Source organism: Tepidisphaeraceae bacterium (assembly GCA_035998445.1).
Classification (GTDB): Bacteria; Planctomycetota; Phycisphaerae; order Tepidisphaerales; family Tepidisphaeraceae; genus DASYHQ01.
Window position 1 is genome coordinate 1 of sequence record DASYHQ010000023.1, and the last position, 57,671, is coordinate 57,671.

At 64.3% G+C, this 57,671-nt stretch carries 51 protein-coding genes (1 of these 51 running past the window's edge); 27 read left to right on the plus strand and 24 right to left on the minus strand.

The genetic code is table 11. The annotated features are described in order from the left end of the window. Positions 1-28 precede the first annotated feature (28 nt). On the plus strand, positions 29-589 hold the full coding sequence (locus tag VGN72_10140) for an IS5 family transposase (protein ID HEV7299713.1): 561 nt from the start codon (positions 29-31) through the stop codon (positions 587-589). A 734-nt stretch (positions 590-1,323) separates the two neighbouring features. Here the strand turns inward: VGN72_10140 and VGN72_10145 are convergent. After that, a complete protein-coding gene (locus VGN72_10145; protein HEV7299714.1) occupies positions 1,324-2,136 on the minus strand; it encodes a hypothetical protein in 813 nt (270 codons plus the stop codon). A 148-nt stretch (positions 2,137-2,284) separates the two neighbouring features. On the opposite strand from VGN72_10145, the gene VGN72_10150 reads away from it, so the two are divergent. The 3 genes from VGN72_10150 to VGN72_10160 all read left to right on the plus strand — a co-directional run bounded on the left by VGN72_10150 (position 2,285) and on the right by VGN72_10160 (position 7,358). Beyond that, positions 2,285-3,886, plus strand: coding sequence for a 2Fe-2S iron-sulfur cluster-binding protein (locus VGN72_10150; protein ID HEV7299715.1), 1,602 nt, complete (start codon positions 2,285-2,287; stop codon positions 3,884-3,886). 154 nt (positions 3,887-4,040) lie between these two features. Beyond that, positions 4,041-5,177: a glycoside hydrolase family 18 protein gene (locus VGN72_10155; GenBank protein ID HEV7299716.1), complete on the plus strand. Its 1,137-nt coding sequence runs from the start codon at positions 4,041-4,043 to the stop codon at positions 5,175-5,177. 24 nt (positions 5,178-5,201) lie between these two features. Next, positions 5,202-7,358 carry a hypothetical protein gene (locus VGN72_10160; GenBank protein ID HEV7299717.1) on the plus strand — a complete coding sequence of 719 codons (2,157 nt, stop codon included), beginning with the start codon at positions 5,202-5,204 and terminating at the stop codon, positions 7,356-7,358. A 166-nt stretch (positions 7,359-7,524) separates the two neighbouring features. Here the strand turns inward: VGN72_10160 and VGN72_10165 are convergent, their stop codons facing one another. After that, positions 7,525-9,351, minus strand: a complete 1,827-nt coding sequence (locus VGN72_10165) for a cytochrome P450 (GenBank protein ID HEV7299718.1) — start codon at positions 9,349-9,351, stop codon at positions 7,525-7,527. Between the two features lie 120 nt (positions 9,352-9,471). Here VGN72_10165 and VGN72_10170 point away from each other — a divergent pair, with 120 nt between their 5' ends. The 7 genes from VGN72_10170 (at position 9,472) to VGN72_10200 (ending at position 16,543) form a co-directional block, all read left to right on the plus strand. Further along, positions 9,472-10,569: a hypothetical protein gene (locus VGN72_10170; protein ID HEV7299719.1), complete on the plus strand. Its 1,098-nt coding sequence runs from the start codon at positions 9,472-9,474 to the stop codon at positions 10,567-10,569. Positions 10,570-10,650: 81 nt separating this feature from the next. Further along, positions 10,651-12,120, plus strand: coding sequence for a complex I subunit 1 family protein (locus VGN72_10175; GenBank protein ID HEV7299720.1), 1,470 nt, complete (start codon positions 10,651-10,653; stop codon positions 12,118-12,120). 13 nt (positions 12,121-12,133) lie between these two features. After that, entirely contained in the window at positions 12,134-12,877 is a 744-nt protein-coding gene (locus VGN72_10180) for a glucose 1-dehydrogenase (protein ID HEV7299721.1), read from the plus strand. A 54-nt stretch (positions 12,878-12,931) separates the two neighbouring features. After that, positions 12,932-13,495, plus strand: coding sequence for a Uma2 family endonuclease (locus tag VGN72_10185; GenBank protein HEV7299722.1), 564 nt, complete (start codon positions 12,932-12,934; stop codon positions 13,493-13,495). A gap of 12 nt (positions 13,496-13,507) precedes the next feature. Then, positions 13,508-14,044 (plus strand): NADH-quinone oxidoreductase subunit I, encoded by a 537-nt coding sequence (locus VGN72_10190; GenBank protein ID HEV7299723.1) that lies wholly within the window; start codon positions 13,508-13,510, stop codon positions 14,042-14,044. A gap of 295 nt (positions 14,045-14,339) precedes the next feature. Then, complete coding sequence (nuoF, locus tag VGN72_10195) at positions 14,340-15,692, plus strand: NADH-quinone oxidoreductase subunit NuoF (protein HEV7299724.1); 1,353 nt, start codon at positions 14,340-14,342, stop codon at positions 15,690-15,692. A 236-nt stretch (positions 15,693-15,928) separates the two neighbouring features. Continuing rightward, positions 15,929-16,543, plus strand: coding sequence for a hypothetical protein (locus VGN72_10200; GenBank protein HEV7299725.1), 615 nt, complete (start codon positions 15,929-15,931; stop codon positions 16,541-16,543). A 57-nt stretch (positions 16,544-16,600) separates the two neighbouring features. On the opposite strand, the gene VGN72_10205 is transcribed toward VGN72_10200, so the two are convergent. Both VGN72_10205 and VGN72_10210 read right to left on the minus strand, forming a co-directional pair. After that, on the minus strand, positions 16,601-16,918 hold the full coding sequence (locus VGN72_10205; protein HEV7299726.1) for a hypothetical protein: 318 nt from the start codon (positions 16,916-16,918) through the stop codon (positions 16,601-16,603). Between the two features lie 11 nt (positions 16,919-16,929). Beyond that, on the minus strand, positions 16,930-17,256 hold the full coding sequence (locus tag VGN72_10210) for a hypothetical protein (protein ID HEV7299727.1): 327 nt from the start codon (positions 17,254-17,256) through the stop codon (positions 16,930-16,932). Positions 17,257-17,339: 83 nt separating this feature from the next. Between VGN72_10210 and VGN72_10215 the strand changes: the two genes are divergently transcribed. Further along, positions 17,340-18,548, plus strand: a complete 1,209-nt coding sequence (locus VGN72_10215; protein ID HEV7299728.1) for a DNA polymerase IV — start codon at positions 17,340-17,342, stop codon at positions 18,546-18,548. 34 nt (positions 18,549-18,582) lie between these two features. On the opposite strand, the gene VGN72_10220 is transcribed toward VGN72_10215, so the two are convergent. Then, positions 18,583-19,152, minus strand: a complete 570-nt coding sequence (locus tag VGN72_10220; GenBank protein ID HEV7299729.1) for an aminodeoxychorismate/anthranilate synthase component II — start codon at positions 19,150-19,152, stop codon at positions 18,583-18,585. Between the two features lie 156 nt (positions 19,153-19,308). On the opposite strand from VGN72_10220, the gene VGN72_10225 reads away from it, so the two are divergent. Beyond that, positions 19,309-20,610, plus strand: coding sequence for a cytochrome P450 (locus VGN72_10225; GenBank protein ID HEV7299730.1), 1,302 nt, complete (start codon positions 19,309-19,311; stop codon positions 20,608-20,610). A 686-nt stretch (positions 20,611-21,296) separates the two neighbouring features. Here the strand turns inward: VGN72_10225 and VGN72_10230 are convergent. The 8 genes from VGN72_10230 to VGN72_10265 all read right to left on the minus strand — a co-directional run bounded on the left by VGN72_10230 (position 21,297) and on the right by VGN72_10265 (position 26,922). After that, positions 21,297-21,710, minus strand: a complete 414-nt coding sequence (locus VGN72_10230) for a hypothetical protein (protein ID HEV7299731.1) — start codon at positions 21,708-21,710, stop codon at positions 21,297-21,299. A 104-nt stretch (positions 21,711-21,814) separates the two neighbouring features. Next, a complete protein-coding gene (locus VGN72_10235; protein ID HEV7299732.1) occupies positions 21,815-22,159 on the minus strand; it encodes a nuclear transport factor 2 family protein in 345 nt (114 codons plus the stop codon). Beyond that, positions 22,156-22,362 carry a hypothetical protein gene (locus VGN72_10240; protein HEV7299733.1) on the minus strand — a complete coding sequence of 69 codons (207 nt, stop codon included), beginning with the start codon at positions 22,360-22,362 and terminating at the stop codon, positions 22,156-22,158. The genes VGN72_10235 and VGN72_10240 overlap by 4 nt, the downstream gene beginning before the upstream one ends. Next, positions 22,349-22,936, minus strand: a complete 588-nt coding sequence (locus tag VGN72_10245; protein ID HEV7299734.1) for a hypothetical protein — start codon at positions 22,934-22,936, stop codon at positions 22,349-22,351. The genes VGN72_10240 and VGN72_10245 overlap by 14 nt, the downstream gene beginning before the upstream one ends. A 15-nt stretch (positions 22,937-22,951) precedes the next feature. Beyond that, positions 22,952-24,127 carry an ADP-forming succinate--CoA ligase subunit beta gene (gene sucC, locus VGN72_10250; protein ID HEV7299735.1) on the minus strand — a complete coding sequence of 392 codons (1,176 nt, stop codon included), beginning with the start codon at positions 24,125-24,127 and terminating at the stop codon, positions 22,952-22,954. A 337-nt stretch (positions 24,128-24,464) separates the two neighbouring features. Then, a complete protein-coding gene (gene nth / locus VGN72_10255; GenBank protein HEV7299736.1) occupies positions 24,465-25,136 on the minus strand; it encodes an endonuclease III in 672 nt (223 codons plus the stop codon). 172 nt (positions 25,137-25,308) lie between these two features. Then, positions 25,309-25,938, minus strand: a complete 630-nt coding sequence (locus VGN72_10260) for a hypothetical protein (GenBank protein HEV7299737.1) — start codon at positions 25,936-25,938, stop codon at positions 25,309-25,311. Between the two features lie 153 nt (positions 25,939-26,091). After that, positions 26,092-26,922 carry a metallophosphoesterase gene (locus tag VGN72_10265; GenBank protein HEV7299738.1) on the minus strand — a complete coding sequence of 277 codons (831 nt, stop codon included), beginning with the start codon at positions 26,920-26,922 and terminating at the stop codon, positions 26,092-26,094. 199 nt (positions 26,923-27,121) lie between these two features. Here VGN72_10265 and VGN72_10270 point away from each other — a divergent pair, with 199 nt between their 5' ends. Beyond that, positions 27,122-27,535, plus strand: a complete 414-nt coding sequence (locus VGN72_10270; GenBank protein ID HEV7299739.1) for a hypothetical protein — start codon at positions 27,122-27,124, stop codon at positions 27,533-27,535. Between the two features lie 98 nt (positions 27,536-27,633). Beyond that, complete coding sequence (locus VGN72_10275) at positions 27,634-28,665, plus strand: helix-turn-helix domain-containing protein (protein HEV7299740.1); 1,032 nt, start codon at positions 27,634-27,636, stop codon at positions 28,663-28,665. Positions 28,666-28,871: 206 nt separating this feature from the next. On the opposite strand, the gene VGN72_10280 is transcribed toward VGN72_10275, so the two are convergent. Then, on the minus strand, positions 28,872-30,104 hold the full coding sequence (locus tag VGN72_10280) for a DUF3179 domain-containing (seleno)protein (protein ID HEV7299741.1): 1,233 nt from the start codon (positions 30,102-30,104) through the stop codon (positions 28,872-28,874). A gap of 189 nt (positions 30,105-30,293) precedes the next feature. Between VGN72_10280 and VGN72_10285 the strand changes: the two genes are divergently transcribed. Together VGN72_10285 and VGN72_10290 are read left to right on the plus strand one after the other, a co-directional pair. Beyond that, positions 30,294-30,995, plus strand: coding sequence for an ABC transporter ATP-binding protein (locus tag VGN72_10285; GenBank protein ID HEV7299742.1), 702 nt, complete (start codon positions 30,294-30,296; stop codon positions 30,993-30,995). A gap of 161 nt (positions 30,996-31,156) precedes the next feature. Next, the gene (locus tag VGN72_10290) at positions 31,157-32,647 is read left to right on the plus strand and encodes a family 16 glycosylhydrolase (GenBank protein HEV7299743.1); all 1,491 of its coding nucleotides are present in this window, start codon (positions 31,157-31,159) and stop codon (positions 32,645-32,647) included. 31 nt (positions 32,648-32,678) lie between these two features. Here the strand turns inward: VGN72_10290 and VGN72_10295 are convergent, their stop codons facing one another. Next, the gene (locus VGN72_10295; GenBank protein ID HEV7299744.1) at positions 32,679-33,101 is read right to left on the minus strand and encodes a hypothetical protein; all 423 of its coding nucleotides are present in this window, start codon (positions 33,099-33,101) and stop codon (positions 32,679-32,681) included. A 411-nt stretch (positions 33,102-33,512) separates the two neighbouring features. Here VGN72_10295 and VGN72_10300 point away from each other — a divergent pair, with 411 nt between their 5' ends. After that, complete coding sequence (locus VGN72_10300; GenBank protein ID HEV7299745.1) at positions 33,513-34,142, plus strand: hypothetical protein; 630 nt, start codon at positions 33,513-33,515, stop codon at positions 34,140-34,142. A 206-nt stretch (positions 34,143-34,348) separates the two neighbouring features. Further along, entirely contained in the window at positions 34,349-35,320 is a 972-nt protein-coding gene (gluQRS, locus tag VGN72_10305; GenBank protein ID HEV7299746.1) for a tRNA glutamyl-Q(34) synthetase GluQRS, read from the plus strand. 44 nt (positions 35,321-35,364) lie between these two features. On the opposite strand, the gene mscL is transcribed toward gluQRS, so the two are convergent. Both mscL and VGN72_10315 read right to left on the minus strand, forming a co-directional pair. Continuing rightward, positions 35,365-35,787, minus strand: a complete 423-nt coding sequence (gene mscL, locus VGN72_10310; protein ID HEV7299747.1) for a large-conductance mechanosensitive channel protein MscL — start codon at positions 35,785-35,787, stop codon at positions 35,365-35,367. A 126-nt stretch (positions 35,788-35,913) separates the two neighbouring features. Next, the gene (locus tag VGN72_10315) at positions 35,914-37,464 is read right to left on the minus strand and encodes a radical SAM protein (GenBank protein HEV7299748.1); all 1,551 of its coding nucleotides are present in this window, start codon (positions 37,462-37,464) and stop codon (positions 35,914-35,916) included. 664 nt (positions 37,465-38,128) lie between these two features. Between VGN72_10315 and VGN72_10320 the strand changes: the two genes are divergently transcribed. The 3 genes from VGN72_10320 (at position 38,129) to VGN72_10330 (ending at position 41,857) form a co-directional block, all read left to right on the plus strand. Continuing rightward, the gene (locus tag VGN72_10320) at positions 38,129-39,049 is read left to right on the plus strand and encodes an OmpA family protein (protein ID HEV7299749.1); all 921 of its coding nucleotides are present in this window, start codon (positions 38,129-38,131) and stop codon (positions 39,047-39,049) included. Positions 39,050-39,504: 455 nt separating this feature from the next. Continuing rightward, positions 39,505-40,344 (plus strand): PEP-CTERM sorting domain-containing protein, encoded by an 840-nt coding sequence (locus VGN72_10325; GenBank protein ID HEV7299750.1) that lies wholly within the window; start codon positions 39,505-39,507, stop codon positions 40,342-40,344. Positions 40,345-40,759: 415 nt separating this feature from the next. Then, the gene (locus VGN72_10330) at positions 40,760-41,857 is read left to right on the plus strand and encodes a hypothetical protein (GenBank protein HEV7299751.1); all 1,098 of its coding nucleotides are present in this window, start codon (positions 40,760-40,762) and stop codon (positions 41,855-41,857) included. A gap of 509 nt (positions 41,858-42,366) precedes the next feature. Here the strand turns inward: VGN72_10330 and VGN72_10335 are convergent. Next, positions 42,367-44,769, minus strand: a complete 2,403-nt coding sequence (locus VGN72_10335; protein HEV7299752.1) for a glycosyltransferase family 39 protein — start codon at positions 44,767-44,769, stop codon at positions 42,367-42,369. Between the two features lie 192 nt (positions 44,770-44,961). Continuing rightward, on the minus strand, positions 44,962-45,381 hold the full coding sequence (locus tag VGN72_10340; GenBank protein HEV7299753.1) for an NADH-quinone oxidoreductase subunit A: 420 nt from the start codon (positions 45,379-45,381) through the stop codon (positions 44,962-44,964). Positions 45,382-45,792: 411 nt separating this feature from the next. Between VGN72_10340 and VGN72_10345 the strand changes: the two genes are divergently transcribed. The 4 genes from VGN72_10345 (at position 45,793) to ftsY (ending at position 51,148) form a co-directional block, all read left to right on the plus strand. After that, positions 45,793-47,415 carry a CARDB domain-containing protein gene (locus VGN72_10345; GenBank protein HEV7299754.1) on the plus strand — a complete coding sequence of 541 codons (1,623 nt, stop codon included), beginning with the start codon at positions 45,793-45,795 and terminating at the stop codon, positions 47,413-47,415. 201 nt (positions 47,416-47,616) lie between these two features. Next, on the plus strand, positions 47,617-48,933 hold the full coding sequence (locus VGN72_10350) for a glycosyltransferase (protein ID HEV7299755.1): 1,317 nt from the start codon (positions 47,617-47,619) through the stop codon (positions 48,931-48,933). 651 nt (positions 48,934-49,584) lie between these two features. Beyond that, positions 49,585-50,016, plus strand: coding sequence for a transcription antitermination factor NusB (gene nusB / locus VGN72_10355; GenBank protein HEV7299756.1), 432 nt, complete (start codon positions 49,585-49,587; stop codon positions 50,014-50,016). 184 nt (positions 50,017-50,200) lie between these two features. Further along, positions 50,201-51,148: a signal recognition particle-docking protein FtsY gene (gene ftsY / locus VGN72_10360; GenBank protein HEV7299757.1), complete on the plus strand. Its 948-nt coding sequence runs from the start codon at positions 50,201-50,203 to the stop codon at positions 51,146-51,148. A gap of 294 nt (positions 51,149-51,442) precedes the next feature. Here the strand turns inward: ftsY and VGN72_10365 are convergent, their stop codons facing one another. Beyond that, on the minus strand, positions 51,443-52,714 hold the full coding sequence (locus tag VGN72_10365) for a phospholipase D-like domain-containing protein (GenBank protein ID HEV7299758.1): 1,272 nt from the start codon (positions 52,712-52,714) through the stop codon (positions 51,443-51,445). Between the two features lie 89 nt (positions 52,715-52,803). Between VGN72_10365 and VGN72_10370 the strand changes: the two genes are divergently transcribed. After that, the gene (locus tag VGN72_10370; protein HEV7299759.1) at positions 52,804-53,736 is read left to right on the plus strand and encodes an L-lactate dehydrogenase; all 933 of its coding nucleotides are present in this window, start codon (positions 52,804-52,806) and stop codon (positions 53,734-53,736) included. Here VGN72_10370 and VGN72_10375 read toward each other — a convergent pair. The 4 genes in view from VGN72_10375 to VGN72_10390 are tightly spaced (at most 57 nt apart) and all read right to left on the minus strand, a layout consistent with a single transcriptional unit that may run on beyond the window. Next, a complete protein-coding gene (locus tag VGN72_10375; protein HEV7299760.1) occupies positions 53,733-54,359 on the minus strand; it encodes a flavin reductase family protein in 627 nt (208 codons plus the stop codon). The two genes, VGN72_10370 and VGN72_10375, sit on opposite strands and share 4 nt — an antisense overlap. Positions 54,360-54,390: 31 nt before the next feature. After that, positions 54,391-55,128: an NUDIX hydrolase gene (locus tag VGN72_10380; protein ID HEV7299761.1), complete on the minus strand. Its 738-nt coding sequence runs from the start codon at positions 55,126-55,128 to the stop codon at positions 54,391-54,393. Between the two features lie 57 nt (positions 55,129-55,185). After that, on the minus strand, positions 55,186-57,303 hold the full coding sequence (locus VGN72_10385; protein HEV7299762.1) for an ATP-binding protein: 2,118 nt from the start codon (positions 57,301-57,303) through the stop codon (positions 55,186-55,188). Beyond that, positions 57,300-57,671, minus strand: the 3' portion of a protein-coding gene (locus tag VGN72_10390) for a CheR family methyltransferase (protein ID HEV7299763.1). It continues 543 nt past the right edge of the window; the window shows 372 of its 915 coding nt (coding positions 544-915); its start codon lies off the right edge, out of view; its stop codon occupies positions 57,300-57,302. The genes VGN72_10385 and VGN72_10390 overlap by 4 nt, the downstream gene beginning before the upstream one ends.

A 57,671-nucleotide genomic window follows, 5' to 3' on the forward strand; every position in this document is an offset into this window, starting at 1 on the left:
GCTTCGACCGCTGGTGTGCCGCCGGCGTGTGGGAGCGCATCGCCCGCGCGACCGGCGACCCCGACCTGGACGAGGTGCAGCTCGACGCCACGACGGTCAAGGCCCACCCGGTCGCCTCGACCGGGCGGCGGCGACGCGGCGAAAAAAAGAGGACGCCGACGCGCGGCGTTGCCTCGGCCGAGGCCGCGGCGGACTGAGCACCAAGCTGCACGCCGCCGTCGACGGTCGGGGCCGGTTGTTGCGGCTGGTGCTCACGCCCGGCCACCGCGGCGACTGCCCGCAGGCCGGCCCGCTCCTGTCGGGACTGCGGCGCGGCACGGTCGGGCACGTGATCGCCGACGGGGCGTACGACAGCGACGAGTTGCGTGAGCAGGTGCGACAACTGCGGGCCCGGTGCTGCATCAAGCCGAACCCGACACGCAAGCGGAAGCGACGCTACGACCGGACGCGGTACAAGCACCGAAACGTCATCGAGCGATTCTTCTGCCGCATCCGCCGCTGCCGGCGCGTGGCCACGCGGTACGAGAAGAAGGCCGCCAACTTCGCCGGCTTCGTCTACCTCGCAGCCTTCATCACCGCGGAGGAATGAATGTCCGTACCACCTAAAGCGTGTTATGCACTTTCCAGCTCAGAAACTGGCTTGGGTGCCACGGTTTGGTACTCCAAGCCGTGTCTGCGTGTACCGGCACGGCTTGGAGTACCAAACCGTGGCACCCAGCGTCGTCACGCCTGCGTTACTGGCCCCCAAAGTGCATAACACGCTCTAGGTCGCATCCGAAACTCAGGCAGGGTGCCACGGGCGGCTTGCCCGCCCGTGCTTGCGAGTGGTCACGTCGGACACGGGCAGGCAAGCTGCCCGTGGCACCCCGTTTTCAGACACAACCTGGCGGCGAAGTTCCGCCGCAGAGGCGCGGCTCTGCGGTGCTTAGTTGATAGCCGACGCGACCCCGCCCCCTTTTTCACTTGGCCGGATCGAGATCGGCCGGTTGCCCGGGCTTCGGGTGCGGGGGCAGAGTGGGTGGGGCCGGTGACTGAGGGGCGGGGGCCCGTGTCCGAGGCGTTCGGGCCCGTGTCAAAACGGTTCGGACACGGGGCAAAATCGTTCGGACACGGGGCGGATAGGTTCCGTCAGGGGCCGGGTGGACGGCGGCCGGGGGCGGGGTCGCGCGGGCGGGGGCGTTATCGGGGGCAACGGGCGGCAAATTCTCGGACGCGGACCGTGAGGGGGGATTTTCTTTTGTATAACGCGCCTGACGCGGGCAGGAGTGGGGCGGCATTCGAAGATATAAGGCAGAGCCGCTTGCGAGTCCTAATCCACATCGCCTACCACCCCTTCGCCGCCAGTCCGTAGCCCTCGCACGTTTTGCACTCGGTTTTGCCGGTTCCCTTGCAGGCTTCGCAATCGGGCGCATCGGTTCGCGCCAGATCTTCCGGGCAGGGCATCAAGCCCGTCCCCGAGCAATTCGGGTCCTTGATCGCGCCCGTCTTGTTGCACACCACGCAGGCGGTCGTCACGGGCGAGCCGCTGCTGAGGTCGAGGATTTCGCCGAAGTGCCGCTCGCTGATCGAGAACGTGCCTTTGCCCTTTACGGGAAACGAGCGCCAGCGGAGGCCGTCTTCCTTCTTCTTCACCCAGTTGCCCTCGGTGGGCTTGAGGCAGGGCGCGGGACACGGGATGACGCCGTCCTTGCAGCGCGGCGTCTTGCAGGCAACCGTCTGTGCGCCCTGGCAGGTGGCGCAGCCCACCGCCGACCCGGCGGGGTGCCCGGTGCCGTTGCACACCCGACAATTCACGCCGCCCTCACCCAGGCAGTCGCCGCAGAGCTCGGTCTTGCGGGCCTGCTTCAGTTGCGTGACCGCCCGTTGACGGTTCAGGCCGTTGCTGACGGTCTTCACGTCGTCCCAGAGCAGTTCGACCGTCTCCACGGGCGGATCGACCCGCTTGGCCGCGGGATCGAGCTTCATCCCTTTCGGCCCCGCGGCCAGCAGCCACCCCTTGACCGTCGACTCGTCCGCCTTCACCACCGTCACCGACGGCACCGGCTTGGGCGCGGGCGGCTTGGGTGATTGGGCGTACAACGGGGCCACCCACGCCAGCAGGATGAACGTCCACTTGCTTACATTACATAATGTCACGATTGACCTCCGTGCGAACGCGATGGATCAGTTGTAACGAGATCCCACCCTATTGGGAATCGTTTCGAGCGTCCTCGAAGCTCAACAACACACTTCTGTCCCGGCACCTAGTGAAATCCATCACAACCGCGTATACCATACCGCAGCCATGCCCAAGATCACCGTAGACGGCGTACAGATCGAAGCGAAGGACAAGCAGATGATCCTGCAGGCCTGCAATGATGCGGGGCATGCGCTGCCGCAGTATTGCTATCACCCGGGGTTGTCCATCCCCGCGTCCTGCCGTATTTGCCTGGTGGAGGTCGAGGGGATTCCCAAGCTCGTGCCGTCGTGCCAGACGCCGATTCGGGACGGCATGGTCGTGCATTCCAACAGCACCAAGGCCATCGCCAACCAGAAGCAGGTGATGGAATACCTGCTGATCAACCACCCGCTCGACTGCCCGGTCTGCGACCAGGCCGGTGAGTGCTACCTGCAGGATTACAGCTACGGGTACGGCCGCAGCCAGAGCCGCTTCGAAGAAGACAAGATCAAGCAGCCGAAGAAGGACGTCGGGCAGAACATCATGCTCTACAGCGACCGGTGCATCATGTGCACCCGCTGCGTCCGCTTCACGCGTGAGATCTCCGGTACCGGTGAGTTGTACGTGGACGGGCGCGGCCATCGCGAGGAAATCGACATTTTCCCCGGCCGCCCGGTCGACAACAAGCTCGCGGGCAACGTGGTCGACCTTTGCCCGGTCGGCGCGCTGTTGGATAAAGACTTCCTCTTCAAGCAGCGCGTCTGGCTGCTGAAGAACGCCCCGAGCATCTCGCCGGTCGACAGCGGTGGTGAGAACATCTACCTGAACTACAACGACGGCGTGATCTACCGCATCAAGCCGCGCTACAACCCTGACGTGAACGGCTGGTGGATTTCCGACGACACCCGCTACAGCTACAAGGCCGTCCACAGCGATGCCCGACTGATTCACGCAAAGAAGACGCAGTACGGCGCGCAGGTCGACACCAGCTATCCCAAGGCCGTCGAACAGGCCGCGACCGACCTGAAACACCTCGTGGCCACCAATGGCGAGGGCAGCCTTTACGCGGTGCTGTCTCCGATGATGGCCTGCGAAGAGGCGTTCCTGCTCGGCACGCTCATTCGCCAGTGGGATCCGCAAGCGACGCTCGTCCTCGGCCCCGTGCCGACCAGCGGCCAGAACGAGACGTTCAAGAACAGCCTGACCGGCAAGCAGACCTTCGAGATTCAAGCCGAAAAGGTGCCCAACAAGAACGGCATCAACCGCGTGCTGGCCATGCTGGGCGGGCCGACGGCGACGTTCGACGAGCTAACCGCCGGTGCGAAGGATCCGAAGTTTGCCAAGCTGAAGGGCGGCTGGATCGTCGGTGGGTACCTGAGCAACTGGATCACCTCGCCCATGCTGACGGCGTTGAAGGGCTACAAGGTCGTACAGGACATCCTGCCGTCGGCGCTAACCGAAAAGGCCGACGTCCTGCTGCCCAGCGCCGCCTGGGCGGAAAAGGACGGCAGCTGGGAAAACTACGCGGGCAAGCTGCAAACCTTCGCCGCCGGCATCGCACCGATGGAGGGCGCGCGACGCGAGGGCGACGTTTACTACAGCCTGCTCGGGCGCACCGGCTTCTACAACGCCGCCGACGTTCGTCAGGAAATGGGCGAGTTCTTCGCCGCCGCCCCCATGCCCAGCGGTAAGGCCGAAGAGCCGGCGTTCGAGTTCGCGGAACTGTAGGCGGAAGAACGAATAGCCCTGCGATACGGGCATCTCATCTGGCACGTCGCCGCGCAGCGGGATAGGCGAGGCGACGTTGGCGACTTGTAACCGGCGGATCGCCGCGAGCACCGTCGGGTGCTGCTGGGACGCAGTGATGAGTTACTCCAAACCTTTGTCCCTCGCTCTCCTCGCGCTGCTCCTGGTTTTCGCCGGCCCTCGCGTCAGCGCCGCCGAGCCGTGGGTAAGCGGCTACTACCCGGGGTGGGAACAGGACCGCGTGCCGCCGGCGAAGATTCCGTTCGACGCCGTCACGCATGTGTTTCACTTCGCTTGCGTCGTCCGGCCGGACGGGACGCTGAACACGTCGGACTTTATGTTGACGGACGCGCACGTGAAGGAGACGGTCGCGGCGGCGCGGGCGGCGGCCAAGAAGGTCGTGATCGTGCTGGGTGGCGCCGACAGTGAAGCAGGGTTCGTCGGCGCGACGTCGGACGACAACCGCCAGCGATTCATCGCCAACATCGTCGACTTCGCACGCACGCACGGTTACGACGGCGTTGACATCGACTGGGAACCGCTGAGCAACGCCAACAACGAACAGTTCCGCCGTTTCGTCGTGGAACTGCGTGCCAAGTTGCGTGCGCACGATCCGCAAGCGCTGCTGACGGCGGCCACTGGGACGAGTCTGACAAATCGCGAGGTGGGACGGTTGTTCGCTGGCTTGCAGGACGAGCTGGATCAGATCAACCTGATGACCTACGTGCTGGCCGGCGCGTGGGAAGGGTGGGTGACCTGGCACGGGGCCGCGTTGTCCAACGGTGGGGCGCGGTTCGGCGAAGCGGGACGGGAAATGCCGTCGGTCGAAACGAACATGCGCGAGTTCGTCACGGCGGGCGTGCGACCCGAGAAGCTCGGTATCGGACTCGCCTTCCACGGCAGCGTGTGGGCGGGCGGTGAAGGCACCGACACCGGTGGCGTGACGCGCCTTAAGCAAGGTTGGACGACGCCACCCAAGGTGGACGTCGACGTCGGCTACGCCGACATCATGCGACAGTACTACGCCCCTGATCGCCTTCGCTTCGACGAGGTCGCGCAGAGCCCATACCTGTCGATCGACCGCCCGGGCGCCGCCGACGATCGCTTCGTCTCCTTTACTGATGCCCGCGCGATCACCGCGCGCTTGGCCCACATGACCGAGCAGCGGTACGGCGGCTGCATTGTCTGGAACATCGCACAGGATGCGCTTCCAACCGGCGAGCACCCGCTGGCAGACGCGATCATCGCTTTCCGACAACGGCCGGCGCGGTAACATGACCCGCCGAGGCACAGCGAAATGAAGTTAGACGAATCGCGCGTGGTCACGTTAATGCACCGGTGGGCACGATGGGCCGAGCGGTGGTGGTACGCGGTGCCGGGCAACCCGGCGCTAGGGTGCTTCGGCACCGGGTACGACTGGTGGGGCGTGCAGACCAACGCGAAGTACGTCGCCGCGATGGCGGTGCTGTCGACGCGGGCGGAACTGAGCAACGCCGACCGCGACTGGGCGCGCCAGCGGGCGCTGGCGGCGCTGCGGTTCTGCATCGCGTCACATATGTCAGGGCCGCTGGCATGCACCGACGGTCGGCAGTGGGGGCAGACGTGGATCAGCGGGTTGGGCATCGAGCGCATGATGCACGGCGTGGCCGCGATCGACGAACACCTGACGGCCGCCGACCGCGCGGGCTTGCAGCGCATGCTGGAGTCGGAGTGCGACTGGTTGCTGACCGACTACCGGCGCGGCTCGAACGTCGGCATCAAGATCGACAAGTGGAACGACTCGGGCAAGAACGACCCGGAATCAAACCTGTGGAACGGCGCGATCCTGTGGCGCACCGCCGCGATGTATCCCGATCACCCGCACGCGGCGCGGTGGCGCGAGCACGGGCTGGCGTTCTTGGCCGCGGGCGTGAGCATCGCGGCCGATGCGAATGATGACACGGTCTACGACGGCTTGCCGCTGAAGCAGCGGCACGTAGGCGCGGGCTTCTTCGACAGCTATGCGCTGGACCATCACGGCTACTTCAACGTCGGCTACATGGCCATCTGCGTCAGCAACGCGGCCATCCTCCACTTCGACCTGAAGCGGCTCAACCTGCCGGCGCCGCAACTGCTGCACCTGCACCAGCGCGACTTGTGGCGCACGCTGCGGCCGTTGATCTTCACCGATGGTCGCCTCGTGAGAATGGGTGGCGACACGCGCGTGCGCTACGCGTACTGCCAGGAGTATCTGGTCCCATCACTGCTGTACGCCGCCGACCATCTCGGTGACGCGATCGCGGTGGAGCTGATGGATGGATATCTGTCGTTGTGCGAGACCGAGGCCGCTTACAACGGTGACGGCAGCTTCTACGGCCGACGGTTGGCAGCGCTGGCGAACCACAACCCGTACTATTATGTGCGGCTGGAAGGCGACCGCATCAACGCGCTCAGCATGGCGCTCGCCTACGCGCCGCTCGTGCGGCCGAAGAAGAAGGTCGAAGCCGACCCGTCGCCGACGGTGCTTTGGTCCGACCGCGAGTACGGCGCTGCGATGCATCGCTCACCGACGCGGCTGGCGTCGTTCGCCTGGCGCGCCAAGGGCCTCACGCAGGGCCTGTGCGTTCCACCCGATCGCAGCGACCTAGCCGAGTGGGAACAGAACCTCGCCGGCGAGATCACGTTCGTGCACGACCCGCATTCCGGCAACAAACTCCGCCGCCTCGTGCGGCACGACGTTCGCGAGATGCCTGGCGGGTTCATCACCAGCGGTACGATCGTGGAGGGCGCGCAGCTGTTCATCGCCGAAGGATGGACCGGCAAGGACCTCGGCCTGCACTACCTCGCGTTCGTCGCGCTGCCGGACGATCGCACGGTCGTCGGCATTCAGGTCTGCCGGGCCGCCGCGCTGCGCGCGCTGGTTCGCAACGTGAAGGGATTGCGATTGAACGTGCCGAACGATCTGTTCAACAACTTCACGCGCCAACTCGACATCGCTGGCGGCACCGTGCAGTTGAACGCCGCCGCGAATAACGAAGTGGTGTCGCTCGATTCGCGCTGGGCGACGATCGACGGCCGGTTGTCGGTGGTGGGCCTGTACGGCGCACCGACGCTCACGCTCGACCGTTCCACCGCCCAGCGCGGTGGTGCGACGCCGAACCTGACCGTCGAGCAACTCTGCTTCGGTCACCGCAGCGAGGTCGCGCCGTTTTTCGTCGAACCGAATGCCGTGCTGCTGGACTGCGCCTGGATGGTGAGCACGACCGACGCCGCCGCTACGCGCCAACTGGCCGACCGCAACGCGACGGCTCGGGTGGAAACGAACAATGACGCGCTGCGCGCCGTCGCCGTCCACGACACCGCTGGAAAGCGTCACGTGATCGTGCTGAACGCCAGCGAGTCATCGGTGACCGCCGACGTGATGGGAAAGACGATCACGCTTCCCGCGGGCGAGGCGACGCATTGGGCGGTGTAATTCCGGCCGTGGCATGGGCGCCAGAGCCCATGCATGTTGTGAACCAAGAGATTTGTTGCAGCCGCGCGGTCGAAGCGGTCTGCCACAAATGTCAACGACCGTTCAATCGAGATGCATGGGCTCTGGCGCCCATGCCACGGCCAATGCGATCGCCGCTGTAGTGACATCAACTCGCCAGCGCTGCCGCCGAAGGTGTCGCGCCGCTGCGGCTCCTTATGCCACCAATCTCGAAGCGCAGCGTGAAGCTGTCGAGCGTGCCGGGGAGCTTGCCAGGCGGCAGGCGGTGGGGGTCGCGCAGGCGGACCGTGTGGTTGTCGATCAGGCCGGCCAGCACGCCGCTGGTCAGCAGCAGCACGAGGTTCTGCGCGGGGCAGTGAGCGGTGCCGCCGCTGAACGGCACGAACGGCCACTCGCGCGGGGGGAAGCCGCACACGTTGGCGTCGTCTTCAATCCAGAGGTTCGGGTGGAACGTGTTGGCGAAGGGCAGGCGCTCGTCATCGCGGTGGAAGAAGGGCGCAAAGAGCAGCACGCCGGTGCGCGCGGGCATAATACCGTTGTCCCACTCGGTCTGGCGTGTCGTCTGCCGCAGGATCATCGGTGTGGTCGGCCAAAGCCGTAACGCCTCCAGCATCGCGGCGCGCAACAGCGGGCGCATCGGCCGATCGGTGACGGCGCCGCCGGTGGTTTCCTGGCGCACCTCGTCCAAATGCTGCGGATGCGTCGCCAGCAGCGCCAGCGCCCGGAACGACGCCATGGCGGCCGCATCGAACGCGAATAGCCACTGCGGAATTTGCCCCTCGGGCTTCTGCTCGTCCGATCGCACCTTCGTCGCCATGTAAGCGCAAAGGCTGTTGGGCTCGGCCTTGTCCAGGTAGGCGCGAATGCGGCCGTGCAGTTCGTCGCGCAGATCCGTGCGGCGCGGTTTGGCGAAGGCCCAGTTGGCGTCGGCGCGCAGCCAGGCGGCCAGGTCGGTAATGCGCCGGTCGTCGCGCGCGCCATTGCCGAAGATCACCCGCCGAACGATCGCGAAGATCGCGTCGATGTAGTCGTCCCACCGCAGCTCGCCGCCCGACTGCTTCACGTGGTTCAACAATCGGCCGATCTCGTCGTCCACGATTGGCAGGAACGCGCCGGCCATGTGGTGGATGGGGCTCTTGCTCTCCAGCACCTGGTCGTTCAACTCGCGGCGCAATCGCCGCGCCGGCCCGTGCGAGATGAGCACGCCGTGCGGCTCGAGGTGCGCCAGGGCCGCCTGCTTCTCGGTACTGGCGGTGGCGAAGGGCTCTGGCGATTCATCGAGCACCCGGCGGACGTGGTCGGGGTCCAGCAGCACCGCCTGATTGCGGAACGGCACCTTCAGCATGAGCGGGCCGTTACCGTACTTGCGCCGCAACTGCTGCATCATCTTCACCGCCGCCGTGTCGACACCGAGCTTTTCGCTCATCGCCACCACGCGCGGCCGGCGGATGATCGCGCCCTTAGCCACGTTGGGCATGAACATGCCCCACACCACCTTCGACGAGTCGAGCAGCGACGCGGTCGGCAGACGGTTCTCCTTCGCGATCTTCGGCTCGCTCGCCGCATCACCGGCACCGGTGGCGGTCATTGTGTCGGTCGGCGTGACGACGTGGACTTCATCCACGCGCGGTTTCGATTGGCTGTCCGTCAACGGCGCGACGGCCATATCCATCAGCCCCATCCCCAGCGCGCACGCGGTGACGGCGGCGTTCTCGCGCCGCCGTTGGACGAACGGCAACGCGCCCATCATTACGCCCCCCGCAGCGTCGAGCGCCAGGTGCGTCTTCATCGGCAGCATCTTGGCCACACCTAACTCGTGCCGCGTCACCAAGGCGTAACCCAACTTGCCCAACGCCAGTATTGTCGCGGCGCGCGTGAACGGCTTGCTTGCCCCCAACAATCGCGGGAACGCGATCGCGAAGGCGACGGTGGCGATATCGAGACAGGCGTGCGTACGCGTGGAGATCTTCATCATGACTGCATCCTTCGGAAGCGCGCGACCGGGAAACGAACGACGCGGGTGCCGCCTAGCGGAGCGCGGTTCCACCGTCGTGCCTGGCGTCATTCGCGAAGCGCGGCAAAGCCCGTTCCAGCGATGCCCGAACGAACACAGCTAGGGAAAAACGATGTAGCCGGTCCGCGGATGGTGATCATCCGAGCCGAGACGCGTTTCGGGGGTATTCAGTTTTGGCCTGATCGTGGATCATCATCCAATCCAGTGGTGACAATGGGAGGGCCACGCATGTCTGTACCTGAGGAAGATCCGCCGCCATTACCCTCGAATGAGCAATCTCCCCTGTCGTACCGGCAGGGACCGCAACCCGTCTCGCTGCGCGGGTTTCGGCTGTTGCTGTTTCTGACGCTCGTGAACACCATCTTGCTGGGCGGCTTTGTTATGGGGCCGGCGCTGTCGGCGTTCGGCAAGCAGCAGTGGGCGGACTACCAACGTCGACAGGCCGCCGAACGTGCCGAGGTCGCGAAGATCGCGAAGGAACAGGCGGCCGCAGCAGCGCGACAGGTGGCGATGGTGGCCGAGCAGAAATGCTTTACCCACGCGTGGCCGATGGGAACGCTTCTGTACGACGACGATCCCAAGCGTCCCGGCGGCCCCGAGGAACCAGCGGGTAAGCGCGGACAGGACGGAAAGCTCCCCAGCACCAACCCATCGGTCGCCACTCCGCAACTGCCATGGCCTTGGGTGACGCCGTTGCCGGAGGCATTTCAATCTGTGGCTTCGTCGCTACCGTCAAGGTTGGCCGGTCGGGCCCTCTCTGCACAGACCTTACTGTTCATGCACGAGCGACGCGCGTCCCAGTCGTCCGAGCCTCGCCTCGTCGTCGTCCTGATCGATGCGACGTTCCTGCTGAACCGATCGCAAGGGTTTCAGCATGGCCGTCGTGATGTATCTGCAATTGTGCTGCACCCTACGTCGCCCACCACGCCCATGACCGTCCGAATGTCCTCCGAATACAATCGTACGGAGGATTCCGGTGATCCGTACCCACCCCTGCGTCTCTTCGCCGGCGTCGCCGACTCGGCCGATGTCACGCGGTTTTACATACCATATGAAATGGCCGGGAAGTCGGGCATGATCGTCGGACGCCTACAAGGCGACGACACGGTCCATCTGCGGGCCGAGGGGCCGCTCGCGAGCGGATGGCACCTTGACCTGAATCGCCCCTATTCACCGTAGCGGCAGATCCGTCGAAAAACGCCAGTCCAACCGCGCCGGTGGTGGCGGAAGTAAAGGGGCGCGTTTAGGATGCTGCCCATCATGGTCGACGTGCTCACTGACTGGTTCAAGGCCAACTATCACTGGATCACCCTCGCGATCGTCCTGCACGTCATCGTGCTGGGCACGGTCGCGTACCTCATCCTGCTCGAGCGCAAGATCGCGTCGTGGGTGCAGGACCGTATCGGGCCCAACCGCACGGGGCTGGGGTTCGGCATCATCCCGATCCTGAAGAACTTCAAGTTCTGGGGCTTGGGCCAACCCATGGCCGACGGGTTGAAGCTGTTTTTGAAGGAAGACTATCGACCGAAGCACGTTGACAAGATCCTGTTCAGCCTTGCGCCGATGGTGATGATGACGGTGATCGTCATCAGTATTGCGACGCTGCCGTGGGGCGGCTGGGTGGGGGAGAAAGAGACGATCGACGTAACCGCCCAAGCGATCGCCAGCGCCGGCCAGAGCGCCGCCGCCAACGCCGAGTACGCTGCGGCGATTCAGGCCGCCATTCCACCGGGCAACGAGTTGATCGGTGTGCCGGTTTTCGCGCAAGACAACGGTCAGGTAACCGCCACGTTCTGGCACGGCTGGATGTTCCAGATCGCCAACCTGAACATCGGTGTCCTCTACATCCTGGCGACGCTGTCGCTGGCGGTGTACGGCGTGGTCATAGGTGGGTACGCCAGCAACAATAAGTTCTCGTTCCTGGGGGGCTTACGTGCGACGGCCAACATGATCAGCTACGAGATTCCGCTTGGCCTGGCCGTGCTGACGATCGTGGTGATGTACGGCACGCTGAATTTGGCAGAACTGGTCGAGGTGCAGGCCCACTCGTGGTACGGCGTGCTGCCGGCGTGGAACATCTTCTGCCAGCCACTAGCGTTCGTGATGTTCCTGATCTGCATCCTTGCCGAGGCCAACCGCGCCCCGTTCGACACCGCCGAGGCCGAGCAGGAACTGGTGGGTGGCTATCACACGGAATACTCGTCGATGCGGCTGGGTCTGCTGCTGCTGGCCGAGTATGCGGGCATGATCACCACCAGCGCGATCTGCGTGGCGCTGTTCTTCGGTGGTTGGGATTTCCCCGGTTTGCGCGGCCACCTGAACCCGGCGCACCCATCGCTGGTCGACAGCGTCTGGGTCGCCATCGCGCGGGCGGCGGTGTTCTACGGCAAGGCGCTGTTGATCATCAGCGTCTTCATGTGGGTCCGCTGGAGTTTGCCACGATTCCGCTTCGATCAGATCATGACGCTGGCGTGGCGCGGTTTGATCCCCATCGCGCTGCTGCAGCTGATGGCGACGGCGTTCCTCGTCTACTACTGGGGCGGTGAAGGTCGCCAGTACATGCGCATCAACGGCTGGCACGCCCTGATGATGTTCGGCATGAACGCGTTGATCGCCGTCGTGGTGATGGTCGGCAGCACGTTCCTGCCACCGGCACCGCAGACGAACCGCCGCGTGCACGTGCCGGGCAGCCGGTTCAACCAGACGGCGTTGCCGGCGTCGTTGAACTAATGCGAGGTCCGCCATGCAGCGACTTGCGAACAAGGTTGCGATCGTCACCGGCGCCAGCCGGGGCATCGGAGCGGCCATCGCGCGCAAGTTGGGCGTGGACGGGGCCAAGGTCGTCATCAACTACGCCGCCAGCGCCGAAGAGGCCGAACGGCTGGCGAGTGAGATCCGCTACGCGGGTGGGCAGGCGGTGACGGCGTGCGCCGACCTGTCCAACCCCGACCACATTCCCGACCTCTTCGAAACCGCACGCTTGGCCTACGGTCGGCTCGACATCCTCGTCAATAACGCCGGCACCGCCATCCTGAACCAGCCGCTGGACCAGACCGACATTAGCCAGTACACGAAGCAGTTCGATCTGAACGTCCGCGGGCTCATCTTGTGCACGCAGGTAGCGCTCGTGGCGATGGGCGACGATGGTGGCCGGATCATCAACATCACCAGCGGCATCACCCGCACCCCCACCGCCGGCAGCAGCCTCTACAGCGCCACCAAGGCCGCGGTGGAAATGCTGACCAAGTGCTGGGCCAAGGAATTGGGCGTTCGCGGCATTACCGTTAACGCCGTCGCCCCCGGCACGACGGATACGGACCTGCTGCGCTCCGCCATGACGCCAGAGATCGCGCAAATGCTGATCCAGGCCACACCGCTCGGCCGCCTGGGCCATCCGGACGATATCGCGGATGTGGTGGCATTCATCGCGTCAAACGAGGCCCGGTGGATCACCGGCGAGATCATCGGGGCGACGGGGGGTCTTTAGATCGGCTTCGACAGCAGCGGGGGATGGCTGCTATACTGTGCCGGGAGCGTTGTCATGACTCAACTTGCGACCGCACACACGTTCGCTGAACTGCTCGCCTTGCCCGATGACGGCAAGATTTATGAGCTGGTACGCGGCGAGTTCGTGGAGAAACCTATGGGGCGGCGATCGGTCGGGACGGCGTCGGAAATTCAGATCACCCTAGGCGGCTTTGTGAAAGCCAATCGCCTTGGCTCCATCGCCACCGAACTGCCGATCAACTGCTTTCCCTGGCTGGGCAATCATGGGCGACGGCCCGACGTGTGCTTCTTCGATTGGCAGCGCCTGCCGGAGGGTTTTGCGTCAGACGAACACGTCACCGTAGCGCCCAACTGGGTCGCAGAAGTGTTGTCCGAGCACGACAACGCGATCGATGTTGACGAAAAACTCGAAGAGTACCTTCAAGCCGGCGTCGAGTTAATCTGGATTGTTAATCCAGCGGTGCGTACCGTTCGCGTCCATCGGGCCGACGGCAGCGTGGCGTTTTATCACGAGGCCGACACGATCGACGGTGGCACCGTGTTCCCTAACTTTCGGGCTAAAGTTCACGACCTGTTCCCTCAGCCGATGTCCAAGTAGACTGTCTCCGCCATGAAAGACTCCGACGTCCTAGTTCTGGAAGAACCCAAGTTGTCGCTGGCCGATCAGTTTTACCTGCCGCAGGTGCTGAAGGGGCTGGGGACGACGATGAAGCACATGCTGAACGTCGTCGTGCTCGGCAACGATCGCGTGCTGCAGTACCCGGAAGAGCGCCGCGAGGACTTGCCGCTGGGCGAAGGGGGCATGCTGCGCGACACCTATCGCGGCGTGCACCGGTTGAACAAGGATGAAGAGGGCCGCGTGAAGTGCGTCGCCTGCTTCATGTGCTCCACCGCCTGCCCCGCCCGCTGCATTCACATTGAGGCGGCCGAGTCGCCGTGGCAGGATCGTGAAAAATACCCGGCGAAATTCGACATTGACGAGCTCCGCTGTATTTACTGCGGCATGTGCGAAGAGGCCTGCCCGGTTGACGCGATCGAGCTCACCAGCAAGTACGACATCGTCGGGCTGACCCGCCAGGAGATGATCTTCGATAAGTCCAAGCTCCTGCGCGTGTACGACGAGACGATTAAAGACGAGCCGATGTAGATTAAACGCCTGAAGGACGTCATTGCACCCAACGCCCAAGCGACGAGTCGCTTGGGCGTTTTGCTTGCCATGCATGTCGTTTGACAAACCACCGTCATCCTGAGGTACCCCGAAGGATCTCTTCGTCTTCGGCGCGGGGGGCGGAAGAGATCCTTCGGGGTGCCTCTAGATGACGAGTTGAACCGGTTGGTGCGCCAGGCGCATGATTCTATTTTGCATCCGGCGCTCGGGGCCATCGGATCAATCCGATCGCACTGCTTTCCTCAATCGCCCGGCCCTCTTATCATACGGTGCCATGGCTTTCCCTGAACCCGTCCTTACGAAGCGTATCCCGCAAGACCCCTCGTTGCGCAAGACCGTCTGGTACGACGACTACGTCGCCACCGGTGGCTACGAAGCGCTACGCAAGGCCATCACGATGGCGCCGGCGGATATCGTCAAGACCGTCACCGACAGCGGCCTGCGCGGGCGCGGTGGGGCGGGCTTTAGCGCCGGCATGAAGTGGTCGTTCATCCCCAAGGAAAAGAAGGGTCCGCACTACCTGGCCGTCAACGCCGACGAGAGCGAGCCGGGGACGTTCAAGGACCGCTACATCATGGATTACGACCCGCACTCGCTGCTGGAGGGCATCGCGATCTGCGCGATCGCCACGCAGTGCGACGTCGCCTACATCTTCATCCGCGGCGAGTACCACCGGCAGATCAAGGTGCTCGAACAGGCGCTGAAGGAAGCGTACGCCAAAGGCATCTTCGGGCAGCAGGGTGTGTACGGCAGCGCGACGAAGGTCGAGTGCTACGTCCACAAGGGTGCCGGCGCCTACATCTGCGGTGAAGAAACCGGCCTGCTCGAGGCGCTCGAAGGCAAGCGCGGCTGGCCGCGCAACAAGCCGCCGTTCCCCGCCATTGCGGGCGCGTTTGCCAAGCCGACGGTCATCAACAACGTCGAGACGCTCTGCACAGTGCCGCACGTCATCAACCGCGGGCCCGACTGGTTCAAGACGATGGGCACCAAGAGTTCGCCGGGGCCGAAGCTGTTCGGGATCAGCGGGCACGTGAACAATCCGGGCGTGTACGAACAGGAACTGGGCATCACCCTGCAGCAGGCGATCGACATGGCCGGCGGCATGAAGGGCGGCAAGTTCAAGGCCAGCATCTGCGGCGGCATTAGCATGGGCGTGCTGGGCACGAACCAGCTCGACATCAAGCTGGACTTCGACGACGTGCGCTTCCGCGGTGGCTGCCTTGGCCTGGGCACGGCCGGCATGATCATCATGAACGAGCACACCGACATGGTGCGCGCGCTGCGCAACTGCGTACGCTTCTACAGCTTCGAAAGCTGCGGCCAATGCACGCCGTGCCGCGAGGGCAGCGCGTGGATGCGCAAGATCCTGGATCGCATCGTCGATGGTGGCGGCAAGGCCCGCGACCTCGACATGCTAATGGAGCTGGAAAAGACCATGGGCATCATGCCTGGCACCACCATCTGCGGCCTGGCCGACGGCACCGCCTGGGCGACGCGCACGTTCATCACCAAGTTCTACGACGAGTTCGCCGCTGCCTGCCCGGAAGAGCCGTTCAAGACGGTGCCGTTGAAGATCAGCGCCAGTCGGCAAAACGTGCTGGTGCCGATGGGCAGCAACACGCGGTAGGACATTTCGACGAGAAGATTCGCTCTGGTCCCTCTCCCGGTACGCCGGGAGAGGTTAGGTGAGGGTGATTTCGAGCTGCTGGCGAATCAGGAAGAAAAAATCACCCTCACCTAACCTCTCCCATGAGTACATGGGAGAGGGACCAGACCAATACACCGTCTGGGGGCACGACGGGTGCTGATCACGCGGCTAGCGCGTTCGGCTCTTGCGATAACGATTCCATCAGGAGAAGCAGCGTGAACCCGAGCCGCACCTTACGCGCACGCAACGTCGGGCTGGCACTGAGTATCGTCGTGATGGGTGTGTCGCCGCTCGCGGCGCAGGTGCAGCCGGGCGCGCCAGCGACCGCGCCCGCCACGGCGCCAACGACCGCGCCAGCGGCAGCGGTCGATGCGGCGCTTCATCAGGCGGCACACGCGCAAGGGCAGGCGTGCGGCGACGCCCTGCTCGCCGGTGACTTCAAGACGCTGATCCGCTTCACCCATCCCAAGATCATCGAGATGGTCGGCGGCGTCGACGCCATGATCGCGACGCTCGAGAAGGGCGAGCGCGAGATGAAGACGGGTGGCATGCGCCTGACCGCCGTCACGATCGGTGCTCCGTTGCAGATCATCACCACCGAGACCGCTGCGTTCGCGGTCCTGCCGCAGCGCATCAACCTCGCCTTGTCCGGTGGGCAAGCATTGCATGACAGTTTCCTCCTTGGTCATAGCACTGATCGCGGGGCGACCTGGACGTTCGTCGATGGCACCGGCCTGAACGACCGCACGATGAAGTTGCTTTTTCCCGATGCGCCGGCCGACCTGAAGCTGCCGGCCAAACAGAAGCCGACGTTCATATCCGACAAGTGACGGGCTCGTTTCCATGCCGCCGCGCATGTGAATCCACGGCTCATACGATCGCCTGCGCTACTTCTGCAATTTCCAATACGCCTGAGCCGTCCCTTTGCTCAGCGGTTGTTCGTTGTCACCGGCGACCGCGATGATGCGGCCCTCGGCATCCTTGCGGAAGCCCAGTTGATCGCCTTCCTGCAGGCGAACCGTGGTCGTCGCATTGGGGCTCAGCGTCGTGTACAGCTTGTACGTGCCGGTCTTCGGGGCCGTCTGCATCACCGGTTCATTAGTGCGGCCTTGCGTGACGATCGTCGTGCCCGGCTGGGCGCCGCAGCCCGCGGTGAACAGTCCGGTCACAACACAGGCACGCAGCGCGAAATTTCTCAGCAGCATCGGCGGCTCCTTCACAAGTTCTTCCGGTAGTTCCAGTAGGCCTGCGACGTCAGGCCCGACAGGCCGTACGACTGGTCCTTGTAATATGCCTCGACCCCACCGTCGGCCGCCTTGCGGAAGCCGAGCGGTTCGCCTTCGGCGACCTGGATCGTCACGACTGGGTTGGGGTTGGCGGCCGTCGTCAGCGTGTAGGTGCCGGTGTAGGGGGCTTGGCCGCCCACGTCGGGATTAGTGGGGCCGGCGGTAAAGACCGTCTCGCCCTCCTGCGCGCCGCAACCGCCTAAGAACAGGCAGAGCGTCGCGAGCATCGTAAACAAACTGAATCGCATCGTGGTCATAACGGCACCTCCTGCGGCCGCTGCAGAACCTACGGCATGACCCCGCAAGCGGGGAACCCCTGTTTTTATCGGACGCGAAAGAAGTGTTCGTTCGACGATATAATGTGGTCGTGCTCGGTCCGCTGCGCATCCTCCACGTCGACATGGACGCGTTCTACGCGTCGGTCGAACAGCTCGATCAGCCGCACCTGCGCGGCCGGCCGGTGCTGGTAGGACATGACGGGCCACGCGGTGTGGTGTCGGCGGCATCGTACGAGGCGCGCAGGTTCGGATGCCGCAGCGCCCAACCGACCGCCGTCGCGAAGCGGTTGTGTCCGCATGCGATCGTGGTGCCGGTGCGGTTCGCGCGGTACGGCGAGGTATCGCGGCAGGTGTTCGCGATCTTCGAAAGCTACACGCCGCTCGTTCAGGCGCTAAGCGTCGACGAAGCCTTCCTCGACGTCGCCGCCAGCGTGCGGTTGTTTGGCGAGCCAATCGAGATCGCGCGGCAGATCAAGCAGCGCATCCACGGCGACACCGGTCTCACCGCTTCGGTCGGCGTGGCGCCGAACAAGTTCCTGGCCAAGCTGGCGTCGGACATGAACAAGCCCGATGGCCTGACCGTCATCGGCGACCACAACGTCGACGAGATCATGCCGCCGCTGCCGGTCGAGAAGATCTGGGGCATCGGCCCGAAGACGATGGAGCGCCTCAACGACATCGGCGTGCGCACGGTCGGTGACCTGCGCAGACTGCCCGTAGAGCTGCTGAAACTGCGCCTTGGCGACGAGGCCGACCACTACCGCCGGCTGGCCTTCGGCATCGACGCCCGTGCCGTCTCGCCCGACCGCGACGCCAAGAGCATCGGTCAGGAACAAACCTTCGGCCAAGACCTGACCGACCCCGAAGCCGTGCGCAGCGTCATTCTCGGCCAGACCGAACAGGTCAGCGCGCGCCTGCGCCGCAACGCGGTGGTGGCGCGGTCGGTCACCGTGAAGATCCGCTACGGCGACTTCGAAACCATCACCCGCCGGACCACGCTGGTGGAGGCCGTCGACACCACCGCGCCACTTTGGAACGCCGCCAAGGCTCTGTTCGACGCCTGGGCGGCGAAGGACTTCCGCCCGGTGCGACTGATCGGCGTTACCGCTAGCCAACTGTCAACCGCGGCGGAGCAGTCGTCGCTCTTTCCCGATCCAGCTCGCGAGAAGGAGAAGCGGCTCGACAACGTGGTCGATCAGATCAACGCCAAGTTCGGCAAGCGAGCCGTCAGCCGCGCACAGGCGACGTCCAGACGGCGAACGGAAAAGTAGGGAAACCGTATCGGGCGACGTGCAGGACGTGCCGTCACTTCTTCAGAAAGTTCGCCAGCAGCTTCTCGCCCTGTTCGGTCAGGAAGCTTTCCGGGTGATATTGAACGCCTTCCAGCGGCCACGTCTTGTGGCGAACGCCCATGATCTCGTTGTCGCCGGTCCAACTGGTAATCTCGTACTCCGGTGGCAACGTTCCCTGGCGGATGATGAGGCTGTGATACCGCGTGGCGGTGAACGGGTTGGGCATGCCGGTGTAGATCGTCCGGCCATCGTGGTGAATCGTGTCGGTCTTGCCATGCATGAGCTTGGCCGCCCGCTCGACGATCGCGCCGGCGGTGAAGCCGATGCACTGATGCCCAAGACACACGCCCAGCACCGGCAGCTTCGGGCCGAAGTGGCGAATGATGTCGTTGCTGACCCCGCCTTCCTTCGGCGTGCAGGGGCCGGGGCTGACGACGATGTGCGTCGGCTTCAGTTCCTCGACCTGATCGACCGACACCTTGTCGTTGCGAAACACCTTCATCTCCAGCCCCGGCGACACCTCGCCGAGCTTCTGGACCAGGTTGTAGGTGAACGAGTCGTAGTTATCGATCAGGACGATCATGGCGCGGGGATTGTAGGTGAGTTGCGCCCGGACTGCTACTGGAGCCGGCGATAGCAGTCGCAGGCTCCCAGTCGTCACATCAGGAAAAACAACCGTGGATTTACACTCCCTACTCGTATAAGCAGTAATGCGACCGTTTCACCCGGAAAGGCTCCCATGCTCGACATGCTGCGCCTGCGGCTCGACACGCTGAACTTCCTCGCGTCGCTCGCGACGCGCGGCGACTTCACACGCTTCGGTCCGAAGAACAACGTGGTGCTCGTGAGCCATCCCGACCTCATCCGCGAGGTGCTGGTCACGCAGGCCGCTAAGTTCATCAAGGGGCCGGCGCTGCGGTCGACGAAGTCCACCCTCGGCGAAGGGCTGCTGACCAGCGAGGGCGACTTCCACAAGCGCCAACGGCGCATCATTCAACCGGCGTTCCACGCGACGCACGTCGCGACCTACGGCCAGACGATGGTGCAGTTCACCGACCGCCTCAGCGGCGCCTGGCAGGACGGGCAGACCGTCGACATCCACGAGGCCGCCACCCGGCTGACACTGGAGATCGTCGCCAAGACGCTGTTCGATGCCGAGGTGGAACAGGACATCGCCGAGATCGGCCGCGCGATGACGGCCAGCGTCGAGCTGTTTCCCATCCTGCTCTTGCCGTTCGGCAACTGGCTCGCGCGCCTGCCGCTGCCCCCCGTACGACGGTTCCACCACACCTGGCCGAAGATGACGCAGACGATCGAGCGTTTCATCGCCGAGCGGACCGCCAGTGGCGCGACGGGCAACGATCTTCTCTCGGTCCTCATTCGGGCCACCGATCCCGAAGAATCGGCCGGCGATGGCGGTGGCTATCGCATGAGCCCCCAGCAGCTGCGCGACGAGGCGATCACGCTCTTCACCGCCGGCCACGAGACGACCGCCAACGGGCTTACGTATGCGTTTCACCTGATCGCGCACTACCCAGAGGTTCAACAAAAGCTGCATGCCGAGTTGGACGCCGCGCTGGCCGGGCGAAAGCCCGAGGCGAAGGACCTCGACGCGCTGCCGTACACGCGCGCGATCGTCAGCGAGGCGATGCGCGCCTACCCGCCCGTCTGGACCGTCGGCCGCGAGGCCAACGACGACGTGCAGCTCGGCGAGCACACGCTGAAGAAGGGCGCGATCGTGCTGACCAGCCAGTGGGTTGCCCACCACGACGCCCGCTGGTGGCCCCGCCCCAACGAGTTCGACCCCGACCGCTGGCTGACGCCCGATCCCGACCGCCCGCGCTACGCCTACTTCCCCTTCGCCGGTGGCCCGCGGTCGTGCATCGGCGAGGCCTTCGCGTGGATGGAGATGATCCTGGTGCTGGCGACCATCGCCCAGCGATGGTCGTTCGAGCCACAGTCGCCGCGCGAGCTTCGGCTGGCCCCAAGTATCACGCTGCGCCCGAAAGATGCGGTGCGCGTCCGCGTCACGCCGCGGTAACGTGTTCATCGCAACAGCAGCGAACGCGAAGGTCGCAACGGGCGGACGCGAAGCACCGCGAAGAGGATCTTCACCCCCGGCGGCAGTTTGGGTAAGCGGAAACACGACATCGTGCACCATTTTGCACCATTGTGCACCATTGGGTGTGACCGATACACATCCCGCGACGTCACGCGTGTCGGCTATTCAATTGTCAAAGAGCGCACTCTCCAACTCTACGCTCGCGCTGCGCGATCCACGTTGGTTTAGCGCAACACTCCGGCGATCACGTTGCGCCGCGCCGCACGTAGCATGGGCGTCTCACCCATGACAATGGCCGGAGCAGCGGATGTTGTTCCTGCAGACGATATTGCGTCGGTCGTCACCGTAGCATGGGCGCCAGAGCCCATGGTGTCGGTACCCCAGCACGTCGGATGGTACACCATCCAAATCAGCAATCGCGCCATCGAAGGGGTTGCCAGCACCAATGGTAGAGCAGATCGCTTGCGCTCGTTATCTCGGGCCGAGTACGGCCCGACACCGCGGGGTACCGCGGCTCCATGGGCGAGACGCCCATGCTACGTGCAGAGCGAGCCCGGCGATGCACGCTTACGCCCCCGCAGAACGACAAGGCGTGATAAGATGTAATCCACGCCTTCAGACGCGGGAGCGCCTGTTACACAGAAGTGCTTGCGGCTCGCGTCGACCTACTCCTGCTCGATCGCCAGCACCGACGTCCGCGGGACGAACAGGCGCTTGCCGCCTTCGGTTTCCAGGATGATCCACTGGCTGTCGATGCTGCGCAGCACGCCCTTCAGCACGTCGCGCCGCGGGCCCGGGGCCAGGGCGGGGGCGCCCTGGATCAGGTGCAGCGAGACGGTCTGGCCCGCCAGCGCGGTGGCCATCGCGGTCGCCGCGCCGCTGTCGGCGTGGGCGACGGTGCCGGAATGAGCGCCGCCGCTCGGCTGGGTCGCCGTGCGCCCCAGCGGCGCCATCGCGACCGACGACCCCCGGCCCGCAGGCTTGGCGCCGGCAGTCTGCTTCACGTCACGGCCCGCGGTACAGCCGGTGGTGACGATCGCGAGCAGGGAGAGCGTGCTGAGGACAGTGGTACGCGTCATGGGGATGATCCGTTAGAGATAGGTCGCTTCACGATTGCATGGTCGCGTCAGCGACGATGCCGGCGTAGCTCAATTGGTCGTCGCTCACGCAGATATCGCTGGCGCTAACCGCGCGGGAAGACGCGCACGTGAACCAGTTTCCCGTCATCGTCAAAGTCAGCCACGTGGACGCCGTCCTTCCCGTTGCGCGGCTCCACGTGCCACTCGGCGATCACGTGGCGCGGCCCGCTGGTGACGCGGTCGACGATGATCTGCTCGCCGCGCGACATCACGCCCTCGCACAGCTTCACCATGCGGTTGCGTACATCCGCATACCCCTTTGCCGCCGTGCCCACGTTCGGGTTGTGGTAGACACCGTCACGGTTCCAGTTGGCCATGATGGCGTCCGGATCGTACGCGTTCACGCCCGCAAAGGCGGCGAGGAGGGTGGATTCAAGAGACTCATTCATTTGGTGTTTGTTTCGGTCACGGAGACCTTGTCTTTCCCCCAGGAGCGGTAGCGCTTGCTGAGCTTTCCGCTCTTCGTCAGCACACCAGAGGCCTTCATGGCGGCAGTGCGATCACCCGCGTGGGCGACCTTCAACGCGGCCTTCAACGCAGCGGGGGACCACGTTCGAAGCGGCGCGCTCACGATCGGCTTACTCTTTGCCATACGTGCCATCCTTTCTCACGGACCAGACACCAATGATATTCTTCGATTCCCGTACGCACAGCTGAATATGCGCGCCGTGAAAGATTCCGCTGCGGGACCACACGCGTTGTCGCGGCCCTGTCGGCACGAACACGGCCCGAACCGTCTCCACGTCGAACCCAGCCGATGCCAGATCAACGAACAGTTGATTGAACACCAAGCAGTCGAGATACTTGTGGTTGTTTGCGTTCTGCGGCAACCGGAGGCCGCTCGCTTTGAAGTCGGCTGCCACCTTCTGATACTGCAGTTCGAGCAGTTCAGCGTTCTTCGGATCCAAGAGGTCGATGCATTGGCCCAACCGCAACACTGCGCCCACTACGGCAGCTTCTTTGCCGTAGCGCCGTTCAGCCCACCACCATGCCTGCTGCGGCGCGTGCTCCCAGAAGTAGATGCCGTGTCCGAGCCAGTCATCGGTGTTCTCGCTGGGATCAAACACCCGGCCCCGAAGCAGGGATTCTACTGTCTTTCGACGCGTGCCATGAAAACCGATTGCCAACCGGTCATAGGCGGTCGGATTCACGGCAAATTCGGCCATTGTTTCACGCGTTCCCTACGCCGCCTTCACCGCGGCGGTCACCTTCTGCGCCGCGTCGGTCAGATCCGTCGCGGCGATGATCATCGGCAGGTCCTTGGCGGCGGCCTTCAGGATCTCGCGGGCCTTGTCGACGTTGGTGCCTTCTAGGCGGACGACGACGGGCACCTTGAAGCCGATCTCCTTGCCGGCGGCCACCAGGGCCTCGGCGATCAAATCGCACTTGGCGATGCCGCCGAAGATGTTGACGAGGATGCCCTTCACGTTCGGGTCGGACAGGATGATGCCGAACGCCTCGCGGGCGCCCTCGGCCGTCACGCTGCCGCCGACGTCGAGGAAGTTGGCTGGCTCCTCGCCGTGCAGCTTGATGATGTCCATCGTCGCCATTGCCAGGCCGGCGCCGTTGACGAGGCAGCCGATCGTGCCGTCGAGCGCGATGTAGTTCAGCGCGGCCTTGCGGGCGCGAACGTCCAGCGGCTTCTCCTGGCTCTCGTCGACCATCGCTTCCAGGTCCTTATGGCGGAACATCGCGTTGTCGTCGAAGTTGAACTTCGCGTCCAGCGCGACCAGCTGCCCGTCCTTCGTCACCACCAGCGGGTTGATCTCGGCGATCGAGGCGTCGGTCTGCACGAACGACTTGGCGAGGTTCAGGATGAGCTTCGTCACCTCGTTGGCCATCTTGCCGGTGAAGCCGAGCTTGTAGGCAACCTCGCGGGCCTGGTAGGCCTGCAGGCCGAGCGTGGGGTGAAGGGCTTCCTTGAAGACCTTCTCGGGATGATCCTTGGCAACCTCTTCGATCTCCACGCCGCCTTCGGCGCTGGCGATCAGCGTCGCGGTGCCGCGGCCACGGTCGATGGTGATGCCGAGGTAGTATTCCTTGGCGATGTCGACGCCGGGCGCCACCAGCAGCACGTTGACCGGCACGCCTTCGGGGCCGGTCTGGTTGCTGACCATGCGGTTGCTCAGCATGAACTTGGCGGCATCGAACGCTTCATCTGCGGTGTTGCAGAGCTTCACGAAACCGGCCTTGCCGCGGCCGCCCGCGTACACCTGGGCCTTCACCACGCACATCGCGCCGCCGAACTTCTTGAACGCCGCGCGGGCCTCTTCGGGGTTGTACACGACCTCGGCGGGGGGAACGGGAACGCCGGCTGCGGAAAGGATCTGACGGGCCTGATATTCGTGGATCTTCATGGTGCCGACGAGCATAGCGGGGGGAGGGGGATTGGACAATTGCGGGAACTGGAGGGGAGGTGTTGGTCTTCTGTGGGACAGGCATTCTTGCCTGTCTCTCTTGGTCTCCCCCCGTATTGTCGAAATCAAAATCCCAAGTCCCAATGCCAAACAAATCACCAAGCACCAAATCCCAATCGTAAAGATGGCCTGCTCTGTGTCTGCCTCTGTGCTCTCTGTGCCCACTGTGGTTCAATCTCTTCTTCTTCGCGACTCCTTCGCGGCCTTCGCGTCCAGCTCATCTCTGAATACGGGGGGAGAGACAGGCAGGAATGCCTGTCCTACAGAAGAACGGCGGCTACTGATCCAAAAACTGCTTCGCCGACGGGCAAAGTTCCTTCAGCGGGCATTCTGCACACCTGGGCTTGCGGGCGATGCAGATGGCGCGGCCGTGGGCGATCAGCAGGTGGCTCCAGAGGGCCCAGTCGTCCTGGGGCACGACGGGCATCAAATCCTGCTCGATCTTCACGGCGTCGGCGTGCTTGGTCAGGCCCAGTCGGCCGGCGACGCGGGTGACGTGGGTGTCGACGGTCACGCCGACGTTGATGCCGAAGGCGTTGCCCAGCACCACGTTGGCGGTCTTCCGGCCGACGCCGGGCAGGGCATGCAACTCGTCCATCGTGCGCGGCACCTGGCCGTCATGCTGTTCCAGCAGGGTAGCGGCCATCGCGCGGATGTTGGTGGCCTTGTTGCGGAAAAAGCCGGTGGACTGGATCTGCTTCTCCAACGTCTCCTGCGGCACGTTCGCAAAATCGGCAGCGGTTTTATGCCTGGCGAAGAGATCCTTTGTGACGATGTTCACCCGTGCGTCGGTGCATTGGGCGGACAGCATGGTGGCGACCAGCAGTTGCAGGGGGTTCTGGAAATCGAGGCTGCAGGTGGCTTGGGGATAGGTTGCCTTGAGGATCGGCAGGATCGCGTCGACGCGCGCCTTGCGGGCTTGGATGGTTTTGGAAGAGGGCTTGGGCATGAGGCGTCTTTAACGTGGCATGGGCGTCCCGCCCATGCGTGTGATGAGGCCGGTAGATTCTATTTGTTCCAGATGGCTTGGTCGGCGCTATCTGCAGCTAATCACGGTGCAAGTTTCAATCCACACGCATGGGCGAGACGCCCATGCCACGGCCGGAGCAGAGCCGCTCGCATCACGATTTCGACACCACTGGCGCCGGCATCGTGGGTACATCACCACCGGTTCCGGCCTTGGGCATAATGTTCCCGCTGAAGACGATCATCCCCAGCAGCATGCCGACGACGGCCATCAGCAGGGTTACCGTGCGGCGGCCCTCGCGGTCGAAGTCGTCCTTGGCGGGGTTGGCGATGTCGGGGTCGTCGGCGTTGTCGATGTAACGCTCACGGTGCGCCAAAACGCGCGGCCAGTGGATGCGCCAGTCGTACAACATGACGGCCGTTGCGCCGAAGAAGAGCATCACGCGCAGCGCGAAGGCGCCAAAATTACTGCGGAACGCGTCCGGGCCGCTGCGGAGGTCGATCATGAAGGCCTGCAACAGCAGCGTAAGGCCCAGCACCGCGGCGCAGGCCAGTTGCACGCGCGACAGCCGGGCGACGAGGTCGCCGACGATCGACCCCGCAAGCAGCGTGGCGTGCTGGTTTTCCAGGTTCACCGACAGCACGGTCGGCAGGATCGGCTTGTAGTCCGTGACGGTCTTGAAGATCGTCGGCGCCGCAATCGCGATAAACAGCACCGCGCCGAACCATGTCGACAGGCTAAGCCAGTACGCGATCTGCACGAGCTGAAAGAGGGTCTCCGACATGGGCATGGGAGCGTAGGGCCGCGAACACCGAAGTTCAATGGACGATCCCGTCCTGACGATCACCCCGCCCCTCGCGAGCTAATTTTTTCTTCATATAGCCCGCCGCTTGCGGCGGGAAAACGCACCCCTGCCCTGGCACACGTTCGTCACCCATCACGCCTTGGTCAACTCAATCTCAATCACCTCACTCGGGCAAAACAACCGAATATGCAGCGTGGTAAACCCCAGCCCGCGGTTCGGCACGAGCCACGTGCCGTCGATGAGATGCGGCCCCTTCACGTACCGGCGGGGCAGGCTGTCGTGGCGAATGATCGGCACGCCGCCCGGCAAGCAGATCTGCCCGCCATGCGTGTGGCCCGACAGCATGACATCCGCAGATAAGGGCTTCATGGGGTGAATAAGGTCCGGGTAGTGCGACAAGATGATCCGCGGCACGCCGGCCTCGCGCGGATTCTGCCCCATCTCGTCCAGCCATTGCGGCGTGACATGCTCGCGCAGGCAGCCGGCCGTACCGATGAGCTCGATCGAGCGGCCGTGCCGCTCAACGACCCGCCGCTGACCATTTAATAAGGTGACGTTGCTGTCCGCCAACCGCGGTTCGAAGCGCATGCCGTCGTGGTTGCCCAAAATGCCAAAGATGCCAACCTTGGCCGACAATCCCGCGACAAACTTCATGATGACCGGCAGGGCGGCAGTGTGGTCGAACTTGTCGTCGACAAAGTCGCCGGTCACCAGCACCAGGTCGGCTTGGGCGTCGCGAATGGCATCCAGTAGCACGTCATAGGCTTCGTGCCAGCGGTGGGTGGTGTGCAGGTCGGACAGGTGGATGATGCGCGTGCCGACCAGTTCGTCGGGCAAATCGCGGATCGGCAGCGTCACCACGTTCCACTCGAACCCCTCCGGCGAGCCCACCTGAAGCCACTTCCCCTTTGGCCCCAGCCGGCGGCGCGTGGCGGTGGGGGTGCTGGTGCTAGGAAGGGACATGCGGACTTACCTGTTCGTCGCGTTGCGCGTTATCGGTCACGCGCATCATGAGTTAATGATTGCGGCCCCATACTCGCGACGTATAATAAGCGGCTCGGAAACGATGGCCAGCCCGAAATTACCGCCCCCGAGGTTCGCGATGCGGACGACGAGGCGGTAAGACACGCGACGCGCAGCAGCACAGTCAGGACCGTCCCCCATGCGTTCATCGATCTTACGTCGCCAGCGCAGCATGACCATCGGCCTGTACCTGAACGCCGCGCTGTTGGCGGTTATCGCGGTGGCGCTGCTGAACCGGCCCGACGCCCCGCGCCTGCTGCCCGAGTTGCCGACTGCGTACGGACAGAACCAACCCGCCTTTGCCGGTGGGGCGGGGCTGTTCGTGGTGCCCGGCCAATTCGCGTCGAACACGTTTGGCTGTTATCTCATGGATGTCGACGCGCAGACGCTCTGTGCGTACCAGTGGTTTCCCGGCGAAAAGAAGCTGCGCCTCGTGGCGGCCCGGTCCTTTCAGCACGACCGGTTCCTGGGCGAGTTCAACACCGACGCCCCGGCCCCGCCGGAGGTGAAGGCCATGCTGGACAAGCAACGCGAGGCGCCTCGCGGGCAGTAAGACGACGAACCGAAACGACGACTTAGGACCCAGACGACCCTTAGCACGTAAACCGCGGGACGACCAACCGTCCCCAACACACATCAGGAGCCGCACCCATGGCCAAAATGTTTTACACGATGGACGAGGCCAAGGCCGCACTCGGCAAGTCCGAGGACGAGATCAAAGCCTACGCTCGCGAAGGTCGCCTGCGCGAGTTCCGCGACGGTCCGCGCCTGATGTTCAAGAGCGACCAGATCGAAGCCCTGAAGAACGACGTCGGCGGTGGAGACAGTGGCGCGCCGATCAGCTTGGCCGACTCGCGCTCGAGCAGTGGCGCCGGCATCGAACTGGAAGACCCCGGAATCAGTGGGTCGGGTCTGGGTTCGGGCCTGAGCAGCAGCGGTGGCGGAGGTGGGTCGGGTATCGGTGGGCTGTCGGGCTCGGGCCTGGGCAATATCACGCTGAAGGATGACACCGCCCTGGCGGCCGACCTTGGCTTGTCGGGCACGGGCCTGAGCGGCACGGCCGCGGGCGCCCGGGCCGGCACCGGCATGAGCGGGTCGATGGGTGGCAGCCGGGTCGGCATCAACGTCTTCGGCGAAGACGCCGACCATGCCGACCCCATGGCCCAGACGAACGTGTCGCCTGCCATGCGCGACCAATTGAGCCTGGAAGCCGTGGGCAGCGGGTCGGGCCTGCTCGATCTGACGCGCGAGAGCGACGACACCAGCCTTGGCGCCGATACGCTCGACGAGATCACTCCCGGCACCAGCCGTGGCAACCGCAGCGCCGCCCCGATGTCCGACACGGTCGGCTCGCTGGCCGGTGGCACGGGCATCGGTTCGGGGGTGCCCGCGATCGAGACCAGCGCCCCCGCCGTCACGCGTTCCCCGCGCGGCGCGGTCGTCCGCGAGGTCGAACGGCCCGATCCAATGGCCCCCGCGTTCGGTGGCGCCGCACTGGGCGCCGCGTTCCTCGGCCTGTTCGCCGCCTTCGCGATCTTCGCCGGCAGCATGGGCGCCTACCCCGACCTCGTCCAAAAGGCCGGCGAGCAGACCTTCTTCATCCTGACCGCGATCCTCCTCGGCATCGCGCTCCTGTTCTGGGTCTTCGGGTTGTTTATTGGAAAAGCCCTGGGTGGACGCTAATCCCCAGAACGCGAGAGAAGCATATTCCCTCGACCGACGGCCTGTTCACTTAAGTGAACAGGCCTTTTTTTTGCGCCGTCTGTCGGAAGGTCCCAATTCTCGTCATCCTGAGGCACTCCGAAGGATCTCTTTGTCCTCTACACGTGGGATCGAAGAGATCCTTCGGAGTACCTCAGGATGACGACGCTTGTGTTGATCAGCTCACTTCACTGGCGTGTGCGCCGGCGCTGTCGCGTCGGCGCCGTCACCGGTTCATTCCCCGGCAACTCGATGCGTGGCGGCGGCTCCGGCGTCACCAGCGTTAGCGCGGGGTACCAGAACTTCGCGACCCGATAGTTCAGCTCCGTATCGATCGCCAACCGCTCCAGCCGCTCCCCCTTCAACGGTCCACTGGCCGCCTGCCCGTCCAGCGTCCAAAGGCTGCCGCTGTCGGCGTCGATCAACATCTGCCCGCGACGTTCGTCGGGGGTGACGAGGTTGAACGCGGGAAACAGATCCTCCTTCACCCGCCGATCGAACGCGACCGGCTGGCCCGTGATCGATTCCGGCAGGAACAGCACTGCGGTGCCACCGGCGCTGAAGTTGGCGACGGTCGTCAGCGATGGCGTTTCCACGAGCGCGACCGGCTGCGCGCCATGCACGATCGTGACCAGCGCGTCCGGCTCGTCGTCCATCGCCGTGGGCAACGGGTACGCCGACAGCAACGGCTGGGCGGGACCGGTCGCCAGGCTGGGCAGCATCACGCGCGTGTTGGGGTGCAGCGCCCGCCACTGGCGCCAAGGCATCTTTTGCGTCGCCACAACGCTGCGCACACCGCTGGGCGTCTTGCCATCGTCGGTCAGACCGGTGATGCCGTTGATAAACTGCCCGTTGCGCCGGTTGTAGACCAGCAGCGCATTGGCCGGCATGGAAACGAGGTCCAGCTCGGCCGCCCTGATCGTGCGGTTGACCAGCATGGCGCTGGCGGCGTTGGCGTAGGGGTTCCAGAGCAGCAGCAGGCGCAGCTCACGATCGGTCTGCACGACCACCGGCGCGTTGAACAGCGCCGCGTACGGGAACGCCAATGGCCGCTCGGCGAAGGTCAGGCCGACGACGTAGTCGTCATCGTTGATAAACGCGGTGTCGGCCGCCTCGACGAAGTGCGGCTCGTCGGCGATCGCGAAGCGCTGCATCGGGCCGATCGCGAACGTGTGCGCGAAGAGCGATACCACCGGCGCCAGCCCGATGAGCCACCACGCCCGCCGGCGGCCCATGACCACCAGCGCCACCACCGCCATGCAGAACACCACCGACGCCGTCGCGAGCGGCCACTGCAACTGACGCACGGCGCAGATCACCTCGACCCCATGCGCGTACCGCGCCAGATCCGGGTGCGTCCCGTACGCCATCACACCAGCGGTGATGATCGCAAAGAGGATGAACGCCAGCGGAGCAAGCACAGCGGTTAGCGTAACGCACCCGGCGCACGCGGGGAAGGAAAACGCGAAATCGCGACGCCCACCCCACGCCTCATCGATGAAGCGACGGCACTTGTGCCGCTCCGCCTTCCGCTCAAACGAATCGATTCGGCATTTCCGTCCCCGCATCCTACAATCGTCCCTATGCCGCTCGTCGCTTCCGTTCAAAACTTGACCAAAATTTACCGCAAGCCCGGCACCACCGTCGAAGTGGCGGCGTTGCGGGCTACGAACCTCGACTTCGTGCAAGGTGAGTACACCGCCATCATGGGGGCCAGCGGGTCGGGCAAGAGCACGCTGATGAACATCCTGGGCTGCCTGGACCAGCCGTCCAGCGGCCACTACATCCTTGGCGACATCGACATCAGCACGCTGCCCGACGACAAGCTTTCGGAAATCCGCAGCCAGCGCATCGGCTTCATCTTCCAGAACTTCAATTTGATCCAGCAGCTCACCGTTTTGGAAAACCTGGAGGTGCCGATGTTCTACCTCGGCATCTCCCCGGCCCAGCGGCGGGCCAAGGCGATGGAACTGGCCGACCGCGTCGGCCTGACCGAACGGCTGGACCATCGCCCCATGCAGCTTTCCGGTGGACAGCAGCAGCGCGTCTGCATCGCGCGGGCGCTGGTGAACGATCCCCTGATCGTGCTCGCCGACGAACCGACGGGTGCCTTGGACAGCAAGACCGGCCACGCCGTGCTGGAGTTGTTCGACGAACTGGTCGCCGACGGCCGGACGATCATTCTCGTCACCCACGACCCGAGCGTCGGCCACCGCTGCCAGCGCGTCATCCACCTGCACGACGGCAAGGTGCAACGCGACGAGCGCAACGCGCGCCACGAAGTGCACGGCGAAGCGACGCAGTTCGGCTAGGAGCGATTCGAATTCGTCTCGTCACCCGTACCACGGGCGGCTCGCCCATGATCTTTCGTGAGCAAACGGGCGGGCCGCCCGTGGTACGGAGTTTCGAAACAGCTTCTAGTCGTCTCCGCAATCTGCCCGTCGCGAAAGCGATGCGCTGTATCATCGGGGGCATGAAGGATGCTCTCCTGCTTCTGCTCGTCGCCGTCGCTTGGTCGATGTACTTCTTCAGTTCAACGGCCGCTGGCGCCGCCGGCCCGGTTGGGCCATCGGTGGAAGGCCTGGTACTTTGGCTCGACGCTGCCGACCGCGCCACGTTGGAAATCGATGATCAGGACCGCGTGCGCAGCTGGCGCAGCAAGACCGCAAGCCACGTAACGCTCAAGTCGGGTGCCGATCCAGACTCACGGCCCGTTTTCGCCAAAGACGCCATCAACAAGTTGCCCGCCGTTCGGTTTCCGGGACACCAGCACCTTACCGCCAGCCGCGACCTTCGTGCGGCGAAAGGACCGGTTACCGCGTTCGTCGTCTATCAACGCAAGGCTGATCAGGTTGGAGAGCAGCAGTGGCAACGGCTGGTCAGCGCGCGGATTGAGGGCGAGGCGGCGGACAACCAGCCGCCAAACTTCATTCTGCTGGCCGAGACAGACGGCCAGCCGCTGGCGGTACCGCCGACCATTACACACAGTGAGGCGGCCAATGTCGCGCTGGGAAAAGTCACCATCGGCGCATCCACCGAGGGCGGCAACTGGTTCGCCGGCGACGTGGCCGAGGTGCTGCTCTACGAGCGCGCGTTCCTGTCCTACGGCGACCAGCGCAGCGTCATCGATTACCTGCAAACCAAGTGGAAGGCCCACATCCACGAGGTCGGCTGGACCCGCGTTGGCGAACTGGGGCCGACCCCCGAGCACAAGCGGCAAGACCTGCCGTTGTCCGACCAGGCCAACCGTGGCAAGTGGACGCTCGACCAAACGTTCAGCGACGAGTTCAACGCCCCCGAACTGGACATGAAGCGTTGGCACGTCAACCCGGTCGACCACGACAACGACTGGATGGGCCGCGAGCCCGCGATGTTCACGACCACCAACGTAGTGCAGCGGGAGGGCATGCTGCAGCTAACGTTCCGCAAGGAGACCGTGCCGCTGATGAAGGCGTGGAAGGGATACGCCGACTACACGTCTGCGTTCATTCGCACACGCGGGCGCACGGGGTACGGCTACTACGAGACGCGCATCCGCCCGATGTCGTCGGCCGGGTCCAGCTCGTTCTGGTTTACCAATACGGGCATCGATGATCAGAAGATCGAGATCGACGTCTTCGAGATCGGGGCCAAGGCCAAGGGGTTCGAGCGCAAGTACAACATGACCGCCCACGTCTGGCGAACGCCCGAGAGCGACCGGCACTGGGCGGTGGGAGGCGTGTGGGAGGCGCCGTGGAACCTCGACCACGACTTCCACGTTTACGGGTTCGAGTGGAACGCCGATGAGCTTACGTGGTACGTCGACGGCGTGGTCGTCCGCCGGATGCGGAACACCAACTGGTTCCTGCCGATGTGGATGATCTACGACAGCGAGGCGATGTGGGACTGGTTCGGGCAGGTCGACGACGCCGACCTGCCCTCAACCTACTACATCGACTACATCCGCGTCTGGCGAAGCGAATGAGGCTCGGTGTTTCCTGCCCACGCTGCTCGCGTTACTTCATCTGATAGATGCCGCGCCCGGCCGATGCGAAGCGCTTGCGCTCCTTGATCAGCGTCTGGTTGACGATCGCGCGGAACATGGGGCTGGACGATTGGTAGCCAGCCGCCAGCACGCCGTCGACAATCTCGCTGACCGACATCGGCTTGCCGCTCTTGCCCAGCACCGCTTCCAGCGTCGCCACGAGGCTCTGCTCGTTGCGTGGCCGCTTGCCCCCACGGCGGCGACCGGCGGTTCCATTGGTGCCGCTGGCGGCGCTACCGTCACCGTCGATCCTGGCGATCTGGCCGTCAATCGCGTCCAGATCGCCCTGCAGTTGCTTGCGGCGTTTCAGGAGCTTCTTCAGTTCCGTTTCCCGGCTTGCCAGGATGTTCTTGAGTTGCGCGATCGACAGTCCGACGGGTTCACGTTTAGCCATAGTTGTATCCTTCAAGGTGCTAACCATATCAAATTTGCCGGCGGGTACCATAGTTGCACATCGTAAACTGTAAATGAGGGTGATACGGGGAGTGGACAATGATGAACGGAAATGTGCAGTTCACGACACCTTGTCATACTGAGGTACTCCGAAGGATCTTCCCGCGTATTCCACTCTCTGCGGAAGAGATCCTTCGGAGTATCTCAGGATGACGAACTGCGCGGTTTCGTATACCAATCGCATAGACGCGGTGGCGAAAGTGGCGCAACTGAGTTTTTGCAACTCGCCGCCCAATATCCAGCATCCCCGCGATCGATAACTTGTCGCGGCGACCGTCGTACCCCTTGCGGAAATACGACGTCTCAAAAACAATAGACGCTGGCGACCAATGGGGTGAGACGGAGCGAAACCATGAACGCACGGCTGGCGACAACTTTTTCGACGGCGATCATCCTGATGCTCGCGGGCGCAGCGTGCGACGAGACGCCGCAGGCGCCGCTCGTCCTGCCACCGCCCGAACCGGCCACTCAGCCCGCGCCCGAGCCGGAACGGCCGACGACCCAGGCGCTGCTCGATGGCCCGCGCAAGCGGCTGTCGCTGGAGGTGCTGCCGTTGTCGCTGGAGGTTCCCGAAAGCTGGCAGTTGCAGCGCATCGGCGGCTCGACCGTTCTCACCGGGCCCGCGCCGTCGAGCGACGTCACGATTCATCTCACGACGCGCTCGATCGGCACCGAGATCATCCCGCTGGCCGAGAAGGGCGCGATGGACGAGGCCAAGCAGAACCCCCAGGCCAACCCACTGGCGGCCGGGCGCTCGGTCAACGGCATCAAGATCTTCGAGCGCCAGTCGGTCGGCACCGCACCGCTGGACGACGGCACGCCGACCTATCGCTGGATCATCAGCGCTTACGGCAACGGCGACAAGGAGACGTCGCCCGTCTACGAGCTGAGCTTCTTCATGCTGACCAAAGGCGACTTCGAGAAGGACCGCGCGTTTCTCTATTCGATCGTCGATTCAATGCAATGGGCCGGCACGCCATAACGGCAACAATGCGATGATCTTCTTCCCGTAGCATGGGCGGGACGCCCATGACGGTGGAGAGAACGAGAATCGAAATGAGTAGCAGACAGCGCCGGCCGAAGCGAAAGCAACTAGAACAATCTTCCGGCCTCACCGCGGTCATGGGCGGGACGCCCATGCTACGGGAAGATCGCCAATCTCGAGCGCACGTTTGAGCGACAGTTCCCTTGTCCACGCAACCCGCCATCACGCGCCTCGCCCCTTCGCCGACCGGTGCGCTGCACCTCGGCAACGCGCGCACGTTCCTCGTCAACTGGCTGCTCGCGCGACAGCAGGACTGGCGCATCGTGCTGCGCATCGAGGACCTCGATGGCCCGCGACTGAAGGTCGGGGCGGATCGGCAGTTGATCGACGACCTGCAATGGCTCGGCATCGATTGGGACGATGGGCCAACGTATCAATCGACGCGGCTGGCGAGCTACCAAGCGGCGGCCGAACGGTTGATGGCACAGCGGGATGCGTACGCGTGCATCTGCACGCGCAAGGAGATCGAGACCGCCGCCAGCGCGCCGCACGCCGAGGATGGCGCAACGGTCTACCCCGGCACGTGCCGCGGGCGCTTTACTGATCTGGCCACCGCCCGCGCCGCCACAACGCACGGTGTGGCCGCGGTGCGGTTTGCGGTGCCGGCGGCGCCAATCGCGTTTGACGACGCCTTCGCTGGCCCGCAGCGGTGGGCTAACGTCGCGCAGCAGTTGGGTGATTTCGTGATCCTCAAAGGGGATGGCCTGGCGGCGTACCAGTTGGCGGTGGTGATCGACGATGCCGAGGCCGGTGTCACCGAAGTCGTACGCGGCGACGATTTGATCGACTCGTCGCCACGCCAGATCCTGCTCTACCGCGCGCTCGGCCTGGCCGAACGCATCCCACGTTACACGCACTTGCCGTTGATCGTCGGCCCCGATAGCCGCCGCCTCGCGAAGCGCCACGGCGATACGCGGCTGGCGACGTACCGCGCGATTGATCCATCGCCGCAGCGCGCGTTGCGCTTGCTGGCGCGATGGTGCGGGATCGACGACACGAGCGATGTCCGGACGGCTCGGGACCTGGTCGGTCGACTTGATCTAACCAGGTTCTCCAAAGACGCGATCACCTTCACCGCCGCGGACGACCGGTTCTTGCGCAGCGGGAAAACGTGAAGTGGTCCTTCACGAATTACGTTCCCCTTTTCGCCGCAGACCGCCTACCGCGCCCGGAGGGCGTCGCGGATTTCCATCAGCAGTTCCTGATCGCGCGACGGGGCCGGCGGGGCAGCGGGGGCCGGATCGGGCTTGCGGCGGGCAATGTTGATCAATTTCACCACCGCGAAGATCGCCAGTGCGACAATCAGGAAGTCGATCACCGAATTGATGAACAGACCGTACTCCATATTCACTGCAGGCTTGAGCATCTTACCCGCGGCGTCGATCTCGGCCTCTTTTAATTCCAGCCGCTTATCCTTGAAGTCGACCCCACCCGTAATCAAACCCAGCGGCGGCATAATCACATTGCTGACCAGCGAGCTGACGATCTTACCGAAGGCCGCCCCGATGACGACGCCGACCGCGAGATCAACAACGTTGCCGCGCAGCGCGAACTCTTTGAATTCCTGGAAGACGGTGGCCATGACGATTCCTTTGGTGTGAGCCCGACGCGCCAGTGTCGAAGCGGACACGGCGGTCAGCGGAATCGTAACTGCCAAGCGAGCACAGCTGCAAGAAGATGAGATGCGCGGACGACGTTTTCACCACCACTACACCTGCAGCGGCACTTTCGAAGTGACTGGCTGCGGGATTGCGTTCACATCCGCCAAGTGCACCTCCCGGCCACTGGTCAGCAGGCCGCGACGGCCGGAGAGCACGCTTTTCAGCTTGGCCATGCCGAAGCCGATGCCGCAGCGCGTCAATCGCACTAGGTGCTCCGGGTGCTTCAGGCTCACCTTCACGTATTGTCGGCGGACGGGCTTCTGGCGATAGAACTTGCTGATGACTTCAAGGTAATGGCGGTCCAGTTCGTCGACGGTCATGCCGTCAGGCGCCCAGACGAAGTTCATGCCGTTCATCTTTTCCCAGTGATCCTCGCGGATCGCGGCGCCGAACATCTCCTTGTAGATCGGGCTGCCAGGATAGGGCGTGAACTTCGTGAGGTTCATGATCGTCATCGGGATGCGCTGGACGAAGTCCTTGGTCATCTGGATGCTCTCGGCCGTCTCACCGGGGTAGCCCAGCATGAACAGGCCCTTTACGCGAATGCCAGCGGCGGCCGTCCAGCGGACGGCCTCTTCGCTCTTGGCGACGCGGGCGCTCTTGTCCATTTTGCGCAGCATCTCGTCAGAACCCGTTTCCAAACCGAAGCTGATCTGCCAGCAGCCGGCCTGCTTCATCAATCCAAGGATATCGGGTTTGACGGTGTCGACCCGGGCGGCGCAGCTCCAGGTCATCTTCAGGCCGCTGGCCAGCAGCAGGTTGCAGAACTCGGTCGTGCGAAGTTTGCTGGCGAGGAAGAGGTCGTCGACGAAGAGCACGTGGCGCACGCCGTAGCGCTCGTTCAGGTGCTGCATCATCTCGACGACCTTCGCCGGCGAGTAGTAGCGCACGCGGGCGCCAAAGGTCGACGTGTCGCAGAACTTGCAGTGAAACGGGCACCCGCGGCTGGCGGCGATCGTGGCGACCGGGCCGCGCGGGTAGTCGTAGACCGCCAACGGGTAAGCCTTGGGGAAGTCGGGCAGAAGGTCCCACGCGGGGAAGGGCAGGCCATCGAGATCGTTCGGCGTCATCGGCGCGGGCGTGACCTTCAGCTTCCCACCATTGGTGGCGTCGCGGAAAATCAAACCGCGGACGGTCGACAGGTCATTGCCCGCGTCCAGGGCCTTCAGCAACTCGACGAGGATCTTCTCCCCCTCGCCCTGCACCGCGACGTCGAAATCGGGGAAGCGCGCGATTGTTTCCAGCCCCATCGAGGCGATGTGCGGCCCACCGACGATAATCGTCGTCTCCGGCAGCGCCGCCTTCACCAAGCGTGCGATCTTGGCCGATTCCGACACGCCGACGGTAAACAGCGTAATGCCGACGTACCGCGGCTTGGCGGCGATCACCCGCGCGGCGACGGCGTCGGCATCCAAGTCGAGAATGTCCGCCTCGATGATCGACGGCTCGTACCCGTGCAGCCGCACTTCGGCCGCCAAATGCAACAACCCCAACGACGGAGATCGGTTGGTAATGTGCTTGATAAACGCATACCCCGGCGAGATCCGCTCGTAGGGCGGATTTACAAACAAGATGTGCCGGTCGTTTGGTACAGCCATGGGGTTACTCGCGTGCGACCATCAAGCATAAACCATCTGCGGCGGCGGGCCAATGTCTTTGCATCGCCTGTAGAGAGGGGAGCCACGATGGCGCGAACGCACGAAGGAGGACACGAAGGGGCCGGGAAGGTTGGATTAGCAAGTGGGAGGAGGAGGGAAGGCTGACGAGCACCACCAACTGTCATCCCGAGCGGAGCCTGAAGGCTAGCGGACGAAACCCCTCGCGTCAGGCTTGACCCGTGTCATCCCGATGGGAGCTTTGGCGACCTGAGGGATCTCGAACCACGGACGGTTCTCGCCCTTGGGAGATGGGTCAGGTCGCCAAAGCTCCCATCGGGATGACAGTTCACGTGGACTGGCGGCGCTGTCTTGATTGGGATTTGGTCATCGGGCATTTGTTGGTCATTGGGACTTGGTCATTCTCCCTCTTCCCCTCCCCCGCGCCGTTTCTGCGCGTTTTTTCCGAACCCCTCGCTTGCAATTTCCGTAACCAAAGTCAAACTGACTCGCGAAACCGTTCGGCTCGGGCAAGACGAGAGGCTGGCGGTTTCAGGGGTTTTGACGAAGTTCGTCGCATCCCAAGGTGGGATGCCTCTTCGGGCAACACAGACAAATGCTGGCGGTTCGCCGGCGAAATGACATCTCATCGCACAGGAGTTCCTTTATGGCACGGATGCCTCAATGGATCGGTTCCGCGGCGCTTAGCCTCGCGGCCATCACCCTCACCACCGGTTGCGTTTCCCAGGAACAGTACAACGCGCTCAAGATGCGCACCGACCGGTTGACCGAGCAGCTGGCCAACGCCGAGCGCGAGGGCGCCAGCGCCCGCGCTGAAGCCGACATGCGCCGCAAGGCCCTCGAGGCCATCGCCAACTCCGGCGACAACAAGGACGGCCTGATCGCCAACCTGACCAACCAGAATGGCGCCCTGCAGGGCCAGCTCGACGAGCTCAACCGCAAGTACGCCGAGGCCGTCGGCAAGTTTGGCACGATCGGCACCGCGCTGCCGATCCCGCTCACCAACGATCTGACCGCCTTCGCGCAGGCCAACCCCGATCTGGTCGAGTTCGACGCGACCCGCGGCATCGTGAAGTTCAAGAGCGACCTCACGTTCGCCCCAGGATCGGCCGAGGTGAAGCCCGAGGCCAAGAACGCGATCGCCCGCTTTGCCCAGATCGTGAACAGCCCCAACGCCAGCAGCTACGAGCTGCTGGTCGCCGGCCACACCGACAACGCCCGCGTGAGCAATCCCGCGACGATCTCGGCCGGTCATAAGGACAACTGGTACCTGTCGGCCCACCGCGCGATCACGGTCGCCGGTGAGCTGCGTTCGCACAACACCAACCCGCAGCGCCTGGGCGTGATCGGCTACGCCGACCAGCGTCCGGTCGCCAGCAACGACAGCGACGCCGGCCGCACCCGCAACCGCCGCGTGGAGGTCCTGATCCTCCCGACGACGGTCCGCAGCACGCCGATCCCCAACAACAACAGCAACAACAATAACAACGCCGCCGTCCGCCCGGCCGCCAAGCCAGCAATGAACAAGGACTCGGCCACGGTCGTCGAACCCGCGATGAACAAATAAGGTTCGTCGGTCAATCGACGCCAAACTGCATCAAACTCAAACGCCCCGTGCCTGAATGGCACGGGGCGTTTTTCGTTGCACCTTGGTCCAGGTGGGTTAGGAGCGGGGACGCGCACGCGATGTGTCATCCCGAGGGGAGCGGTAGCGACCCGAGGGATCTCCCACGGCCCGCACCGTCAGTCAATCCAGATCCCTCAGGTCGCTACCGCTCCCGTTCGGGATGACATACTTTGCCGCACGCGCACGCGATCCGTCAGAGGGTGCCGTGCGTCCCCCCTGCCAAACCCCATAACTATTTGATTTTCAATATTGTCAAACGCAATCGCGCAATTTTTGCCTAAGTCGCGATTTGCTTCCGTCGATACCCATTGTGGAGGACCTGTGGATGGGTGCCCGTGTCCGAGCCGGACCGTTCTGGCCGAAGGCGCGGCCCCGCAACCCCGGGAGCGTTTCACATGAAAAAGATCGCCAGCTTTCTAGCCGTCTTAGTGGGGATGACGACCGCAGCCAACGCAGCGCCGGTCAAGTTCGTGTTCGATCCAAACACGCTGCTGGATGCCACTTCAACCTCGGTCGGCCTGCGCGCCGAACAGGCCGCTCCGCGGCTGGTGGTGGGCAACCGCAGCAACCTCAGCGGCGTCGCCCGCACGTTCTACACCAACACGAACGGCGACACGAACCAGCCCAACGAGCTGAACGCCTACAACAACTGGGTGGACAGCCTCGGCAGCACCGGTGAAGGCATCACCGCATTTAACATGTGGGTGACCACCACCACCATCGCCAACAATCCATACAACAGCTCCGCCTCGGGCAGTTGGAAACAAGGGCTCTACCGCGACGGCACGCACGGCAACACGTCGTACGGCCTTAGCGCCACCGCGGCCGACGGATGGAACGCGCTGGTCACCGAGGTCTTCTCGGGCACGTACGGCGTGATGTGGTACACCCTCGATTCCACCAAGAGCATCCGCCCCACAAAGCTGGGTGGCGCCGACCTGCCCAACTTCAGCTTCAGCATGATCGACTCGAACGCCGTCGTCGGAGAAGACTACCGCCTGTGGGTAGGCGCCAGCGCCGGTGGCCCGGGCACCGCCGACACCGGTTTGAAATTCGACACCACCGGCTGGGGCAACCGCACCACGACGATCTCGCCGTTCGCCTCCACCGACGGCCCGACCGTAGGCTCGGAAGGCTCGGTCTGGCAGGGCATCATCACCGTGACGGCCGTGCCCGAACCGAACTGCCTGGGCCTGCTGTCGGTCGGCCTGCTCGCCATGGCCCGTCGGCGGTAGGCGGCACGGCTGGCAGACGACATCAAACCATCGCTGTACACCCCGAGCTCGTAGAGTCGGGGTTTTTTCATTGGAAGTTCGCGGGCAACTGGTGGAGATGGGGGCGGTATAAAAGGGAAAGAACGGAGTACCTCAGAGGGTGTTTCTTTAATCCGGCCGCTCTCCCATGTACTGATGGGGAGGCTGGGTGTGATTTTGAGCTGCCCACCTCGTCAGCAGTTCGAAATCACCCCCACCCAGCCTCCCCCGGAGTACCTGGAGAGGGGTCGGACGAGCCGGTCCGGCTTTAAAGAATCCCTCTCAGGATGACAAACTCACGAGAACCGGACTACTTTCACAGGCCCGTAATGGTGGGCAGGCACCCATGATCAATCACTGCAACTACGCGAATCCCCGACCCCTTCCCTGGCTGCTGATGCTCCTGTTTACCAGCATCACCCTGGCCGCCGACGACGCGCCCAAATCCAAGGTCGCCATCTTCCCCCTCGCCGGTGATGCGCCGGTCGACCTGCGGGAGCGGGTCGGGTTCTCGCTGCGCAGCAAGCTCGATCGCGAGGCGACGTATGAGGCGGTCTCGGGCATCGAAATGACCGAGGCGGTTGAGGGTATCGATTCGCCGGTGTCGTTCGCGACGCCGGTGGATGCGGTCGACGATCTTTCCAAACCCCTGGCGGCCGACGTGGTCATCTGGGGCGAGTTGTCGAAGAAGGACGCGGGTCACGCGCTGGCGGTGAAGGTGTTCGACTTCCGCGCGCTCGACACGCTGCCGTTCGAGATCCGCCAGCAGATCGACCAGCCGACCGACGTGCGGTTCGTCTCGGAAAGGGTGCTGGAACACCTGGCCGACGTGAAGCGGTTCGAGCACCCGACAGAGGAAGCCGTCACGGACGACGCCGCCTCGGCGGCGCTCTGGGCAGCCAACCCGAACCTCGTCGTCAACGGCGGCTTCGACGAGGCGGGGCACTGGGAGCGCATCTTCAAGGCCGAACGGCACCCGGTGCGGCTGGGCAGCGCGCTGCCCGATTACGACAAGATCGTCATCTACACCATGACCGAGGCTGACGGCACGCCGAACAAGGTATTGGCGATGCAGCTCTCCCGCGCCACCGCCGAGGGACCGGGGCTGGCGGCGCTGTCGGAACCAATCGCGATCCAGCCCGACACGCGATACCGGCTGCAGTTTCGCTACCGCTCGGGCGGCCCAAAACTGCACATCTTCGTGAAGGGCTACACCAACGTGCCCGACGGCAAGGGCGGCACGATCGAGCGCGAGATCTACCGCCGGCAAGTACCACCCACCGGCGGCACGGACCGCCAGTGGGTGACGATCATCGACGATTTGAACCCGCAACACGTGAACCGCCCGGTGCAGCACTTGCGCGTCAGCCTCTACACCTACCTGCACCCGGGCCTGGTGATGTTCGACGACGTGATGCTGAAAGCCGTCGGCGGCCAGACCCGCAAAGCCGTCGACGCCGCGATCGACCTGCCCGCAACGCGGCCGGTTCGCTAAAGAAGCGTTCAACGCGGAGGCGCAAAGGTACGCAGAGATCGCGGGGAGAACGTTGGAAAGCGCTCTGGTCCCTCTCCCGGTACTCCGGGAGAGGTTAGGTGAGGGTGATTTAGAGTGACGAGTGACGAAACAAGAATGGTGAATCAATGACGAAGTGGGAGTGACGAACGTGCCTCACACCCGTCATCTTGAGAGGGTATTAAAGAACACGCTCGCGTTCGCCTCTCATGTGGCATGGACGCCAGAGCCCATGCCTGTGGACTGGAAGGAGAAATGCATTTGCGGGTGACTGCGCTGACCAAGCCGCAGGCTCAAAATCGAGTCTTCCGACCTCACGACACGCATGGGCTCTGGCGTCCATGCCACGGGCGGAGCGGACGCGGCACCGTTTCTCAACACCTTCGGAGTACCTGAGGATGACGATCAGGCCTGCTTTGGTTTCGTCATGCGGACTTTGTGCGGAGCGTGAATTCGCTCTCCATTAACCTCTTCTCCGCGCCCTCCGCGTCTCACCTCTGCGCCTCTGCGTTGATCCCCTGCGCCTCCGCGTTGATCTCCGCCCGCACAAACTCCCGCCGGCGGTACTGGTAGAACTCGGCCCAGTTCCAGAAGGCGCGCACGTGGAACCGGCGATCGCCAGCGGCCAGCCAGTCGGGACCGAGCAGGGGGCCGAGGTCGTCCTCGAACAGGTCGGAGTTGGGCGGCTCCTGCGTCCAGACGATCAGGCGGGTAATCGCGGGGCGGGCGACCATGTCGGCGGCGACGCGGTCGGGGCCGCGGTAGCGGGGGACGTTTAACTCATCCCACGCCTTGTTGCGCCGGATGTCCCACGGGCCGGCGGGGCCACCGACCGCGCGCTGGAGGTAATAGCTGCCGGCGGTGCTCTCGATGCTGGCCGTGCCGGGCGAGGCGCCACCGCGGCCGGTCTGCACATAGGTGCGCGTCGCGGCGGAATCGCGGGCGCTGACGAGGTCGGCGGAAATCAGGCCGTGCGGCGCTTCGGTGTCGGCCAGCAGCCGCGTGCCGAACTGCGCAAGGTTGATCGCCAGTAGAAAGCACACCGCGGCCCAGCGCAGCGGGCGCGTCGGCAGGTGCATGAATAAGATCGCGACCGCGATCGCCACCGCCGGCCACACGATTGCCAGCCAGCGCGGCATCCAGATCGATTGCCGACCGGCGACCTGCGTCTCAGCCGCCCGGCCCATCACGAACCCGCGGCGCTCGAAGTATCCTTCTATGCCGTGATAGAGCCCGAAGCAGATCAGCAGCAGGCTGCCCGTTACCAGAAGAAACTTCAACGAGGCCGCCAACCGCCCGCGCACGGTCTCGGCGGAGCGGTCGAACCAGATCGCGGCGATCGCGGCAAGGATAGGCCCGATGACCACCGGCCGCGTCAGTCGGTCGATCCACCGCTCCAGCCACGGCACCGCCGCGTCACCTGCGGGGCGGACCAGCGCGTCGATCAGCGTCCACACGATCGCCAGTGGGATCGCGACGCCCAGCAGCCGCGACACGAGCGGGCTGACCTGCGTCAGCGCTGCCACGCTGATCACGCAGCAGGCGATCACCCACCAGTGACCCCCCGCGAGGCCGCCGATGGTGTCGATCCAATACCGTGGCGACACGGGGCGGTCGGTCGAGGCGCAGTAGAAGACGTAGGCGGGGATGACGATCCAGAGCGACAGCCACAGCCCGATGCGCCAGGCGGGCTCGATGTGCGTCGGGGTTGGTCGCAGCAAACTGCCGACTGCGCCCGGCGAGGCGCCTTCCGGGTGCCACGGGCGGCTTGCCCGTCCGTGTTCGAGTTCATTCTTCGAAGGAACGGGTTCGCGGTCGACCGCGTCGCGTCGGCCGACCCACCGGCGGCTCCAAGGCATCGCGCCAAGGGTCATCAGCAGCAGCAGGATGCCCAGCGCCCATGCCATGGCGCGCGACACCCATTCGATCACGTTGCCCTTCTGCGCTTCCTGAATCCACAGGAAGCTGAACAGGTACGCCGCGGCACTGTCGGCAATGATAAGGTTGGTCGGCTGGCCTTGGTTTCGGTCGTCGGCCCAACTGATGCCAGACGCGCCCCAGCCACGCTCTTCGATCTGGTCGGCCACCACGTTGAACGCGCCGTAATGCACGGCGTCGCCCGAACAAATCACGAGCATCCCGATTACCAACGCAACGGTCTTCAATCCCGTCGTTCGGCGGGCCGTCAAGAAGAACAGCAGGTGCAGCGCCAGGACGGCAAAGCCCATCCCATGCAGGCCCACCATCGCCACGCCCGCCGCCACCCACGCCAGCCATGCCGTGCTGCGGGACGTGCGGGCCCACAAGAGCAGGCAAGCCGTGGAGAGCGCCACGCACAGCCAGAACTCCATGTACATCTTGCCGTCGCGCGAGTAGGCCAGCAGGTACGCGCTGAACGCGGTGAAGGCAGCGACGACGAGGCTCTCGCGCACGGCGACCATCTGCCGGGCCAGGAAGTACATCGCCGGGATCATCAACGTCCCGGCGATCGCGGGGGCCAGACGCATGCCGAAGGGGTCCATCGGGATCACGCGCGACATGAACCAGTACAACTGGTAATGCAACGGCGGAAACCACGCGTCCCGCAGCACGGTCAGCAGCTCGCGGTACGTGCCGGCGATGCGCGCGTACGTCGCCGCCTCGTCGCCCCAGAGCGGGGGCCGGTCGAGCGCGATGAACCGCAGCACGCCACCGGCGATCGTCAGACCCAGCAGGATCAGCATCGCTGCATGACAGCGGTACCAGGGCCGGGCTATTGATGATGCGATGTAGGCGTGCGCGTTCGTCCCGCGGTCAGCCGCGGCGTCGCGCGCCGAGTCTGATGGCTCCAACTCGTGGGCCGGACGGAATGCAATCGTATTGTTGTCGGTCGTAGACATGACGGAACGGATCATCTGGTCCCTCTCCCGCATGCGCCGGGAGAGGGATCAGACCTGCTGAATAACCTCTGCGGATGACGGTGCGCGCGGCGCGTCATTCCCTCGCCCGAAAGACAAGAGCCCACGGCGTCCGGCCGTGGGCTCTGTCGCTGCAATCTATTAGTCGTCTGCGTCGCGATCGTTGTCGTTCACGGTGCTACCGGAACGCTAATCCCAGCGGAAAATTCCCTTGGCCCAGGCGTAGATGTACGCCACCAGCAGGATCGCGACGAACAGCACCATCTCGACCAGGAGCAACGTCGAATGCGACCCCGGCGTCTGCACGGCGTGCGGGAAGATGCTGGCCCAAGGGTAAAAGAAGACGATTTCGACGTCGAAGACCAGGAAGATCATCGCCACGATGTAGAACCGCACGTTAAACCGCTGCCGCGTGTCACCGATCGGCACCATGCCGCTCTCGTACGTCTCTTCCTTGCCAGGCCCCGTACGGCTGGGGCCGATCAGCGTCGACAGGATCACATTGCCGACGGCAAATCCGATCCCGATCAACAGCAGCAGCACGACCGGCGCCCAGGAACTAGGCGCATCGTTCGTCGTCACTTGAGCAAGCACGGCGGTATTGAACATAAGTTACCTTCCCAAACCGCAGCACAGTCTAAGGAACCGCGCGCTGATTGAAAAGCCCGGCTCAGACGATCCCACGTAGCACCCGGCTTGCCAGGGATCTTCACTTCTTGATCGATGTCGCAACGCCCAACACGACAGAACCGATGCAATACAGGTCAAGCTGGCACATGCGTTGAGCTAGGTACGGTGCCCTTTCGCGGACTCAGCAGATCGATTCGTAACCTAAACCACTAAATATCTGAACTTGGTCGACGTACGCACGCGATTTGCTTTGCGGGCTTCCTGAGAGATCAGCAGACCTTTCGTCTGCGTCATGCGGTTGGACGCATTGCGCCTGGGGATATTTTTGAGACTGCCAAGGTTGGTGGTCCGGGCCGGCTCCGCCGTGAGTGTTCTCAGGGAGATTCCACTATGCGTAACACACTCGTCCTGAACCGCGCTGTCGCCTTGTCGTTGAGCGCGGTGCTGGCAGTTCTTACCGGTTGTCAGAATTCTAACTCGCGCGATGGCGGCATGTCGTCGTCGGGCAGTGGCGGGTCGAAGGGCTCATCGGGAGGCATGCTATCGGAGACCACGACCGACCCCTCCGCAAAGCAGGCCACCGGTGACAAGGCCATGGCCAACCGGGAGACGCAGCTGCTTGAATCGCTGGCGTACCCCACCGGTAACCGTGAGACGAGTGCCGTGCTACTGGAAAAGATGGGATCGAAGCAGATCCGCATGGGCCAGCCCTATGAGTATCAGCTGAAGGTCACCAACCTCACCGACGCGCCGCTGGCCGGCGTGGAGATCAGCGAGCAGCTCGGTGAAAACTTCAAGGTGACGACCGCCCAGCCCGAGGCGCAGCAGCGCAACGGGCAGAACGTCTACTCGCTCGGTGAGCTCAAGCCCGGCGAGAGCCGCACGATCAACGTCACCGGCACGGCCAACGGCCCCGGTGAGGTCACCAGCTGCACCACCATCGCGTACAACCCCACGCTCTGCACGGTCGCAACCGTGATCGCCCCAAAGATCAACATCGCCAAGAGCGGGCCGCAGCAGGCCGACATCTGCGAGGAGATCGTCTACAAGTACTCGATCTCCAACACCGGCACCGGTACCGAGACCAATGTGCGCGTCGTGGACACGCTACCCGACGGCCTCGTGTCGGCCGATGGCAAGAAGACCATCGACTTCACGGTCGACGCAATCCCGGAAGGCAAGACTCGCGAGTTCGAGGCGCGCGTGCGGCCCGACCGCGTCGGTGAGTACAGCAGCCAGGCCAAGGCCAGCAGTGCCAGTGGTGAAGTTCAAAGCGAACAGATCACGACGCGCGTGATTGCACCGGAACTGAAGGTCGCCGTGAATGGTCCCGAGCGTGAGTACGTCGGCAAGGCCGTGACGTACGAGGTGACGGTCGAGAACAGCGGTCAGGCTGCGGCCCGCAACGCGCAGCTGTCGTTCGACGGCGCCGGTGAGGCGACGATCGCCGCCATCGGAGGCGAGGGCGAGGCCCAGACCGCCTCCGGAAGCGTGGGTGGTGACGGTGGCCAGATCGGCAACATCGAGCCCGGCCAGACCCGCCGCTACCGCGTGACCGTGCCGGCCGAGCGCGCCGGCACCATCAACGTGAATGCTGTCGCCAAGGCCGAGTGCGCCAAGGACGCTAGCGCCATGGCGTCGACCACCATCGAGACCCTTCCGGCCCTGCTGCTGGAGGTCGTCGACCGCGACGACCTGGTCCGCATCGGTGAGAGCGCGTACTACACGATCAAGGTGACCAACCAGGGCACCGGCCCGGACACCAACATCGGCATCACCGCCACGCTGCCCCCGGAACTACAGTTCGTCAGCGGCTCGGGTGCCAGCCAGGCACAGAACCAGGGTCAGGAGGTCCGCTTCGCCCCGGTGCCCAGCCTGGCGGCCGGCAAGTCGATCGAATGGAACGTCGAAGCCAAGGCCACCAAGGCCGGTGACGTCCGCTTCCGCCTGGATATGAACAGCGATTCGCTCGGCAAGAACGTGACCGAAACCGAAGCGACCCGTCTGTACTAAACGTCAACCCCCGGCGCGAGAGCGCCAGGCTGTTTGATCGAAACGAAGCCCGTGCGGCCCCCCCGCGCGGGCTTTTTTTGCGCGCCTCAATCCGGTCAATACTCCAGAAGGAACGTCGCTCCGGTCGATAAAAAGTCGACGGGCGCTCACATAGGGGCGTCTTCAGCTGTAAACCGAGTTTTTCCGGAAGCGGAACGCGACATGGCCCATCCACGCATCCTCCTGATCGCCGAATCGGCCGACCCGAACGGCACCGACGCCACGCTCGAAGGGTGGCAGATCACCCGCGCATTGGCGAATGTGACCGACACCCACGTCGTCACCCATGCGCGCCACAGGACCGCGTTCGAGGCGGCGGGGCTGGTGCATGGGCAGGACTTCACCGCCATCGGTGCGCGCGACAACGTCTCAGCGATCGCCGGCTCGCTCGCCGAGTCGCCCGTGGCGCTCAACTGGGCCGCCGGCGCAGCGCAAAGCGCCGCAACTGCCGTGGCTTACGCACGGTTTGAAGAGGTGCTGTGGCTACAGTTCCGCGACCGGTTGCGCAGCGGCGAGTTCGCGGTCGTGCACCGCGTCACCCCGCAAAACGCCGCCATCCCCAGCCCGATCGCGGCGCGCCTGAAGGAGATCGACGTGCCGTTCGTGCTCGGCCCGATCACCGGTACGCTGCCGGCGCCGCAGAACTTCAGCGACGCCCGCCGGTCGCTGCCGATCAAGCAGCCGTGGATGCGCTACGTGCGCGAGGCTTACCAGTTCCTGCCCGGCTACCGCTCGACGCGCGGCTGCGCCAGCGCGATCATCATCGGCTCGCGCGAGGCCGGCCAACGCCTGCCGCGCGGCTTCGCCGACCGCAGTTTCTACATCCCCACCAGCGCCGTCGACGACTCGCGCTTCACGAAGGTGCGCACCCGCGTCGCCACCCGGCCGATCAAGGTGCTCTTCGCCGGCCCGCTGACCGAAGCCAAGGGCGCCGACATGCTCCTGGAGGCCGCGGCCCCGCTGGTGACGGCGGGCAAGATTACGCTCGACTACGTGGGCGATGGCCCGCTCGCGCAGTCGATGTACGACACGACGATCCGCGATGGTCTCGACGACGGCATCCGCCTGCACGGCCCGGCCGACCCGATGGACCTGCAGGAGTGGATGATCGAATCTGATCTTCTGGCGTTGCCCAGCGTGCGCGAAACGAACGGCCAGACGGTCCTGGAAGCCATGAGCGTCGGCTTGCCCTGCGCCGTCGTCGACTACGGCACGCCCGGTGACATCGTAACCGAGCAGACCGGCTTCCTGGTGCCGCCCGGCGCCCGCCACCAGATCATCGCCAGCTATCGCGAGTTGATGCATGATTTGTGGAACGACCCCGAGTTCATCGAGTCGCGCACGCACGTCGCCCGCCAGCACGTCGCCGGCCTCACCTGGGCTGCCAAGGCCAACGAGATCGCGGGCGTGTATCACTGGTTGCTGCACCAGGAAGCGCCGGCGCCCCGGCTGCCGATGCCGATGCGGCGAGCGGGGTAACTTCAGGCTGACAGACAAAACCCTGTCGCCTCGCGCTCACTTGTCATCCCGATGGGAGCCTAAAGGCCAGCGGACAAACCCTATTGCGCGACCATTCAACGATGTCATCCCGAAGTGAGCGGTAGCGACCTGAGGGATCTCCAAGTGGCTGACACGTGTCCCTCTTTCGAGATCCGTCAGGTCGGCAAGCCTCCCATCAGGATGACACGTCCATGATCAACGCAGGGGTTTGGTCCGCCAGCCTTTAGGCTTGTACCGGCTGGCGCGACTATTGCGCGCCTGACGATAATAGAGGTTCTGCCAGCGCTCTGGACGGCAAAGTTGGCACGCGCGGCCTGTTCATAACTATTCCATCAGTAGCCCAATAAAATTTGCCCTGCTAGATTGCCGGGCATGCGAGCAGTGCGGTTCATGCCTTTGGCGTTCGTAGCGGGCATTCACGGATTTGCCATGTTTGCCGCCTATGCCGCCGTGTTGGGCGCCACCGTGCTCGTCTCCCGCCGCTTCACGGCGTAAAGCCCTTACCGCCGACGCGTCCGATAACCCTCTCCGGAAGAGCAACCTGCTGCTGTGACCGCATGCGCTGCGCCGTTCATCGACCGGCGATTCATCAAGTTGCCACGCCCGCCGGTACCCCTATACTCGTAGACGATGTTAAGCAGGCGGAAAACACGCGAACTGGCGATGCAGGTGCTGTTCCTGTGGGACACGAACGGCCAGAGCGACCACGCGCTGGCGGCGCAGCTCGTGGACGATGGCTCGACCGAGGATGCCACGCGCCGCGACGCCCTGGCGATGGCCGCCGGCGCGTGGAACGGGCGCGACGTGGCCGACAAGTGGGTCGAGCGGCTCGCCCCGCAGTGGCCCCCGCGCCGCCAACCGGCCGTCGACCGCAACCTGCTGCGGCTTGCGATCTACGAGATGACCGCCACCGACACGCCAGCGAAGGTCGTCATTGATGAGGCGATCGAACTGGCGAAGTCGTTCTCAACCGAAAACAGCCCCAGCTTCATCAACGGCGTGTTGGACGCGGTGCTGCACGAGCGAACGGCCTTGCTGGAAGGCGCCGCTAAGCCAGAATAGCGGCGGCAGATACGAGCTCGCGCACCACAAGATAAAGGTTGTCATCCCGATGGGAGCCTTGGCGACCTGAGGGATCTCGACCGGCCGAGCGTCGTTCGAACATTCGAGATCCTCCCGTCGCCTTAGGTTCCGCTCGGGATGACAATGGGTGTGGGACGGCCCGGCGACTTAAATTTTTGAACTCATGCGATTCTTCTCTAAAACCCTCGACAAGCTAAAAGGCGCGCTGAAGAAGACCGCCGCGGTGCTCAACACCGACGTTCGGACGCTGTTCATTCCCGGGCGGCAAATCGACGACGCGTTTCTGGCCGAGATGGAGGAAAAGTTCATCCGCGCCGACATGGGCGTGAAGAACGTCAGCAAGATGGTCGCGGCCGTGCGCGACCGCTGGCGATTGGGCAAGATCAAGAACGCCACCGACGCCGAGGCCGTGGTCCGCGAACAACTGCTAGCCAACTGGCCCAACGAAGAGCGCGAATTGGGCTTCGCCCCCAGCGGGCCGACGGTGGTGCTGGTGGCGGGAATCAACGGCGCCGGCAAGACGACCAGCATCGCCAAGCTGGCCCACTTGCTGAAGAACGAGATGGGCAAGAAGGTGATGGTGTGCGCATCCGACACCTTCCGCGCCGCCGCCGTCGACCAGTTGACGATCTGGAGCCAGCGCATCGGCGTGGAAATCGTGAAGCACAAGATGGGCGCCGACCCCGCCGCCGTCGCCTACGACGCCTGCGAGGCCGCCAAGACGCGCGGCATCGACGTCCTGATCGTCGACACCGCCGGCCGGCTGCACACGCAGGACCACCTGATGCGCGAGCTGACCAAGATCCGCGACGTGGTCGCCAAACGCATCGAGGGCGCGCCGCACGAGGTACTGCTGGTCATCGACGCTACCACGGGTCAGAACGGCGTGCTGCAGGCGATGAACTTCCAAAAGGCCATCGGCGTTACCGGCATCATCCTCGCCAAGCTCGATGGCACCGCCCGCGGCGGGGTGGTGGTCTCGATCAAGGAACAGCTGAAGATCCCCGTCAAATTCATCGGTCTCGGCGAAACGCCCGAAGACATCGAAACCTTCGACCCGCAACGCTTCGTCGACGCCCTGTTCGGCGAAAAAGTCCCCGCGACCATATAACGCCGCACCCCAACTTCTGTAGGACAGGCATTCCTGCCTGTCTCTCCCCCCGGTCTTCTGTCCTCTATCCTCTGTCTTCTGTGGCACAGACATTCTTGTCTGTGTCTCCCCCCCGTCTTCGATCAAGAAGAGTTCAACGAACCGCCTCCGAAGAAAAGGTTGAACCACAGAGGACACAGAGCACACAGAGACAGACACGGAGAGAAAGAGTGCGTGTGAGAGGCATCCTTCTGATTGGGATCTAGTGCTTGGTCATTTGTTTGGTGTTCGGGCTTGGGATTTCTTTCCCTTCCCTCACAACTGCGCCCTCAGCAACGCCGCCGCGTGTTCCATCAGTTTTTCCATCCACGGCCGGTTCTGCCATTCCTCCAACGTTACGCGATGCGCACGCTTCAGATCGGCTTCGAACAGTTCCGCTTGGCGTTCGGCAAACTCGACGTCGTAGATGTTCAGGTTCGCCTCATCGTTCAGTCGGAACGACCGCGTGTCGAAGTTCGCGCTGCCCACCGATGTCCACTGTTCGTCGGCGATCAGCACCTTGCAATGGAACATCGTCGGCTGGTACTCGTAGATCTCAATGCCCGCCTCCAGCAGCGGCCCCCAACGCGCGCGTGACGCACGGCGGACCACGTGCGCATCGATATGTTCGCCGGGCACCACGATCTGCACCCGTGCGCCGCGCTTCCGCGCATTCACCAGTTCCTGTACTGAAAGGTCATCCGGCACGAAGTAGGCGCTGGCGATGCGCAGCGATTTCGCGACGCACGCGATCGACATCAAAAACATCAGCCGCGCGCTCTCGCTGCCTTCCTCCGGGCTGCTCATGAACATTTGAGCCGTGCAGCTGCCGGCCGGTTCGAGTTTTGGGAAGTAGTCGGGGCCGTGCAGGACGCGCTGGTGCGTCTTCAGCCAGTTGTCCATGAACGCCGCCTGCATCTGCGCCACGGCCGGGCCTTCCACGCGGAAGTGCGTGTCGCGCCAGTGCTGCGGGTCCTGGGCGTCGCCCATCCATTCGTCGGCGATGCCCACGCCACCGGTGAAGCCGATCCGGCCGTCGATCACCAGCAGTTTGCGATGCGTGCGGTGGTTGGCGCGGCGCAGGTTGTACCAGTGCAGCGGATGGTAGCGCTCGACCTGCGCGCCGCAGCCCTTCAGGCGTTCGATGGATTGCTGGTCCATGCGTTTGCTGCCGAGCCAGTCGAGCAGCACGTGCACCTTCACGCCGGCCTGCGCGCGCTCGCCGAGCGCATCGACGAAGCGCCGGCCGATATCGCCTTGCCAGTAGATGAACGTCTCGAAGACGATCGTCCGCTGCGCGCCGCGAATCGCGTCGAGCATCGCGGGGAAGATCTGATCGCCGTTCACGAGACGGTCGACTTTGTTGCCCGTGGTGAACTGCGGCGGCAGCAGGTGCTGGACCGATCGCAGGAACTGCTCATCGCCGACCGGGTACTGGTGCTGGATCTCGTGCTGGATCTTCTTCTCGTGCGACGTGAGCGCGCGGATGATCAGCGACAGGGTGTACGTGACGACCGCCGTTGCCGCGATGATGGACCAAGTTCCCATATACCACCGATCCAACACTGGGCGACAGATTCCTGCCGCCGGTCAAAACATCCGCTCAACAGGGCGGAGGAATAGAGTAAGTTACCGTCATGCCTGAGAAAACGAACAAAGTGGCGATCATCGGCGCCGGCAGCGTGGGCGCGACCATCGCGTACGCCTGCCTGATTCGCGGCGTGGCCAAACGCATCAGCATTTACGACCTGAACGCCGACAAGGTGCAATCGGAGCTGCTCGACCTCAACCACGGCCTGCAGTTCGTCCCCATGGCGATCGTGGACGGCAGCGACGACGTGGCCGTTTGCGCCGATGCCGACGTGATCGTGGTGACCGCCGGTGCCAAGCAGAAGCCGGGGCAGACGCGCTTGGATCTAACCGAAGCCAACGTGCGCATCTGCCGCGATCTGCTGCCCAAGCTGCAGGCGGTGGCGCCGCGGGCGATCTTCCTGATGGTCACCAACCCGGTCGACGTGCTGACGTACGTCGCGATGAAGATCACGGGGCTGTCGCCGGCGCAGGTCATCGGCAGCGGCACGGTATTGGACAGCAGCCGGTTCCGCTACCTGATCGGCAAGCATCTGGACGTGGCCGTGCAGAGCGTGCACGCCTACATCGCCGGCGAGCACGGCGACAGCGAGGTGCCGCTCTGGAGCAGCGCGAGCATCGCCAATATCCCGCTGCGCGACTGGGCCCGCGTGAACCGCGGTTCGATGACGCGCCAGGAAGAGGCCGACATCTTCCATAACGTCCGCACGGCCGCTGCGCAGGTGATCGCGGGCAAGGGCGCAACGAACTACGCGATCGGGCTGGCGACCGCCAAGATCTTGGAAGCGCTGCTGCACGACGAGCATCGCGTGCTGCCGGTCAGTTCGCTCATCAGCGACGTCTGCTTCAGCTTGCCCAGCATCGTCAACAGCACCGGCGTCGAAGCCGTGCTCCCCGTGCCGCTGCACGATGCAGAACTGACCTCGCTGCGCAAGAGCGCCGCGGTGATCAGGGACGCGATCAAGCAGGCGGGTTTCTAAGGCTGGCCCTTTAAAAGCTCATCGTACGCCAAGCGGTCCAGATGAAACTGCTCTCGCGTGCGCGTGTAGGCTCCAGGACTCTGCATGCGGCCAACGGCGTGGAGCGCGCCGGGCTTCACACGGCCACGGTCATCGAGCAATTCGTCATTCGCGTGCAGGTGTAGCACTTGGCCAACGATGATGCGGTTGCGGCCGAACTCGATCGTCGACAGCTCGCGGCACTCCAGGTTTACCGGGCTCTCTGCTACGCGCGGCGGGCGCACGCGCGTCGATGGGACGGCTGTGAGACCGACGGCGGCCAATTCATCGACGCCGGCGGGGAAATCCGTCGCGGTGAGGTTCATCTGCTCGGCGATCGCCTCGACGACTACGTTCACCACGAACTCACCGGTAGCGCGAATGTTGGCAGCGGTATCCTTCGGCACGTCGCGCTCGCGATCGCCCACGCCAAGCACCACCACCGGTGGGTCGCTGCCCATGGCGTTGAAGAAACTGAACGGCGCGGCGTTCACGCGGCCGTCGGTGTCGATCGTCGTCACCAGCGCGATCGGCCGCGGCACGACGACGGCCGTCAGCAGCGCGTAACGCTCGCGGGCGGGAAGTTCGTCAAAGTTGAACTCCATGATCGTCCTCCTGCTGTCGGTTGACCGGCCGCTACTGCCACGTCGCCGCTCGCCACATCGTGATTGTAGCCGCGGCAATGGGAGTGAGGATCGGATCGTCCACGGCGGTGTCCAGCGCGGCAGGTTCCAGCTTCACCGGCCAGATTGAATCGTGTTCGGCATCATCCAGTTCACTGGCGACGGCGGCGCTCGTGCGTGGGGTGCTGGCGGTGAAGATCAACTCGGGCTGGCGGATCGAGTTGTCCTGCACGAGGCCGATGCAGCGGACGTCCCGCACCTGCTCGCGCGGCAGGTTCAGCTCTTCCTGCAACTCGCGGTAGACGATCTCGAACACGTCGCGGCACTCGCGCGGTTCCACGGCACCGGCGAACGGGTGTACGCGGTGCGGGTAGTACGCCACGCGTCCACCACGCCGGCCGAGCAGCAGATGACCGTCGGACGTCGTCAGCGCGACGCTGGCGCCCAACGGGTTGGCGAACACGTCTGAACCATATCGATCGGCCAACGCCGCCGCGTAGTTCAGGTTCGTGCCGACGTTGATCCTGTAGCTGGTGGGGGAGAACCGCAGGTGCAGCACATCGGCCGACGCGTCGTACGATTCCAGCCGACACATCGGCCCGTCGAACAATTGCACCCCCGGCTTGGCCGCAGCACGCCAGGCCGACTCGATGCCCTGTTCCACTTCATCCACAATGCGCCGCCCGGACGGAACCTCGGTCATCGAGATCTGTCCGGGATGCCAGTTGCCTTGGGTGATGATGCTGAACATATCCGCTTGACCCACTCGCCGGACCGGCCGCTTTAGCGGCCGGTAATCGCGCTCAACCTAACGTCGAATGATCGCCGTGGCGGGCAGGCGCAGCGTGAACTTGCTGCCCTTGCCAAGCTCGCTCGCGACCTTCAGTTCGGCGCCCATCGCGTCGGCCAGGCGCTTGCAGATCGTCAGCCCTAAGCCGTTGCCCTTGTTGCGGTCTCGTTCGGGATTGCGCAGCTGGAAGAACTCGTCAAAGATGAACGTGAGGTGTTCGATCGCGATGCCCATGCCGGTGTCGCTCACGCTGATCTGCAACCGTCCGTCGGCCGCGTCGATATCGTAAGCGATGCGCACCTCGCCGGCCTCGGTGAACTTAATCGCGTTGCCGACCAGGTTGCCGATCAGCCGCGCCAGCTTGATCTTATCGGTGCGCACCCATATCGGTGGACCGTCGGCGAGCGTAAACGCCAGGTTGCGCTCGCGGGCCAGCGGCATCAGGTGCTGGCTTTCCAGCATGAGCAGCGCGCGCAGCTCGAACTCGGTCTCCTGCAGCTCGATGCGCCCGGCGTCAAAGCGCGTCACGTCGAGCACGTCACCGAGCAGGTTTACTAAAGCCATGGAACTCGAATGCAGTTCCTTGGCCATCTCGGCGATCTCGCCCTCGCGGCCGGGGAGGCCGGCGGTGCGGCGAATGAGCTCGGCGAGCAGGCTGATCGCGTTGGCGGGCGTGCGCACGTCGTGGCTGACCGCGGCCAGGAAGCGCGTCTTGCGCACGCTGGCCTCCTCCGCCTCGCGCCGGCGCACGTCCAGCTCGCGTTGAAGTTCCTTCAACGGCGTCACGTCGACGAACGCCGACACCGCCGCCTCCGCGTCACCGTTGGCGTCGCGCAGCGGCGCGATGCTGTACAGCAGCGACAACCGCCGCCCGCTGTTCATCACGATCTCCAGCTCTTGGTTGCTCACCTCGGCGCCGGTGCGCAGCGCCTCGGCCATGCGCAGATCGCGGTACTCCTGCCCCTCTTGGAACAGGCGTCCGGTCTTCAGCAGTTCCTCCTGCGGCACGTCGGTCTCGAACGGCACGCCGAGCATGCGTGCCCCGGCCGGGTTGAAGCGCAGCGTTGTCGCGCCCCTCTCCATGATCGCCATGCCCACGGGCGCGGTACGGAAGACCGTCTCGAACCGCTGGCGCTGATTGGCGACCTCCTCGAACAGCTCCTCGGAACGTAGCGTGGTCGACGTCTGGTTCGCGAGCGATTCCAGCAGCGCGACCTCGTCGTTCGTCCAGGCGCGCGGTTGCAGGCTGTACGCCTCGATCGCACCGATCAACCGCGCGCCGATGCGCAGCGGCGTGCTGATCATGCTGCAGAACCGTGTGCCGACCTTCGGATGTGGCACGCGCAGTTCCGGGCGCAGCGACAGGTCCTCGATGTACGCGGTGCGACCGTGCGTGAATACCAAAGCCGTGAACGTGCCGTCGAGCGGCATCGACCCGTCGGTGGGACCCTCGGCGCCGAAGCCGTTATGGCAGGCGATCGTCAGCTGATCGTTCCGGCGCAGCAGCACGGCCGTGGCGCTGGTGGCGGGCTCCAGCAATACCTGCAGCGTCTGGCAGATGCGCTCCAGCGCCTCGCCGCGCGGCATGTCGATCGACAGCCGCCGCGACAGCTCCAGCAACACGCCCAGCGCCCGCTCGCGGCGCTGAAGCTCGTCGTTCGTGCGGCTCAACTGGGCGCTCTGGCGTTCCAGCTCTTCGGTCTGCGACTGCAGCTCCTCGTTCTGCCGCGCGATCTCCTCCTCGCGCGCTGCCAGCTCGCTGTTGGACTGTTCCAGCGCGTCGCGGCGCTCGTTGGTCTCAGCCCAGGCGCGCAGCAGGTGGTCGAAGACGACGGCCAGCACGGCCAGCACGGTCAACAGCAGCGTGCGGTGCAGCAGCACGCGGGCGTCGCTGCGCTCGATCCACTGCGCGCTCATCGACAGGACGGCGGCGATGACGAACAGCGTCCACAGCACGCGACGGTCCCGCGTCCACCAGCAGGCGATGAAGACGGTCGGATAGACCACGGCCGCGTTGAACTTCAGGCCATAGTGAAGGTCCAACCAGAACAGCGTGCACATCGCGACGACCGCGGTGAACGATATCGCCGCGTTGAGCGGGCCGAACCTGGGATGGGGCGGTGCCGACATGCTCATTGGCCTCGGCTCCTGCGAAACAGGCCCGGTGCCACCTGCGACAAGCGCGTGGCGCCGGTGGGGGTCTCGGCCTTGCCCAACACCAGCACGCCGCCGGGCCGCAGCGCGGCTTCCAGGCACTGCCAAAGCTGCATGGCCGCGTTAGGTTGGAGGTAGATCGACAGGTTACGACAGAGGATCACGTCGTGCAGTCCCGGTTCGGCCTGCTGCAGCACGTCGGCGGCGCGGAACTGCATGGCGCAGCGTAACACGTTCAGCGCGCGCCACGCGCCCTCGCTCCCCCCAGCGTGCGGCACAAAGTAGCGATCGCGCAGCGCCGTTGGCATCGCCAGCATCTCGGCCGCACTGAACACGCCCGCGGTCGCGCT

What these genes read in the sequence shown, in the direction of transcription:
- sucC (HEV7299735.1), bottom strand. Translation starts at nt 24,127, where the DNA reads ATGAAGATCCACGAATATCAGGCCCGTCAGATCCTTTCCGCAGCCGGC.
- VGN72_10235 (HEV7299732.1), bottom strand. Translation starts at nt 22,159, where the DNA reads ATGAATGAGTCTCTTGAATCCACCCTCCTCGCCGCCTTTGCGGGCGTG.
- VGN72_10295 (HEV7299744.1), bottom strand. Translation starts at nt 33,101, where the DNA reads ATGGCTAAACGTGAACCCGTCGGACTGTCGATCGCGCAACTCAAGAAC.
- VGN72_10185 (HEV7299722.1), top strand. Translation starts at nt 12,932, where the DNA reads ATGACTCAACTTGCGACCGCACACACGTTCGCTGAACTGCTCGCCTTG.
- VGN72_10170 (HEV7299719.1), top strand. Translation starts at nt 9,472, where the DNA reads ATGCCCGAACGAACACAGCTAGGGAAAAACGATGTAGCCGGTCCGCGG.
- VGN72_10220 (HEV7299729.1), bottom strand. Translation starts at nt 19,152, where the DNA reads ATGATCGTCCTGATCGATAACTACGACTCGTTCACCTACAACCTGGTC.
- VGN72_10245 (HEV7299734.1), bottom strand. Translation starts at nt 22,936, where the DNA reads ATGGCCGAATTTGCCGTGAATCCGACCGCCTATGACCGGTTGGCAATC.
- VGN72_10230 (HEV7299731.1), bottom strand. Translation starts at nt 21,710, where the DNA reads ATGACGCGTACCACTGTCCTCAGCACGCTCTCCCTGCTCGCGATCGTC.
- VGN72_10150 (HEV7299715.1), top strand. Translation starts at nt 2,285, where the DNA reads ATGCCCAAGATCACCGTAGACGGCGTACAGATCGAAGCGAAGGACAAG.
- VGN72_10365 (HEV7299758.1), bottom strand. Translation starts at nt 52,714, where the DNA reads ATGGGAACTTGGTCCATCATCGCGGCAACGGCGGTCGTCACGTACACC.
- VGN72_10340 (HEV7299753.1), bottom strand. Translation starts at nt 45,381, where the DNA reads ATGTTCAATACCGCCGTGCTTGCTCAAGTGACGACGAACGATGCGCCT.
- VGN72_10300 (HEV7299745.1), top strand. Translation starts at nt 33,513, where the DNA reads ATGAACGCACGGCTGGCGACAACTTTTTCGACGGCGATCATCCTGATG.
- VGN72_10190 (HEV7299723.1), top strand. Translation starts at nt 13,508, where the DNA reads ATGAAAGACTCCGACGTCCTAGTTCTGGAAGAACCCAAGTTGTCGCTG.
- nuoF (HEV7299724.1), top strand. Translation starts at nt 14,340, where the DNA reads ATGGCTTTCCCTGAACCCGTCCTTACGAAGCGTATCCCGCAAGACCCC.
- VGN72_10350 (HEV7299755.1), top strand. Translation starts at nt 47,617, where the DNA reads ATGGCCCATCCACGCATCCTCCTGATCGCCGAATCGGCCGACCCGAAC.
- VGN72_10330 (HEV7299751.1), top strand. Translation starts at nt 40,760, where the DNA reads ATGCTCCTGTTTACCAGCATCACCCTGGCCGCCGACGACGCGCCCAAA.
- VGN72_10240 (HEV7299733.1), bottom strand. Translation starts at nt 22,362, where the DNA reads ATGGCAAAGAGTAAGCCGATCGTGAGCGCGCCGCTTCGAACGTGGTCC.
- mscL (HEV7299747.1), bottom strand. Translation starts at nt 35,787, where the DNA reads ATGGCCACCGTCTTCCAGGAATTCAAAGAGTTCGCGCTGCGCGGCAAC.
- VGN72_10345 (HEV7299754.1), top strand. Translation starts at nt 45,793, where the DNA reads ATGCGTAACACACTCGTCCTGAACCGCGCTGTCGCCTTGTCGTTGAGC.
- ftsY (HEV7299757.1), top strand. Translation starts at nt 50,201, where the DNA reads ATGCGATTCTTCTCTAAAACCCTCGACAAGCTAAAAGGCGCGCTGAAG.
- VGN72_10315 (HEV7299748.1), bottom strand. Translation starts at nt 37,464, where the DNA reads ATGGCTGTACCAAACGACCGGCACATCTTGTTTGTAAATCCGCCCTAC.
- VGN72_10205 (HEV7299726.1), bottom strand. Translation starts at nt 16,918, where the DNA reads ATGCTGCTGAGAAATTTCGCGCTGCGTGCCTGTGTTGTGACCGGACTG.
- nth (HEV7299736.1), bottom strand. Translation starts at nt 25,136, where the DNA reads ATGCCCAAGCCCTCTTCCAAAACCATCCAAGCCCGCAAGGCGCGCGTC.
- VGN72_10320 (HEV7299749.1), top strand. Translation starts at nt 38,129, where the DNA reads ATGGCACGGATGCCTCAATGGATCGGTTCCGCGGCGCTTAGCCTCGCG.
- VGN72_10265 (HEV7299738.1), bottom strand. Translation starts at nt 26,922, where the DNA reads ATGTCCCTTCCTAGCACCAGCACCCCCACCGCCACGCGCCGCCGGCTG.
- VGN72_10180 (HEV7299721.1), top strand. Translation starts at nt 12,134, where the DNA reads ATGCAGCGACTTGCGAACAAGGTTGCGATCGTCACCGGCGCCAGCCGG.
- VGN72_10335 (HEV7299752.1), bottom strand. Translation starts at nt 44,769, where the DNA reads ATGATCCGTTCCGTCATGTCTACGACCGACAACAATACGATTGCATTC.
- VGN72_10375 (HEV7299760.1), bottom strand. Translation starts at nt 54,359, where the DNA reads ATGGAGTTCAACTTTGACGAACTTCCCGCCCGCGAGCGTTACGCGCTG.
- VGN72_10175 (HEV7299720.1), top strand. Translation starts at nt 10,651, where the DNA reads ATGGTCGACGTGCTCACTGACTGGTTCAAGGCCAACTATCACTGGATC.
- VGN72_10385 (HEV7299762.1), bottom strand. Translation starts at nt 57,303, where the DNA reads ATGAGCATGTCGGCACCGCCCCATCCCAGGTTCGGCCCGCTCAACGCG.
- VGN72_10370 (HEV7299759.1), top strand. Translation starts at nt 52,804, where the DNA reads ATGCCTGAGAAAACGAACAAAGTGGCGATCATCGGCGCCGGCAGCGTG.
- VGN72_10325 (HEV7299750.1), top strand. Translation starts at nt 39,505, where the DNA reads ATGAAAAAGATCGCCAGCTTTCTAGCCGTCTTAGTGGGGATGACGACC.
- VGN72_10160 (HEV7299717.1), top strand. Translation starts at nt 5,202, where the DNA reads ATGAAGTTAGACGAATCGCGCGTGGTCACGTTAATGCACCGGTGGGCA.
- VGN72_10165 (HEV7299718.1), bottom strand. Translation starts at nt 9,351, where the DNA reads ATGATGAAGATCTCCACGCGTACGCACGCCTGTCTCGATATCGCCACC.
- VGN72_10225 (HEV7299730.1), top strand. Translation starts at nt 19,309, where the DNA reads ATGCTCGACATGCTGCGCCTGCGGCTCGACACGCTGAACTTCCTCGCG.
- VGN72_10260 (HEV7299737.1), bottom strand. Translation starts at nt 25,938, where the DNA reads ATGTCGGAGACCCTCTTTCAGCTCGTGCAGATCGCGTACTGGCTTAGC.
- VGN72_10380 (HEV7299761.1), bottom strand. Translation starts at nt 55,128, where the DNA reads ATGTTCAGCATCATCACCCAAGGCAACTGGCATCCCGGACAGATCTCG.
- VGN72_10210 (HEV7299727.1), bottom strand. Translation starts at nt 17,256, where the DNA reads ATGACCACGATGCGATTCAGTTTGTTTACGATGCTCGCGACGCTCTGC.
- VGN72_10275 (HEV7299740.1), top strand. Translation starts at nt 27,634, where the DNA reads ATGGCCAAAATGTTTTACACGATGGACGAGGCCAAGGCCGCACTCGGC.
- nusB (HEV7299756.1), top strand. Translation starts at nt 49,585, where the DNA reads ATGTTAAGCAGGCGGAAAACACGCGAACTGGCGATGCAGGTGCTGTTC.
- VGN72_10270 (HEV7299739.1), top strand. Translation starts at nt 27,122, where the DNA reads ATGCGTTCATCGATCTTACGTCGCCAGCGCAGCATGACCATCGGCCTG.
- VGN72_10290 (HEV7299743.1), top strand. Translation starts at nt 31,157, where the DNA reads ATGAAGGATGCTCTCCTGCTTCTGCTCGTCGCCGTCGCTTGGTCGATG.